This window comes from Lactobacillus sp. N54.MGS-719, assembly GCF_000980505.1.
Lineage (GTDB): Bacteria > Bacillota > Bacilli > Lactobacillales > Lactobacillaceae > Lactobacillus > Lactobacillus amylovorus.
Genome location: NZ_LARO01000003.1, coordinates 1 through 57671 on the forward strand (window position 1 = coordinate 1; position 57671 = coordinate 57671).

The window sequence follows — 57671 nt, forward strand, 5'->3', positions numbered from 1 at the left end:
TAAACAGGAGATGTATTCTAAGTATTTCTTCATAAAAGCTTAGGTTTAAGCTTACGGTTAAACTACTTTCTTTTAACCGTTAAGCGCTACTTACAGCTCAGCCCCAAATTCTGAAGGTTTGGTTAACTACAATTGAATAGATAACTTTTCCCTGACTTTCAGAAATACTTGTTTTGTCACAGTATTATTAAAGGAATGGGAAAATGTTTAAAAGTATAAGCAGATTATTAATTGGACGTATAGCTACTAATATCGCAGATTCGTTATTCTACATAACTATTTTGTGGTACTTTAAGATTATTTTTCATTCACCAATGATTCTGTCATTGGTTTTTATTGCAGATTCGACTATCGATATGTGTGCATTCATATTTGGCCCATTGATCGATAGAGTCTACATTAAAAACTTACTTAAATATGTAACAGTTGGTCAAATCATTTTAAGCATAGTTGCTTCAATCTTATTTCATTTTAAAAACTGGAAAACATTAACATTGGTTCTATTGCTACTAACATATATACTGTCTACCATTGGATCAACTTTAATTTATCCAGCTGAAGAAAAGATCTTGCCATCTATAGTCAATAAAAATAAATTAACTAAGGTTAATAGCTTATTTCAAGTAACTTATCGAATTTTAGATTTATTTCTTGATGCGTTGGCTACGGTGATAGTGACTTATTTTTCATTTAATAAGGCAATGGTCATCAGTGCTTTCGTTTTTACTATTGCTCTTGGCTTTTATGCAAAATTATATCTACCAAGAAACTTAATAGTATCTGAAAAAGATCATGACTACTTCACCGGTAAATATTTACAATATTTGCTTAAAGGATGGTATGTATTAAAAAATGAAGGGAGAATCTTACTTTTAATCATCCCTCTTGCAGTAACTAACTTATTCTACGGTATTGCATCAGTAGGGATGCCATATTTTTCGAGTCAATATCTAACTAAATCAGCAATCAGTTACGGTGGATTGGAACTCTTTTCTTCTATTGGTGGTTTACTAGGCAGTCTAATTGTTAGTAAGATTGATACTTTAAAACCAAACTTAGAACAACTAATTGTTATTTGTTTGGGATTAGCTGGAATTTCTGTAGTTTTGGAGGCTCTTGTTGCTAACTACATCCCTTGGCTAATACTTATCTTTGCGCTTAGCAGTGCCTTTTGGATTAGCATTATGAATATTAATTTTGAAGTGCTAATCCAAGAAAGCTTTAGTCCACGCATACTTGGTAGAATTGAGACAATTAATAGTAGCATTATTAACTGTATGATTACTATTGACTCTTTTCTAGGTGGATTGATCGTCCAACATTTTGGAGCCGGTATTGCGATCCTCTCACAAGGCTTAGCCGAGGTACTCACAGCTATATTTTATTTAATATACTTAAGATAATAAAAGAGATTGACACATCCCTAATTGGAGATTGTCAATCTCTTTTTTCTATTGGAACAATGAAAATAAACCATTCACCGAGTTATTACTACCGTTTACCGAAATTAGCTAGATTGGTAACAATAAACATGTATACTGTTAAACAACGAGGAGGAAAATTAATGAAAGTTAAGCTAAATATTAATTCAAATTTAAACGAAGAAAAAGCTGAATTTTGGATAAAAAAGATGACTACCAAAATTGAACAAATTACCAAAGAGTTAAATTCTAAACAAGATTTTCTTTGGTGTTATCAAGATAGGGATGCCTTTCAAGTCAAGTATAGTGATATTTTCTTAATTCAAGTGGAAAATGAAAAAACACAAATTTACACCCAATCTGATAAGTATATCTTTAAGGAACGCTTATATCAGATTGAGAAGAATTTACCCAGCGATTTTATTATGGCTTCCAGAAGCGCCATTATTAATTATCGTAAATTAGATCATCTAAAAATGTTAGAAAACGGCAACATTGATGCAATTCTAGAGAATAAGATTGATGTTCAAATCTCTCGCAGAAAAATAAAAAGCTTAAAGGAGAAACTAGGCTTATGAAACGTTTAAAAACTCTCTTACACAGTGGACTAATTGGTATTAGTATTGGCATGATTTGTTTGGCTGTAAATGTATTGCTTTCACTTAATAATCAACGTATTGGCATAGAGAAAGCCCAGTTATCATTTATATCTTTTCTTATTTGGCTTGTTGTTTCATTCTTAATTGGACTTTCTTTCAATCTGAGTAGTTGGATTTTTGATAATGATAAGTGGTCATTAAGAGAACAAATTATAATTAACTTCTTTGTCTGTTTTGTCGCTTGGATTCTATTTTATTTCTTACTTAATGATCTCAGTTACACATGGCAGTCCTTTGGAATAGCAGTACTTAATTTCGTTGTTGTATATGTAATTGCTTATGGAAGATACCTTTACAACTTATGGCTTGACATTAAACATATCAACGAGCAGTTGAAAAAGAAAGGATGATCAATATGTCTAATCTTTTAACAGTTAAAAACATTTTCAAAACATACCAAAAAGCAGTTTCTAATGTTTCTTTCGAAGTGAACAGTGGCGATATTGTTGCCTTTTTAGGTCCAAATGGTGCTGGTAAAACTTCAACTCTAAAAATGATTTTAAATTTAATTATTCCAGATCAGGGACAAATATTCTTTCAAGGTCAAGATGTTACCCATAAAAATCTGCCTCTTCTTAAAAATACCGGTGTCCTACTAGAAGGCTCCAAAAACATGTTTTGGTCCCTATCACCCATAGAAAACTTTATTTATTGGGGTGGTCAAAGAGGTCTTAACAAGAAAGAAGCGACAGAAAAAGGCTTGTTTTTATTAAAAAGATTTAATTTACTTGTAAAAAAGATACAGTTATTACCAAACTAAGTCGTGGGATGCAGCAAATTATTGGTATCTGTTGTGCCATGATTGCGCATCCCCAGCTATTGATTCTAGATGAACCAACTTTAGGACTTGATCTAGTTTCAACTAAGATTATGACTAATATGTTAAAGCAATTAGCTTCTCATGGAATTGGTATTTTAGTTACCACTCACCAGTTAGATTTTGCACAAAAAGTAGCTAATAAAATTCTTCTAATCAATCATGGTCAGCTTGTTTTCTCAGGCAATGTTAAAGCAAGTCTTGCTAGATTGAATCAAAGAACGGTATTTGAAGTTCAGTTTTCACGCAAAATTACAACTGCTGAGAAAGAAAAAGTCATGTCCTATTGCATAGTTGGCATTTAGATATTGAATTTTAATAATAGAAATTATTAAAAGCATCCTTGAATAAGATTCATTCTCATCCAGGGATGCTTTTTTATCTACTTATTCCACAAAAACATAATCAGCGCTTTATCAACTTGAGCATTTTCATGTAGTCTCGAATGCCGCGCATTCTTACCTGTAAATTTCATCACGCGATAACTCTTAGCACGATTGCCAATAATATATTTCAAAGATAATGATGAAACGTTAGGCACTGTCCCATCAGTTTTACCGCCAATATCACCGATAATGTTTAACACTTTAACCTGATTTTTAGGATAAATCGATCTTAATTTCGCCATTTGTCTATAAGTTGCATTTATTTTATTAGGCTTGCCGTTTTTATCAAGCTTTAAATTTTGGGGTTGTCGAATATCCTCTGGAACTTCGAAATTCAATCCGGCAAAATGTCCAGCCATATTTACTATTTTATTAAGGCGTGGCATACCCTTCTTGTTTACATTATTCAACATGTAATACATGATAGAAATATTACCTAAAGAATGTCCCACCATATTAATTGATCTAATCTTATAGTTCTTCTGTAAAGCCTTAACCACATTCGTTGCATAAATGCCATGCTTTTTGAAATCTAGTTGACGATTATTTTGATAATTTACCTCACAGATTGGATTTTTAGCATTCTTCTTCCATTTTCCAATTAGTGTAACCTGTCCATTATCAGCAACTTCAGTTCTTATAACTGAGTCAGTTACGCCTGCATTTTCTGCAGCTTTTACCATATGTTCTTCCGCATGGTAAGATGAGCCGCCACCATGGAAAAATAAAGTTGCACTTCCCTTAATAGGAATTTTTTGAGCACTCGCTTGTTGATTCAAACAAGCAGAAATACAAAGTGACAGAATAAGAACTAATAGAGAAATGATTATGCGATTTCTTTTCATCTTTTTACCTAAAAAATTCATCCCCGGATTTAAATTATTCAAATTTAATTTTATTTGATCTTTCTGATCTATTGCTTACTATACCGAGCAATTGGCCTAATTTCTTTATTCCATTTTCACTATAAGTAATAATAATTAATTGTTGCTGATTTATTTTCCAGAAAGAACTAAAACAACAATAAGAATACTGAAAATGACATTCAACACCTTAGGTTTCTTACCAACTTTTTCATCACTATTTGAAGGAGTTAGTGCGGTTAGATCTAATTGCTTCCGTATTTGGCTACCAGGATATAACTGATGCTGCTGGACTAACTGAGCCTCTTTTATAATTGTTCGCCTCTATTCTTGCAAGCGCTTTTTCACTTAAATTCTATCCCCCTGAAAATAAAAGTAAACATTTATCTCAGTTTGATTGCAAAATATTTCTATACTATTACTAATTCATTAATAATCGATCTCGAATATTGCCTTTTAGTACTTACCAATGTAGTCTATAATATATAAAATTTAGATATATTAAGTGAGAGATATAAATGTTAACTCTCTCCACTAATTATGGAGGAATTAATTTGATTAAAAAGAAAACTATCGTTAAATTGGCCTGCGCTACTATGTTAATGAACACCGGTATGACCATTATCCCTAGTTTTATTTCAACTTCTCAAGTGCAAGCTTCCACCACTTCTGTAGCTGCAAAGGCTTTAGGAATTGATGTAGCAAGCTACCAAAGTGCTGATCTATCCGCTCATGCAAAGGCTGGTTCACAATTTGCCATCGTTAAAGTAAGTGAAGGTACCAGCTATCGCAACCCTAAAGGTGCTAGTCAAATCAAGTCAGCAATTGCTAACGACATGATGCCAATGGGTTACCACTTTGCGACCTTTAGTTCTAATGCATCCCTGGCCAAGAAAGAAGCTCAATACGCAATTTCTTCTGCTAAGGCATTAGGTTTACCTAAGGGCTCATACCTTGCTTGTGACTACGAAACTGGTCAAGGGAATATCATTACTAATGGTAAAAGCGTCACTGCTAAAGCAATCCTTGCCTTCATGGATGAAATCAAGGCCGCTGGTTATCAACCACTTCTTTACGCTAGTTCATCAGTTTTACAAAACAACATTAATACCCCATCTATCGTAAAGAAATATCCTAACTCATTATGGGTTGCGGCATATGCAATCTCAGGTCGTGTAGATAAGCCTAACTTTAAGTACTTCCCTTCAATGGATGGTGTCGCAATTTGGCAATACACAGACAACTGGAAAGGCATGTCAACTGATGGTAACGTAGCTATATTGCCACTATCCATCTCTGGCGCTGCTGTTTCTCAGGCACCAACCAACCCTAACACTAAACATACAGGCACTGTAATGTACAAAGCCTACGTTTACAAACAAAACGGAGAACGTACTGGTGATAGTTACAAGGCCTACAGCTCTATCACTTATTATGGTGGTAAAACTAAGCTCAAGAATGGTAAAAGCGCAATCAGAGTTGGCGAAAACAGATATGTTTTAGCAAGCAACGTTTTAGGTAACTCACGTACCTTTAAGCAAGACGCTGAAGTTTACCAAGGAGACGGTAGTTTAAACAGTAGCTGGAAGACTTACAAGAAAGGTTCCCCAGTTAAGACATACGGCCCTAAGCATTCTATTAACGGTGAAGACTACTACAGAGTTGGTAAAGACGCTTACGTTAAGGCTGAAGTGTTCAAATAATAAATACGCCAAAAATAAACTAGGAATATAAACCTAGTTTATTTTTGGCATCTTTTATTAATGATAAAATTATAGTATTAAAAGTATTGTGTTTTAGAATTTGGAGAAGAATTATGAAATTAAGGAAAAAGCTAGGTATGATATTCGGTATAGGAATATTGGCCTTAACCCTATCTTCCTGCAGCAATATTGCCAACTGGGAATTATCAATGCGTTCAAAGATTGGTGCTTTGCCTTTAACTGTATCAACCTATGATTCAAATGGACAAAAGATTGATCAGATTAAGGCAAAATCCGTCAATATTCATACCGACAAGAAGATGTCGCAGAAAGACGATAAAGGTAATGAGGGCTCTAGCGTGATTGACGTTGATTACGGACATAATAGAATGATTCATGTAGGTTCTACTTTAATCGCATATGAAGGCCTTAAAAACTATCAGGACGTCTTTAGCAAGCATACTAATATCAATGATCAAAATCATGCTGTACCAATCTTGAATACCATGTATCAAAACTTTAAAAACGATTGGTCTGGCGATTCTAAGGTTGTCATGATTAGAAGTCAATTAGGGATGCCAGTTGCAGTCTTTGCTGGTAAAAAAGTATCAATTCATAAGAGCGATATGAAGAAATCAACTCAATTTGTAATTGACGGTCATCGTCTATTCGTTTATCGCGCAGATTACACTGTTTACCCTGTAGCCAGTCTTAAGAAATAGGACTTAACATAATTAAAAATATAAAAACCATGTAGTGTATCTTGACTACATGGTTTTTATATTATTTGTTCTCCAAGCATTTATTAATAAAAAAAGAGCAAGATATACTTACTCTTTTAACTAATCTTATTCATTAACTAAAGTATTAAATGATTCGTTGGTTTCTACAATGTCACCCATTAATTGGTTAACCCAATTATTAAGTTTATCATTATCATAGTTTTCAAGGCCGCCTTCAGTATCACCGATATCAGCAATACCATTGTTAAAGTCGACCATTTCTGTAATTAACTTTTCTGCAAAAGCTTTAGTTGAACCTGCGAAATTATTTGCAAAGTTGTTAACATCGCCATAAGCATCAGTGATATCGCTAAAAGCTTCAACAGTCTTACCAAATGTATCATTCAAATTATTAATATCTTCTTGAGTTGGAACTGTTAATTCTTCATCCTCATTATTAAGTTGTTCGTCCAAACGCACACCAATATCGTTTAAAACTAAATGTCCATCATATAGACGATTCAGCAACTTAATACCACTAGGATTTCTTGCTTGAAAGTTTACTTCAATTTCTTCTGTCATAATTTTCATCTCACTTATAGTTTTTTCTTTATTGTACAATTTTTAAATAAAAATTACCATTTTATGCTTGATCATTAAGAGCAAACAGCTTAGAATATGCTATTGAAAGCTGTATTGTACTATACAACCTTCAAACTATTTACAGTATTGCGTAATTTGCTACAGGCAAGTTAACCATATTGGAATAGCTAATCAATGTTTGCCACAACTGGCATGCTAAGATAGCGTTGCTGGTATCCCAGTTGTGGTAAAATGATTTCCTGATTTGCCTTTTTTTATAAATAATGCTTTATGATGATTACTAAAGATAATTGTTGTCGGTATTAGGAATAAAGAAGTTGAATTAGTGTTTAAAAACACCTATCTGATTAGATAGGTGTTTTTATTTTTATGATATAATTTTTAATGAAACATTTGTTTGCAAAGGAGTAACTTATGGAAACTGCTAAATATCTTGAACGAATTCAAATTGAATTAGATAAAATGCCAGACTATGTTAAACAGTACAATCTTGGCACCAATCATTCATTAACTACTACTTATCAATATTTAACGGAAATTCGTCGCTTCTTAAGTTGGCTGCGTAAAGAAGGTATCTCTAATGCTCCTGATAATAAACACGTTACAACGGATACATTAGCCTTATTACGGCGCAATGATGTAATGCTCTATATAGATTACTTAGGCCATACTAAAAACAAACAAGGTCATTTAAATTCCCCAACTACGATTAATCGTTCAATCAACGCATTAAGGTCCCTCTTTAAGTTTTTAACGATTACTGCTGATAACAACAATGGGATGCCCTATTTTGATCGTAATGTGATGCTTAAAATTAATTCTTTGAATGATACTAAGACACTTAACTATCGTGCTCACGTATTAGCATCGCATATGTACACTGGAAATCTAAAATTTGAATTTCTAAAGTTCATCGATCATGATTACGAAAATAAATGCAATAAGCAGGCCAAGCCTGGATTCAAAATGAATAAAGAAAGAGACATGGCTATTATTGCTTTAATCTTAGGCACTGGCATACGTGTTTCTGAATGCGCCGGCGTGGATTTACAAGATCTTAATTTAAAAGATGCTGTTTTAGACGTAACACGTAAAGGTGGGCAAAAAGATAGTGTGCCTATTGCGGAATGGACCTTAGACTATATCCAAAAATATAAGAATATTCGAATGAAGCGCTATTCTGCTGATCAAAAAGAAACAGCTTTTTTCTTAACTAGATGGCACAATCAAACTAGAAGAATCACTACAAATGCCATTGAAAAAATGGTCAATAAATATTCTGCTGCATTTGGTCACCCGCTTACGCCACATAAATTACGTCATACTTTAGCTTCAGAGTTATATGAAGTAACCAAAGACCAAGTATTAGTGGCTCAGCAACTGGGGCAAAAAGGAACTACAGCGACAGACTTATATACACATGTTGATCAAAAAGTGCAAAGAGCTGCGTTAAATAAGATCTCTGATGAAGATTTGAAACATAAGTAGTGATAATATATTTGTTATTGTAAAATATCAATATTTAACTAAGCAATAACATTTAGGTTATTGCTTTTGCAAAAGACGCTGATAACAAGATTATTATTATGAGTAATGAACTAGCAATTATATTTTTATTATTACCTATAGATACAAAAAAGGAGTGAAGAGACAAATCTTCACTCCTTTTGCATTTAATTATTTAAGTCTAATTTATCAATATCTACCATCCAGGCAATGGCAATTGACTTCTCACCCAAGTGAGTTGCAATTACTGGACTAAACTCTGCTACGTCAACAGGTTTGTCAGGGAAATTATCAATTATGAATTGTTTAATTTCTTCTGCTTGCTTTAGATCGTTTGAATGGAATACAAACAGACGAAGCTTATCCTTATATGGTAAGTCTGCTGTTTTCTTTAATGCAAGCTTCTCTACTTTAGATACAGCACGTTTTAAAGATCTAATCTTATCAAATGCAACAATTTTTCCTTCATCATTAAAGGTCAACAAAGGCTTAATTTGAAGCATTGTACCAATAAACGCACTTGCATTGCTTAATCGTCCACCACGACTAAGATTCTTCAAATCATCAACAACGAATAATTCGTCAATGGTTTCTCTAATTTCATCAAGCTTCTTTAGAATGGCTTCTGGTTCCATACCATTCTTGATCATTCTTGCAGCAGCTAATACCAAATAGCCTTGCAATCTTACAGTCATCTTAGAATCATATGGATACAAGTTATATTCAGGATTATTATGTGCCATGTTAACTAGGTTTGGGTAAAATCCTGAAATTCCGCTTGATAATGCAATAGCAATGATTGCTTCATAGCCTTCACTATGCAACTTATTGCATAGTCCAATCATTTCACCCATGCTAGGTTGCGAAGTTTTTGGAAAAGCAGCACCTTGTCTTTGTATTTCAAAAAGTTGTGCGGAGGTAATATTTACGCCTTCCAAGTATTCCTTATCGCCGACAATTACAGGGATAGGTACTACGGTTATATTATTATCGCTAACTTCTTGTTTGGTTAAGACACTAGTACTGTCAGTAACTAATGCAATTTTCAATTTATTAACCCTTCCCATTTATTAAATTCAATGCTTAATTATAGCATAAAAGCATTGAATTACGCACCCTATTCTGTCTTTTCAAGGGATGCAGATGTTTGGGCAATTTCATTTAATTGCTTGATAAATAAAGTTGAGGCATCTTGATCAAGATAGACAAACAAGCTCTTTTCTATTTCAGCAAGCACGTCTTTTAACTCTTTTACCTTTTTTATTCCTTCATCATTAAGACTAACAATTTTGCTAGAGTCTTTTTCTGAGCGCGCGATCTTTATATAATTTTGCGTCTTTTTTTGTTGTAATTGACGACTCAAAGTAGACAAAGAAATATTTAAAGCTTCAGCTAGTTTTCCCATTGCCAAAGCTTGATTATGAGTTTCATCAAAATACAATAGAATTCTTGTTTGTGAAATATTTAAGCCACATTTGTGATTTATTTCCTTTTTAATTTGATCTGCGATCGTACTAAAAAATAATACATCCATATATATGTCCTTTTTCCAAAAAGTAGTGTTTGCTATAGTTGTATTTTATCATTTAATGGGTACTTTGATAATACTATTTGAGAACAAACTTTCAGATTCCAGCTTTAAGCACTGTGTGAAACAATGTGCTATTAATTTTATTTTAATATTCGTGAAACATCTAATACATAAGTTTATACTTATGTATTAGATTTGATTAATGCTAGGCTGGAACAGTAATATTTTAGAAATAGCTAAATTACTGTTATAATATTAGATGTATTTTGAGGTGATATATATGGCATTTGATGGATTATTTATCCATAGTTTATTACAAGACTTGACTCCTACCCTAGTAGACAGTCGCTTATCAAAAATTTATCAACCATTTGATCAAGACCTAGTTTTAATTTTCAGAAAAAATAGAAAGAATTATCAATTCTTAATTTCAGCTAATGCACAATATCCAAGAATGTATTTAACTGATCAATCAATTGCTAATCCAGATAAAGCTCCTATTTTTGTAATGGTGCTGAGAAAGTACTTAGAAGGTTCAGTTTTACAATCTATCGAGCAAGTAGGTTTAAATCGTATCGTGAACTTCCATTTTAGCAATCGAAATGAACTTGGTGACCAAGTAAAACTTGTTCTTTCAGTTGAATTAATGGGTCGACACAGTAATGTCATTCTTTATGATCAACAAAACAATCATATTATCGACTTATTGAAGCGAATCAATCCGGATGAAAACAGAGCTCGCATTCTTTTGCCAAAAGCAAAATATGAATTACCTCCTCTAAAGCCGGGCTTAAATGGACTAACTTTATCTGAAAATGAATTCAAGCAATTGAGTTCCAAATACCAACCTGATGAGTTGGCTAAACAAATGGATGGTTTAGATCGAGACGATCGCAATGAATTAATTGGCTATCTTGAAGATGATTACAGCTATTCATCCTTTAAGACGTTTTTTGATCAATTCAATAATCCACGTGCTTTTGTTTTAAAAACTCCTAGAAACAAGAGAAAGATTTTTTGTTATCTTCCTTATCATTTGGATCTTGAAAAAGAAAGTTCTAATCCTGATCTAAATAAAGGACTAGATGACTTTTACGAATATCAAGCAACGCGTGATTGGGTAAAGCAACGTGCCAGTCAGGTAGAACAAGTTGTCAAAAACGAGCAAAAGAAGCTAAGTAAAAAAGTCAAAAAATTAGAGAAGCAACTCGATTTAGCTGAAAACTCTGAAGGCTACCGAATCAAAGGTGAAATCTTAAATGCAAACTTGTCTCAAGTCAAACCTGGAATGACCAAAATATCATTACCTAACTACTATGAGAACAATGTACCAATAGAGATCAAACTTGATCCCGCCCTTTCCCCTGCTCGTAATGCTCAAAAATACTTTACTCGTTATAAGAAATTAAGAGATTCCATTAAGCACGTTAATGAGCAGATCAAAATTGCCAAAGGAAATTTGCGCTACTTTGATTCTATTCAAACAGCAATTGATAATGCTGATCCACAAGATATCGATCAAATTAATGACGAATTAATCAATCAAGGCTATATCCGTAAACAAAAGAAAAACAAGCGTCGCAAGAAGATTACTGAACATAATTTGAATGAGTTTAAACTCTCATCAGGTAAGCACGTCTTAGTTGGTAAGAACAACTACCAAAATGATTGGTTAACTTTAAAGAAGGCTAACAAGTCTGATTACTGGTTCCATGTTAAAAACATGCCTGGTTCTCACGTAATCTTGCGTGATGATCAACCAACTGACCAAGATATTAAGGAAGCAGCAGAAATTGCGGCTTTCTTCTCCAAAGGAAAAGATTCAGCCCATGTCCAAGTCGATTATGTTCAAGATAAACGGGTCAAGAAGCCAAACGGTGCTAAACCTGGTTTTGTAATTTATACAGGTCAAAATTCGATCGAGGTTACTCCTCATGAAGATGAGATAATGGCTAAGAAAGTCGAGAAAAAATAAAAAGGACATGCTTAAAAGCATATCCTTCAACATATAAGCAAGATCTAGATAGATCTTGCTTTTTTATTATTCAAATTAAATTGGTTGAGTTGTTAAAGCTAAGGACTCTAAAACATCCAAAATCAATTCTGCTGTTTCGATACTAGAAAAGACTGGAATATGTGTGTTCAAAGCTTGATCTCTAATTCGTAACGCATCTTCGCTTGCTGCATCAGATAAATTAGTAATATTGACAACCATTACAATTTTATGTTGGCGAATCTTATCCAGCAACTTACGTGGATCATCATGAACTTTTTCAACTACTCCAGTTGTAATACCGGCTTCCGCAAACATGTTAGCAGTACCTTCAGTTGCAATCAGCTTGAAGCCCAGTCTATCAAATCTGCGTGCCAGCTTAGTAACTCTCTCCTTATCCTCATCTCTAACAGAAATAAAGATAGTACCATAACTAGGAATATGTAAATCACTTGCTTCATATCCCTTATACAAAGCTTTAGCCAAATGAGTGTCTCGACCCATTACGGAACCGGAAGATTTCATATTTGAATCAAAAGTATTACCACTACTATAGTTCAAAAATGAAAAGACAGGCATTTTAATATGAATAAAATCGCTGGTCTTCCATAACCCATTTGGATAACCCATCTCATTTAAGTTTTTGCCGATTAAAACTTCTGTTGCGCATGCAGTAATATCTTTATTTAAAGACTTGGACAAAAATGCCACGTTATGTCCTGCGTAAGGCTTAATCTGCAATAAATATAAATTATCCCCTACAAATAAGTAGTGCAAATTGAAAATTCCTCGTGTTTTCATTTGCTTGATTAACTTGATAGATTCTTTTTCAATCTTATCTTGTTGCTCAAGGGATAAATTCTGTGGCTTAATAACTGCAATAGAATCTGACGCATGTGAACCTGTCTGTTCCAAGTGTTCAATAATACCCGGAAGCGTGACATTTTCACCATCTGAAATTGCAGTTACTTCATATTTATTTCCTTCAATGAAACGAGAAACTAAAATCTTATCAAGCTGATTTTCGTTTAAATACTTTTCAATCGCAGGAACATCATAGACAACAGCAGATTTTTGCTTGATTTCTTTGTTCATTCCACCAATTAAGATTGGAAAGCCATATTCATTTGCAAAGGCAAACACATCATCTGGATTGTCTGTATTTAATGATGGAACTCGTTTTAAATTAGCAATCTCTTGATTCAATAAATTAGCAATCTTATCACGAGGATCAGAAGCTGGATCTTGACCAATTACATGTAAGCCACATTCTTCTAATTTTTTACTTAATACGCTTATTCTTTTACCAGAAAACTGCAACAAGACATCAGTGATTTTTTCTTTTCTAGTAATAGTCAAAATGTTCTCTAGCGTGATTGATTCAAAATAAACTCGATCTACATCTTTATTTCTTGAAGAAACAGATTCATCATTGTTAGAAAGTAATACTGTAACATAGCCATTCTTATGTAAAGTTTTTGCGGCATGAGCAATCATATAGTCGAATTCACTGGTAACTGAAACTTGTAACGGCAACATTCCCAAAATTAGAATCTTTTTCTTAGCATCCAAGGCATGAGCTTCGTTTTGAACATTATAAGCACTGTAGTAGGCACATACATTGGGCTTATAAACACCTGCTGAGCCATCGATCTTAAGGAAAGATGGTTTCAGATTAAAGCGATCGATTATTCGATGAATATCATCTACAGAGCGATCCAAAATCTTAGCTAACAATGGATTGAAAAAGCCATATACCTTAGCTTCTTCAATTAAATCCGTAGAAAGACGATCCTTATTTTCGTAAAGCCTTTGACCTATTTCAATAATATGCAGTAACTTTTGATAATAAATGGGATGCAAGTGCGTAATCTCTTGCAATTTTGCATACGGAATGCCTTGATTAATTGCAGCAAGCAGATTGATTAAATGCAATTCGTTGGGATGCATAATGTCATCCATTATCTCATCACTAGATTTATGAATCTCTTTAATAAATGCATTCCAACCAAGCTCTAGATTGATCGTGGCATCAATTGCCTTTAAAAAGGCAGTTTCAAAATTGCGACCAACACCCATTGCTTCCCCACTGGCTTGCATTCGGTTGCTTAACTCATAATGGTTATAACCAGATTCCGCAAATGACCAATATGGCATCTTTATTGCGACAGCATCAAGCGTTGGTTCAATTGCCGCATTCAAGCCGGATAAAGGATCAGTAATTTCATTTAACCGATAACCGATAGCCACTTTACTTACGATATAACCAACATCATATAATCCAATTCGTTGTGCCCAAACTGAACTACGTGTTAAACGAGGACGAATAGTTAATAATTTAGACTTGATTTGAGTACCATGATGCTTTATCGCAAAATGAAAACTAGCAAAGCCTACTAAATCTAACTTATCAGTAATTCTTTTGATTTCTTCACGCAATTCTTGAATATGATCGTTATTCAAGGTTAATGAAGGCATTACTACAGCCGAGTCACCCGAATTAATAGCAACTGATTCAACCGATCCGGCAAAATTGATAAACACTAAATTGCCGTCTTTATCTCGAATGACATCGACAATTATTTTTTCCCATGCGGAAAGATCTTCAATTAAGCGATAGTTCTTCCAAGTAAAGTTGTCGTTTTGACTCTCGTTCTTAAAGTAAGCAATCAATGCTACAGGATCTTTGAATCTGAGATGTTCATTATGAACAAAACGATTATATTTTGTTACTAAAACTGGAAAGGCAATTCTTTGCTTTAACTCTTCCGGAGTAATATTTAGATTATCCGGAATTCTTTGATTTAATTCCCAAGACTTACTGGTTTTGACCCCTAATTTTTCTAGGAAATCGGTTCTCTTCTGTTGATCACCCATTTGCAGAGTTTTGGAATTTAGAGTCAATAATTGGATCCCCATTTGTTTCAAAATGCCATCTTGCAATAATTTATGAGCAGCCTTTAGTCCATTAGTTGAACCATAAGCCGTAATGATGGCATCGGGTTCTTCCATTCTTAAAATTCGCTTTAAGAAATCCAAAGTCATTGGCTCAAGGTAAACAGTAACGTCTGGTCTTTTATCAGTAGAAATAGTAGCTGGATTAGGATTAACTAAAACAACTTGAATGCCTTCTTCCGTGAGTGCATCAATTGCTTCAGTTGCCATAAGGTCCATTTCGGCTACACTTCCAATTAAAGTAGGTCCTGAGCCGATAATTAATACTTTATCTAAGTCGTTTTCTAATGGCATAATCTACTCCATCATTTGTACAAAATAATCAAAAATTTCATCTGCATCATGAGTTCCTGGTGCACCTTCAGGATTGAAAGCAGTGGCAATCAGTTTATCTTTAGTATTCCAAAAGCCGGCCATTAATTCACTGTGAAGGTCAAAGTACTCACGATTCATGTTCATTTTAATACTATCAGGTAAAACCAATTGATCAATATTCATTGAAGTTTGCCAAATAGTATTAGTATTTTGTTCAATTACCGGATAATTGATTCCATTAAATTCTTGCGGTAGATCCACTAATTCAAAATCCAAATAATCACTTAGTGCTAAGAAACCTAATCCAATACCTAAGATTGGATATTTACCATAGAATTTATCCAAAATTGAACTAAGCTGATTGATAGCCTCGTCAGGCTTACCTGGTCCATTCGAAATAATAATTCCTTCAGGTCTTAGGTTTTCAATATTGGCAGCACTAACGTTATAAGGTAAAACAGTAGCGTTTACTTTTCTTAAGGACAAAGCCCTTAACATTGAGTGCTTTAGTCCCAAATCAATTACCGCCACAGTTTTACCTACGTTGGGGGATGCATAAGCATTTTTAGTTGAGACCATAGCCGATTTATTTTTAGGTAACACCAATGCCTTAATTTGATCAAAAGCGTGTTCATCATTGGTATCCATAATAGAAGCTTTAATTGTTCCTTCTTCCATCAGACGATGAACTAATGCACGAGTATCTACCTTAAAAATAGCTGGGATCTTCTTCTCCTTTAAAAATGAACTCAAATCTTCAAAGTTTTCACTATCAGAAATGTTTAAGGCAATATCATTGGCAATAATTCCTTTGACGGTTGGATCAATACTTTCATAGTCGATAGCGTTAATCCCATTATTACCAATCATAGGAGAAGTAAATACTAAAATTTTTCCAGCATTAGTGGGATCGGTTAAGGCTTCTTGGTAACCAAAATTGGTAGTTTGAATTGCCAATTCACCGGTAGAAATAATATTGGCGCCTATCCCCTCACCTGGGAAAGAACTGCCATCTTCCAAAATCAAATAACGCTTCATTTTATCACTTGTTTTTTTCTAATTGAGCTAATGTTTCTTGAAAAATCTGAGGTGGTTCGACAGAAAATTCCATCCATTTACCAGTTCTAGGATGTTTAAAGCCTAAAACTTTGGCATGTAAAAATTGACCGTTACCTTTTAACGTTTTTCTTGGTCCATATAATGGATCACCTGCCACTGCGTGACCAATATAGTCAAGATGCACTCTAATTTGATGAGTACGTCCTGTCTCAAGTTGACATTCGATTAAACTATATCCTTTAAACTGCTTTAAAACCTTAAAGTGGGTAATTGCCTTCTTACCTCTTTCAACAACGGCCATCTTCTTACGATCATATGGATTACGACCAATTGGTGCATCAATGGTCCCATTTTCTTCACTAAAATTGCCATGAACAATTGCCCAATAAATTCGTTTGTTAGTTTTATGGGCTAATTGATCCTCTAATGATTCACGAGCCTTGGCATTTTTAGCAATCATCAAAAGACCAGAAGTATCTTTATCGATTCTATGGACAATTCCAGGTCTAAACCCTTCAGGAGATTTCGCTAAATCTTTTGTATGATACAAAAGTGCATTAACCAATGTATGATCTGAATGACCTGGTGCGGGATGCACTACCATGCCCTGAGGTTTATTAACCACAATCACATCGTCATCTTCATAAACAATATCAAGTGGGATATCTTCGGGAACAACATCCAATGGTTTTACCGCTGGAACATTAACTTCAATTTGATCCCCTGCTTGTACCTTATAGGAAACTTTCTCCTTCTTTTGGTTGACTAGGATATTGTCATCTTGAATCAATTCTTTAACTCTGGTTCTTGATAAATCTGGTATCTGTTCTGAAACAAATTTATCTAAACGACCATGTTCATCTTTTACTTCAAGTAGATATTTTTTAGGCATTCTCGTCTTCCTTATCTGCAAAAACAATTAAGTAAATGAAAATAATGATCACGCCTACAGTAATCGCACTGTCTGCAATATTAAAAATATTGAAGTGAATGAAGTCTAATTGAAGCATATCAATCACATATTTCAAGTGAATTCTATCGATAAAATTACCAATGATTCCACCTAAAACTAAGGATAAACCAACATCAAACAATGCGTTCTTATATTTCTTATTGAAAAGGAAATACAAGCAAACAGCAATTGCGACAACACTAATGAAATAAAAGAGCCACATTTGACCCGTCAAAATATTCCAAGCAGCACCATTATTTTGCAAGTAATTAAAGGAAAGGATGCCTGGAATAACTTGATGAACTTCACCTATTGTGTAATTAGCTACAATATAACTTTTTAGCCCTTGATCGGCTAAAATTACGAATAACGAAATTAATAAATATAAAAACTGCATTTTTAGAACAATCCGCCGATTTTACCATTATTGTCTACATCGATATCAAGAGCTGCTGGATGTTTAGGCAAACCTGGCATATCTAATACATGACCTGTAGTAACTACGATAAAGCGTGCACCGTTTTTCAAGCTTACACCTTTAACATGTAAATTAAAATCTGTTGGTGCACCCAACTTTTTCTTATCATCACTAAATGAATATTGCGTCTTGGCAATGATGACAGGAAGCTTGTCCTTACCTAAATCATGCAAAGCTTGAATTTGTTTTTTAGCTTTTTCTGAGTATTCAACTCCTGTAGCATGATAAATCTTAGTAGCTACCTTTTTGATCTTTGTCTTAACGTCATCATCATCGTCATAAGTTGGGGTTAAGTCTGCTTTACCTGAATCTGCTAAAGCTACAACTTCTTCAGCTGCTTTCACGCCACCTTTTGAACCATCATCATGATAGTTAACAACTTCTGCTTTAATACCTTGCTCTTCAACAAGTTCCTTTAAGAGATTTAATTCTGATTCAGTATCAGTATCAAAGTGATTAATTAAAACCATGACTGGAACATTATATGAACGCATATTATTCATGTGGCGTTCCAAATTCTTAAAGCCTTCTTTTAATGCATCTAAGTTTTCTTCGTCTAAGTGATCAGTTGAACCTAGAACTTGATATTTAAGTGCACGTACTGTGGCTACAACAACGGCAGCATCAGGCTTTTTATCTAAGTGCTTGGAAACAAAATCCATAAACTTTTGTCCACCTAAGTCACTACCAAATCCTGCTTCAGTTAAAACGTAATCGCTTAAGTGCATTGCCAAGTTAGTAGCAATTACAGAGTTGGCACCATGAGCAATATTAGCAAATGGTCCGCCATGCACCAAGGCTGGAGTATGTTCAAGAGTTTGAACCAAGTTTGGCTTTAAAGCATTAGATAAAAGAGCTGCAATTGCTCCTTGGAAACCAAGTTGTTTTACGTAAACTGGTTGATCATCCTTGGTATATCCAACAAGCATATCGCCTATTCTTGCTTTAAGATCATCAATATCATTTGCCAAACACAAAATAGCCATTAATTCATTAGCTACAGTAATTGCAAAACTAGATTGGTGTTCAACTCCATTAAATTTGGAGCCTTCACCAACAGTAATTTTTCTCAAAGCACGGTCGTTAACATCAAGACCACGTTTTAACAAGATACGATCAGGATCAATATCAAGGCTATTGTCTTGGTAAATATAGTTATCAACTAAGGCAGCTAAAGTATCGATTGCGGCAGTTAAGGCATGCATGTCACCAGTAAAATGCAAATTGATGTCTTCCATTGGAATAATTTGCGCCATACCACCACCAGTAGCACCACCTTTAAGACCAAAAACAGGACCCATTGAAGGTTCACGCAATGCAATCATCGTATTTTTATGTAATTGATTCTTGATAGCGTCTCCTAAGCCAATAGTGATTGTAGATTTTCCTTCTCCTGCTGGAGTTGGAGAAATAGAAGTTACCAAAATCAACTTACCTAAGTGTTTATTTTGGCGAATTCGATTGATTGCTGACCAACTGATCTTAGCCTTATCGTAACCGTATGGTTCAAGATCTTCTTTCTTTAAATCAACCTCAGCAGCAATTTCATTGATTGGTAATTCATTTGTTTCTTGTGCGATTTCAATATCTGACTTCATTAAGTTAACTCTTCTTTCTTGAAATTACTAAAATAGAATAGTTTTGAACTTCGCCCTTTAACTGATAAATTTGAAAAATACGCCACTGAGCACGTAAAGTAGGCTGGTTGACCTTCATTTTTGTACGATATGGCAATTTCAAGATAAATTGATCATTGCTTTTAGCTACATAAGAAAATACCCATGTATAAATCAGTAAGATTGTAAAAATAATTCCAACTACTATTCCAGAAATACTGATTGCCTTATTCCCCTCATAGCCAAGAATCATAGCTATAAAAAGAATAATTAAGAGCCATGAATAATAAATTATTCCAGCAAGCCCTAAAAATATCAAATGCTGTTTAGATTTTAAAATTTAGATCACGCCCTGTTTATCATTTATTCTTATTGTAACAAATATAGCTAAAATAAGAGAGTATGTTTTAAAACATACTCTCTTTATTTAATATCTGATTTTTACTTGCAAATTAGTGTGGTCACTAGTGTCATACAAGGTTTCCAAATAAAGTCGAAACTCCGGATGGTGTTTAATCAGGGTTTGATATGCCTCCGATGAATGAATTTTATTTAACTCACTGACTTTTAGGTGATTATGTCCATTAAAGAAGTGGTAGTTCATCCAACCGAATAATTTTCCCATCTCTCGAACCAAATCTATATCATCATGATACTTATTCAATTCGCTTTGCATCATATCTGCGGAAATACTTCCCAGTTGCAAGTTTTTTAAATACTTATGGAAATGCACCAAAGTATAATCTTGTTTTTCTTTTTCAGTCAGGTACCGCGTCATATCAAAGTTTCTTCTAATATAAGTAATATGACGAGAATGCACACGCACTACTCCGTATCCTTGGTCGTTAGAACAAAAACTAGAAGTGCCAATTTCGGTTGTTGGCGTCGTGCCTTGAGGCCCCATAATATTTTGCGCATGAATATGTCCTGAAAAAGCCAGTTTGACATTATATCTTGCACAAAGACGACGTAATTCAATTGCATCATCAACTACATAACCTTTGTTTACTGCTGGATTGTGGGCATACAGATTATGGTGCATGAAAAGAATAGGGCGCAAGTCATGCTCCTGCGCATAACGAAATTGCTTTTCTATCCACTTTAACTGCTGTTTACCAATCATTCCATGAGTATGAGGAGCTTCCGTTGTCTCTTCTCTGCCATAAATATTAGAATCAGCTAACACTAAGAAATATTGTGGATTTAATTGAACACTGTATGCCAAAGAGCTGTCATCTTCATCGGTAGCTTCACGATATGATTTATCGAAAATCGAACGCCAGAACATAGGACTAATTTCACCGGCATAAAATTGCTTTTTACCACGAAACTCTCTAGCCCAACCGTCAAAAACATCGTGATTACCAGGTAAAACTAAAACCTTGGTCTTTTTTAATGGTTTAAAAATCTCTGCAAATCTTTCTGCGGAAACTCTTTCCCCGTTAAAAGTTAAATCACCTGTCACAATTATTGCAGCAGGATTCTTTCTTTGAGCCATACGCATAAAAGCAGATAGAGCCGTTTCTTGATAGTAGAGATCCTTACCTTGACTCGTTTTTTGCATACGAGAGAAAGCTTGACCTTCATCATGCAAACTATCCGCAATCAAATGGGTATCTGAAATTACCCAAAATTCTGTGTTCAGATCTTTCGTAATCATGTTTACCTTCTATTAGCCCAATATTGGTAGAAATCTACTCTTAAGTTACCGTTGAACAACTTACGCTTCTTTGTAGCCTTTGCACCAAAACACTTTTCAAAGTTAGGGTCAGCAGTTAGGTAGTATTGACTAAATGAATCTAATGGACGCAATACTTCTCCCATTTGCTTATAAAGTTCTTCTGCTGATTCGCGATCCTTAAGTCGCTTACCATATGGTGGGTTGGCAATGATAATGCCGTTTTCCAAATCAGTAGTAAAGTCTTTTACTGCAACCTGCTTAAAACGAATATCTTGTAATACCCCTGCATTATGTGCATTTAATTTAGCAATTTCTAGCACTGATTGGTCAATATCACTAGCCCAAATCGGTGCTTCTAATGGCTTAACTTCTGTCTTAGCTTTAGCCAAAGCTGCTTTATGCAAATTAGCATCAAACCAGTCAAAACCATCAAAAGCAAACTTACGCCACGTACCTGGGGCAATGTTCTTAGCGATTAAAGCTGCTTCAATTGCTAAAGTACCAGAACCGGTCATTGGATCAATCAATGGGTGCGTACCATTATATGGTGTTAATCTTAACAAACCTGCCGCGAAGTTTTCCTTTAAAGGTGCGCCACCGTGTTCAACACGATAACCACGTTTAAATAAACTTGCGCCAGTGGTGTCTAATGATAAGCGAGCGACATTCTTGTAAATATGCACATCTAAAGGATATTCATTACCACTTTCTGGCAAAAAGCCGCGTCGGTGATATTGATCAACCATTTTGTTAACAATCGCTTTTTTGACAATTGATTGCACATCTGGCTCTGAGTGAAGCTTAGACTTAACTGCTCGTCCTTGGACAGGAAATTTAGCATCAACTGGCAACAATTCTGCCCAATCATAATCATATGTTTCGTTGAATAAAGTATCAAAATCAGTTGCTCTAAACTCTTTAAGCAAGATCTTGACTCTATCAGCAGTTCTCAACCATAAATTAGTTTTAACAATATCTTCTTGCGTTCCCTTAAAAAATACACGACCATTTTCAACACGAGTCTTATAACCCATGCCTTGTAGTTCTTTATTGACGACGCTTTCAAAACCGGCGCCCATTGTTGCGTAAAGTTGATATTCTTTCATTATTACTCTTTCATTTATTTATTATCAAAATAAAAAGAGCTGGACCAAAAGCCCAACTCTGCCGGTGTGAATCTCTATAAGCCACGTTTTGTTCCAGTAATTTTTGGCGAAATTACCTTCAGTAGTCATCTATCTTTATTGCAAAGCAACAACTCGGTCTTTAGTTCATTTTCTTAGACCGAAGCTCCCCCACCAAATTTGGGTTTCACGCTCGCAGGGTTTACCTCGTTCCACCAAGATCATTTCTGACCTTGCTTCGTCACTGTGGCACTTTCCAGGATAGTAATGCATGTCATAAGATTTAGCACTTTTTCCGCCGTAAAAGTCAAAAGACTTTTCTCCAGCTTATTAGGCTGAATACGAACACTACAAGCATCGCAGCTTGTGCGTGCGTGGACTTTCCTCAACTAACATCAGTTAGCCGCGCCTACTCGAAATTCACACTGTTAATCATTATAGCAAAAATTAATGCTTTAAGCCATACACATGTTGCTCAAGATTATAAACTTTTCTTTCCAAAGTAGAAATTCTTTGAATAATTGCCATATTGGTTGAGATTTCTCCTTGGCCTTCGTCTTCTTGAGCAAAATTAGAAACAGCTGCTGATCTGCGATGACTTGGTGTATAAGTCTTAAGCTTTTCTTCGTCTTTTCGTTCAGCTGCAACTGTCTTCTTTTCTTTTTGCTTTTCATCCATCAATTGACGTTGAAGCGTACCAATTTGACCGTACAAATCTTCAATCAATTGTTGGAATGTTTCATAATCTGAAATTACTTGATCCAGATATGCATCAACTTCGTCTGGATCATAACCTTTTACTTTACTTCTAAATTGTTTCTTTAATATATCTTGTGCAGATAGTTTTATATCATTTAAATTTGCCATCTTACTGACAACTCCTTTACATTCACTTTTATTTTAGCAAAAAGATAGGCCACTTAAAACAAATATACCGGCTTTAATAAAACTTTTAATTATTCGGAGAAATTAGAACTTTGATGGTTTTCCTGATATTCTTCAGCCACATCTTGTAAATCATAAAAATCAATTAAATTTAGGGGATATTCTTTGGTTTCTTGATACTTTTGGATTAAATTATAATCATATTTTGGCTTACCGGGATGCTCTGGATCATAGATCATCATAGCTCGGTCGGTATGCTGAACCATAAAATTTTGATAGTTGCGCAATTGTACGGGACTTTGATACGGCGTATTTGAAGTTGAAGCAAAGAAATCAACTTTTTCTTTTAAATTAATGTATTTTGCCTGATTAGTCTCGTTCCAGCGATTAGCAAATTCCTCATAGGGAATCATAATCGACGTTCTAACCGGATATTTTTCTCCTAATTCTAATCCAACTTCGGCAGCCCATTGTTCTACTCCCAAATTGGCACCTGTAATAATCCAATCTAATTGTCCTTCTTCGATTAAACTAACAAAGTAATTCTTTAGGGCATATTTTATTACAGTGATTTTCGGATCCCTATCACCAAAAACATTCAATTCATAGGAACGATATCCAGTTACCCATAAACGCTGCATTATTGTAAACGCCCCCTAATATTCAAAAATCCAGTCTTTATTGCTATAATGCTAACAGGAGTGAGGTTAATGGTCAAATATCCAAGCGGTAGTTTAGCCGCATTTAGAAAACCAGTAACAAAAAAAGAAGAACATGCTACTGTTCATCGATCATACAAACACAGAAAGGGAGTTAATTTTTCTGACCGTGGTATGACCTTGGAGCAACAAATAAACGAATCTAATAAATACTATTTAATGGGAGAAATAGCAGTTGTTCATAAGAAGCCAACACCAATTCAAATTGTAAAGGTTGACTATCCTAAACGTTCAAAGGCAGTAATCAGAGAAGCTTATTTTAGACAGGCTTCAACGACTGACTATAATGGCGTGTACAAAGGCTATTATCTTGATTTTGAAGCTAAGGAAACAAGAAATAAAACAAACTTTCCATTAAAGAACTTCCATGATCACCAGATCTTCCATTTGGACGAATGTTTGAAACAGCAAGGAATTTGCTTTACAATTATTAGATTCGCTAGTCTAGAGAGGTATTTTGTAACTCCTGCTAGTTTTGTAATCCATGCCTACAGGGAAAAGGATAAAAGCTCAATGACTTTAAAGGAAATTGAAAGCCATTCTTATGAGATTAAGAGTGGCTTTCGACCTACCTTGCCTTACCTTGAGGCAGTCGATAAATTTATTGCAGATAGGAAAAGTGAATAATGGCAGACAATAATAATATGAAACGCGAATCACGTAGAGATTATCACGGGCGAAGGTCTAGCGGTAATCATTTATGGATGAAAATCATTAAATGGATTTTTCTTATTGTGCTTTTAGTAGTGGTCTCAGGTATTGGGCTCTTCGCTTTTTACGCAAAAGATGCGCCTAATATCAGCCAAGACCAATTGCAAAGTGGTGGTACTTCAGGACTCTATACTAATGATGGAAAATTCCTACTTTCATTAGGTTCTGAAAAGAGAATTTACGTTAAAAATAAAGACATACCACAACAACTTAAAGATGCTGTCGTTTCTGTAGAAGATAAACGTTTTTATAAAGACCATTTGGGTGTTGACCCTATCAGAATTGCAGGTTCAATGCTTACAAATGCCAAAAGCAACAGTATTGCTGCCGGTGGTTCTACCATTACTCAACAGTTAGTTAAGTTGACAGTATTCTCAACTGCTGCTTCACAACGTACCTTAAAGAGAAAAGCACAAGAAGCTTGGCTTGCTATGAAGGTACAACACGAATTCAGTAAGGATCAAATTCTAGAGTTCTACATTAATAAGGTATTTATGAACTATGGTAATTACGGTATGGGTACTGCCGCAAATTACTACTATAATAAGACCCTTAAGCAATTGGATTTGGCACAGACCGCTTTAATTGCGGGGATGCCTAACGCACCTGTTGCTTACGATCCTTACCTATATCCACAAAAAGCTAGATATCGTCGTAACATTGTTTTAAAGACTATGTTAGAAAACGATAAGATCACCAAGAGTCAATATAACCAAGCAATTAATGAGCCAATCACTAAGGGGCTTCGTCCTAGACATTCAAACAACGAATCTAAGATCAGAAAGATTGACGACCCATATATTAAGGAAGCTATTTCTGAAGTTAAGAGCAAGGGCTTTGACCCATACAATGACAATTTAAAGATAACTATTAATATTGACCAAAAGGCTCAAAAAAAGCTCTACAAATTAGCCAACAACGGCTCCGTACCTTTCACTAATGATAAGATGCAAGTTGGTGCTACTGTAGTTGATCCTAATAATGGTCACGTAGTTGCTATCTTAGGTGGTCGTCACTTACCTTCTGTTCAATTAGGTCTTGACCGTGCTGTTCAAACAGGTAGATCAACTGGTTCTTCTATCAAGCCAGTACTTGATTACGGTCCAGCTATTCAATATTTGAACTGGTCAACTGCCAAAATGATTGACGATAGTAAGTACGTTTACCCTGGTACTAATATTCAACTTTATGACTGGGATAACAAGTACGATGGTATGATGACCATGCGTAAGGCTTTGGAACAATCAAGAAACGTTCCTGCCGTTAAAACACTTGCTGAAGTTGGAGTTAAGCGTGCCTCCGCATTTGCTCGTAGAATGGGTGTTAATGTTCCTGCAAACTCAGGCTTGTCTGTTGCTATTGGTGCTAATGCCTCAAGCTTGCAAATGGCCGGTGCTTACAGTGCATTTGCCACTATGGGTATCTATCATAAGCCACAATTTGTTTCTAAAATTGAAACTCCTGATGGTTTAACCAGAAACTACGATTCAAATGGTGTCCGCGTTATGAAGAAGTCAACAGCATACATGATTACTGATATGTTGAAAGGCGTTATCAAGCGTGGTTCAGGTACTAGTGCTAAGATCGCCAACTTACACCAAGCTGGTAAAACTGGTACTGTTAAGTACTCAGATGAAGATTTAGCTAAATATCCTGGATATAATTCAACACCAAAAGATTCTTGGTTCGTTGGTTACACTAGATCATATGTAATGGGCGTTTGGACTGGTTACGATAATTTAAAGGACGGTACTATTTCAGGTGTTGGTCAACAATCAGCTCAATTATTGTATAAGAGCATGATGACTTACCTCATGAGAAACAAGCAAAATCTAGATTGGAAACAACCTAAGTCAGTTGTTGGAGCTCGAATCGTTAACAACTCTAACCCACCTGAGGTTGCTACAAGTGGTGGTACTTGGCAATTATTCGTTAGAGGTCACGCCCCTGCCGGAATTGGCAATAGTGCAACTAGTTACGATGAAGACGATGAAGAAACTGATACTAATAGTAGCGACAGTACTGGTGCTAATTCACCAGCTACAGCTGAAAGTAGATCTTCATCAACCAGTGAAAATGGTTCAACAAACCAATCAAGTCGAAGTCAAAGGGCTTCTTCACAGCAAAGTCGTACGCAGTCATCTGCATCTTCTCAAGCACAAAGTAGTGCAACGTCTAGATCTGAAAATAATAATGATCGGCGTGAACAAGAGAATTCTAGTTCAAACGATTAATAAATAATTTATAAAGTCAAACTGCAAAATGCAGTTTGGCTTTTTGTTTACTTGATTTTATGTTTTGTCTGCTGGAACGAAGTGAAAGCAGACTTTTAATTTAAAAAATAAATTTAGTAACAACTCACTTATAAAATACTGCATAAAAAAAGAAGCAATTAATTTTAATTGCTTCCAAAATTATTATTTTTGAGAATTCAAATATGAATACGGATCGCCTTTTGCTTTTGAAGGCATTGTATAGCGCCCAAATAGAATCATTGCGTGATGAGTCTTAATCCATTCATCTTTTGGCAAAATCGCTTCTAGTCGTTTTTCTACCTCATGTGGAGTGGCCTTTTCATCTACAATATGAAACTTCTTTGATATTCTTGAAACGTGAGTATCAACTGCGATTGCAGGAACACCATAGCCTTCGGCTAAAACTACATTGGCAGTTTTCTCTCCTACTCCAGGTAATGTCATTAAAATCTGTTTATCTTTAGGAACTTGACTATTATATTTATCTACCAAAATTTGAGCTGTAGCTTTTAAGTGTTTAGCTTTCGATCTATACAGACCAATTGTTTTGATTTCATTCTCTATTTCTTCAATTGGTGCATCTGCTAAACTCTCAGGAGTTGGAAAGTCCTTACTAAATTGGGGCATTACTCGGTTAACCATCTTATCTGTTGTTTGAGCACTCATTAAAACTGCACATAATAAATGGAATTTACTGTCCCAATGTAATTCTCCCTTAGCATCTGGATAAAGAGATAAGATCTTTTTTAAAACCTCGCGGGCCTCGTCATCACTTAATAATTTTTCTGCCATATTATCTATTCCTCTTTAAAAATCTTTCAACTTCTTCTGGCGTTTTCAGATTATGTCTCTGCCAATTAAGTAAAACACGATCAATATATTTTAAAGAATACGCCTGCGATAATACTGCTTCTCGCAATGCTAATTCTATAATTTCTGGATCATAATGGTCAACACTGAGCCACTGAGCTATTTCTTCACGCTCAATGGGACTTAAATAGCGACCAAATTCTACTTCAGCTTTTCGAGATAGATAATTTAAGGGATTATTACCTAAATTATTGGTAACGGCTACTGTCTTATCTTTCTTATCATCTTTAATTAAAATATTCTGATCAATATATTGATCAAGAGCATCATATAACTTGTTTAGGCTGTACTTATTGCCAATTTTATCCTGATCATCAGTCGTTTGTTCTATCGTTAAATAATTTCGATCAATCAAACGTTGAATCAAATTGCCTACATCTGTGACTGACAGGTTGGTATTGGCAGCAATTTTCTCATTTGATGGAAATGATTCGCCTCGTTGATTAAAGGCCTCAAGTTGAATAATTAATAATAATTCTGCGTCACTAATATTTAAACGAGGATAATAAGCTATTAAGCCATTCTGTAAAGTCGTAAATCCTAATGCACGATAGTCATTAAATTGCAAAATTGATTTTCCTTTCAAAAATAAAAGTTGAACTAACAACTAGTCCAACTTTTGTTTAAATATTTAATTTTCAAATGCGAATTAAGGTTGCATTCTGTTGATCAATCTTGGGAATGGAATTGCTTCACGGATGTGGTCAAGGTGACAAACCCAAGCAATAGTACGTTCAAATCCCATACCGAAACCAGAGTGAGGCACACCACCGAATTTACGCAAGTCAAGGTACCATTGGTAATCTTCAAGGTTAAGACCTGCAGCCAAAATTTGTTGCTTCAAAACTTCGTAGTTACCTTCACGTTCTGAACCACCAAAGATTTCACCATAACCTTCTGGTGCGATAACATCAGCACATAAGTATTCCTTAGGATTGTCTGGATTCTTCTTCATGTAAAATGGCTTGATAGAAGTTGGATAGTTGACAATAAAGACAGGACGATCGTATTGTTCAGAGATGTATCCTTCATCAGGTGCTCCGAAGTCGTCACCCCACTTGAAGTCTCGACCAGCATCTTGAAGCATCTTTACAGCGTCATCGTATGGAAGACGGGTAAAGTTGCCTTCAGTAGTTGGACGAAGCTTTTCTGGATCTCTACCTAAAATCTTAAGTTCGTATTCGTTCTTGTCCAAAACTTGCTTAACCATGTAAGCCAAGTATCTTTCTTGAATATCGAGAGATTCATCTTGGTGCATCCATGCCATTTCTGGTTCCATCATCCAGAATTCGGTCATGTGACGACGACCCTTTGATTCTTCGGCTCTGAATGTTGGACCGAAAGTAAAGATCTTGCCGTAAGCCATGGCACCAGCTTCACCGTATAATTGACCAGATTGTGATAAGTATGCATCATAGTCAAAGTAGTCAACGTGGAATAATTGAGTAGTACCTTCTGGAGCTGAGTGCATGAAAATTGGGGCATCAAACTTAATGAAGCCTTCCTTTTCAAAGAAGTCTACAGTAGCCTTAAACATAGTGTTTCTAATTTGCATAATTGCAAATGGCTTCTTTGATCTTAACCATAAGTGACGGTGATCAAGTAAGAAATCAACACCGTGTTCCTTGTTACCGATTGGGTAACCTTCGTTGTTTGAAACTACCTTCAAATCAGTAATTTGAATTTCGTAACCAAAGTGAGAACGTGCATCTTCGTGAATAGTACCAGTAATGTAGAAGCTGGCTTCTTGTCTAAGAGTTTTAGCAGTTTCAAAAACTTCTTCTGATACATCGTTCTTGCGAACTACCCCTTGGAAAAATGCAGTACCATCACGTAATTGCAAAAAGATAATCTTTCCGCTTGATCGTTTATCTGTAAGCCAAACATGCATCTTTACTTCTTGGTCAACATGCTTGGAAGAATCTTTAATTGAAATCAATTCTGTCATAAAATTCCTATCCACCTTTTTATCATTTATACAATGTACATGATACCAAAGTTTCTACAAATTATCGACTTCTGAGATATCATTTCCATCTTTAAATTCATATAAAGTATAACCTAGATTACCATTTGGCTTTTTATAGGCAACTTCCCAAACAGCTTCACCTTTGTACCAACCCAGATTAATATGATTAATTGTAGCATTTGAATGAGAAGATTTAAACTCATTTTTAATATTAGCTTCACTTACACCCCTTTTAGCAGGATATAAGTATGCCTTTTTTGAATTAGGCAAATAAATAAAATAATATCCTTTGCCTTTTTTATTTGTACCATTAATTGCGTAGCTGCTTGTGCCACGGTCTAAATGATAATACTTAGAGATATTGGTAATTGGCGTTTTGCTTCTAGCCAATTCAGCTATTCTTTGATCATTGCCCCTGCTCTTTGAGCCTGCAGCGTAAAAAATTGCAATACTTACAAAGAAAGCAATAATGATTAAACCAATTACCCATGCTACAAATTTAATTGTTTGCCTTGTATCATCTTGTATCATAACTATTTATTTTTTAACTTCTTTTTTAGTTCTTTCAATGTTACTTTTTCAACTTTTACAGGAATCGACTGCAAAAATGCATCCCCATAATTTTTGGTCCAGATCCTTGGATCCAAGATAACGAATTGTCCATGATCATGTTCGCCACGGATCAAGCGTCCCATTCCTTGTCTAAAGCGAATAATCGCGCGAGGAAGACTATCTTTTTCAAATACGTTAGCTCCCTGGTCCTCTAGTTTTTTCTGTCTCAAGCGCACCTCAGGCTGATCTGGAGACTCAAATGGAAGGCGAGCCGCAAATACGGTATCAATACCACAATCGTGGAAATCAATTCCTTCCCAAAAACTATCAGCTCCTATAATAATTGCTTTTTTAGCAATTACAAATCTTTTAGCAATTCGATTGTTGGAACCTGACATACCTTGGGCCAAAATCTCAAAGTCTTTCAGCTCAGGTGCATTTAAAGTTTCAGTAAAGACATCATGAATCTTATCAAGATTAGTCATTAAAACCAACACGTGATTTTTATCTGCTAAATCGTTAACCATAATTTGAGCAATGTCTTTTTGATAGTCTTCACTATCTGGATTAGGCATATTAATTACAGCAAAAGCTTCCAAATGTTTCTTCATATTAAAGGTACTCTTGCCAATATACTTAACTAAATTCATCTTGCCCAAAGCCAACTGACTAATTGCATAATCAAAATTATGATCACTAGTTAATGTAGCACTGACAAATGCAATATGATCAAAACGACTATAAATTTGATTAAGAACATCGCTTGCATCAAGCATTAACCAATCTAAGTTAGTACTGAGCGGATCCTCTGGATTAGTGATCATCAAAATAAAGCCATCTTGAGCTAAATTCTTTTGATCGGATAACAAGTCGGCCAATTGATAGCCTTTTTCAGAATAATAGTCTAACCGATCGATTTGCTCAGTAATATCGCCAACTAAAGCTTCAACATTTGCCAGCATTCTTTCTTGCTCATGATAAAGTTCAAACAAAGTCTGATTGGTTAATTCTCTAACCTCTTCTAGTTTTTGTTGAAACTTAGGCAATATTTGTTTAAAACGACTATCTTGATTGAATAAGCCCTTACCCTGAAAACTAAGTTCAAGAGTCCCGTTAGGCAAGTTAACCTTATTGATGGCATTATCATGCTGTGCATAGAGTTGTTTTTGCAACTCATTAATCAAATTGATTAACTCCAAGATCATAGGATCTAGCTTAGTCAATAAGAAATTGATCTGCACATTATCGTTAAATTGGCTTTCTACGCTGTCATTTGAATAATATAGCAAATTGCGTAAATGACTCAGGACACCCCAAAGTGATTCAAAACGCATGGAATCATTGCGAGAACTAATTACATTATCCGCAAAACGGTGAGCCTCATCAATTACCAAATAAGGATTTTGACCCCAAATAGTATCCATATAGTGGTTAGCCAGATAAGCATGATTGGTAACTAAAATATCGGCTTCTTCTTGCTTACGACGAGCCAAATTCCAAAAATCAACTTCCGCAAATCGACTACCCACACGAGCATCCCCCGGATGTTGGATCTGAGCAAATAGCGGTGCATTGTAATTGGTTAAATTCAGCTCATCCAAATCGCCAGTCTTAGTTTTGGTTAGCCAAACCAAAATTTGCATCTGCAAAATCAAAGTTGACTTATTAGGCGTCCCCTGAAAAATCGTTTGCACAAAACCATCTAGGTCTAGATAACGACTACTTGATTTAACAACCTCAGCCTTCAAATCAAGCTTTGTCACCTTCAGTAGCTGTGGAATTTCTCTTTCCATTACTTGTTCTTGCAAAACCTTAGTTGGTGTCGCAATTACCAATTTTCTTCCTGAATATAACTGATAAGCATAAGCAAATATATAAGAAAAAGTCTTCCCTGTACCGTTAGGCGCTTCTACCAACATTGCGTTTTTCTCAGGATTATTAATGAACTGATGCAAATGATTGATTAAATCAACTTGTGCTCTACGAAAATGTAATTTTCCTTTAAACAGCTTACGCTTATCATTATCATTTTGCGGAAATGTACCATTTTCACCATGACTGTCAAAACGTTCATTCTGCTTTTGCAAAATGATATTGCGTATCTGCATATACTCTGCCGGCAGCGGCCTTTTTTCTTGTCTTAAACTATCAGCGATTGTGGTAATCACCCATGACGTATCACGAATCAAGCCATGCGCTAAAGAACTTAATGTATTAAGCGTTGCTTGTGGCAAAGTCTCAAGCTGCTTAATGATTTTAATTAGCAATATAGCTGTACCATAAGCATCTGAATCGGCCTTATGTGGATTCAAATGCTTAATTTCTAATTGTGCTGTTAAATCGCTTAACTTATATGATGGCAAAGTTGGAAAAGCAATTTTAGCTAATTCAACTGTATCAATTGCTTTGTTGGTTAACGCATCATACCCGTGTTGCGTTAATTCATAATTTAAAAATGGCAAGTCAAAATCAACATTATGCGCTACAAATACTGTATTCTGCAAAATTTTGACTATTTTAGGTGCATAAAAATCAAAGTCTTTTTGCTTTTGTACATCTCCATTACTAATACCAGTTAAATTAACAACAGATTGAGGTATTTCACGATGGGGATTAATCATAAAAGAATAGGTTTTAACAACTTTAAGATTTTTAATAATTGCACACCCAAACTGAATAATGTGATGGCCATTTTCTCGTTGAGTTCCTGTAGTTTCTAGATCCACTACAGCAAAGATATCTTTTGCGAATATTTTTGCCATCCTGCTCCTCCCTTCTTGTTTACTTAACTTCTACTGCTTGTTTAGCATCAAGCAAAATTAAATACTTTCCAATTACTTTCTTAGTACTAAATTCATTTAATGCTCGTTCATATAAACGAAGCTGTCCGGTATATTTTTCTTTAATTAATTCTATTGCTTCATCTAAATGCGATTTGTCTACATGATCAGTTTTGTAGTCAAACAAAATAATACCATTATTTATAATAAAATAGCCATCAATCGTACCATGAACCAAAATTTTTGCATTTGGATCACTAAAATCATCAAACAAGGTTCTGGCAGACAGCAAACTAGAGAAATCAACTTCTCTTTTTAAATCTTCTGGTCTTTGCCAAAAATCTTTAGCAAAATCACTATGGACAAACCATTCAATTTGATCTTTTTTAAGACTCGAAACAATGTCCGCATTCAATTTTTTCTGTTCAATTAAATGCTGAATCTCTTGCTCAAGCTGTTCATCACTTCCGTCACCAGTATAATCATAGTATTGCAAAATCAAGTGTGTAGCAGTACCGATCTCCGCCCCGGTAAACTTAGTTTGATAGAGGAAACTTGGTTTCGTATCGATCGGCTGCAAATACCGGTTAGTTGAGGCCAGCAAATGCGAATTCTCCAGCTCTGCTTCATCTGGGTCATTGAAGGCCTTTTTAATTTCAGAAACAGCCTGGTAAGCAGTAGTTGCAATCGCATCTTTAAAAGGATAATCAAATTGATAAAGCTTAGTAGCAGTTTCTGTCAGTTTTTTAATTTCTGGCTCGCTATCTTTACGAGTTTCCTTTTCTTCATTGACAGCATTATTTGCAATTGCATCATCATCTGAAAAATCTACGAAGAGAATTGGCTGACTCTGATCAAGCGAATTCGTAATATCACTAATTCTCATTGCTACACGACGATCAAAAGCTAATGCGGGGCCCATAAAGCTTAATGGTGTTGTTGCAGCTAATTTATCTGCCAATGATAACTGACCTTCATGATCCAACTCGTTAGACCAGTCTTTGACCTTTTTATCAAAACTAGGAATATCACCAACCATAATTAACTTTTGCTTAGCCCGCGTTAAAGCTACATAGAGAATACGAGCTTCTTCTTCAAGCAATTGTCTTTTCTTAGTAATATTACCCATTGCCTTAACTAAGGAGTCAATTCGATAATGCTCCTCTCTTAAGGTAACACCTAAACCATCAGCATTAATGACATAGTCACCCTTTAAATCGCGCAACTGATACTGATGATGCATCCCTAAATAAAAGACAATTGGAAATTCCAGCCCCTTAGAACCGTGGATAGTCATCAATCTTACTGCATTTCCCGCCTCTTTAGTTAAAAGCGGTTGAGCTAAATCCTTTTGACTTTGACGCATGCGATTAATAAAGTTGATGAATTGATATAATCCTTTAAAGCCAGCACTTTCATAAGAAGTAGCTCTCTCATAAAGTGCTTCCAAATTGACCCGACGCTGCTCACCATTAGGCAAAGCAGTCATGATTTCTAACAGATTGGTTCGTGTATAAATACTCCAAATTAATTCAGAAATTCTGTGCGTAGTCGCAAACTCACGCAGCGATGCCAATTGATTCAAAAAGTCTTTGCATTTATCGCTGAGCTGATCTCCCACACCAACATATGAAGTAAGGGCACTATAAAAACTGCTGTTTTTACTCTTAATTCTAATCTTAGCCAAGTCTTTTTCACCGAAATTAAAGAGTGGTGAACGCAAAACCGTAACCAGAGGAATGTCCTGATCAGGATTATCGATAATTTTCAGATAATTCATAATGACAGTTAATTCGAAAGTTTGAAAATAATTCTCGGCATCAGTCACAAACAAGGGGATATCTTGTTTGGCAAATTCCTGCATGATCTCCAGATTATCACTATGACTTCTAGTCAAAATAGCAATATCACTGTACTTCATCTCACGCATTTGTCCGCTTTTACTATCGAATACCTGCATGTGCTCTTCTTTTAGCTGCTTAATTCGTGCTAAAACCATTTGGATTTCTGAAAAATCGACCTTATCGCTGTTTTCGTCTCCACCTCTTTCTTTTTTATGAATGATTACCTCACTAGCCTTAGGCAAATTGCTTGGATAATATTTGGCACCAAAAACCAATTGCCCTTCTTTTTGATAATCAATTCCACCAAAATTAGAACTCAAAATGCTATTAAACAGATGATTGACGGTACGAGTTACAGGCTCGGTTGATCTAAAATTATCCGAAAGCAAAATACGTTCTTCATGTTCGTTTTGTTCTTGAGCAAAATCATGATACTTTCTTAAGAACAAACTAGGTTCAGCTTGTCTAAAGCCATAAATCGACTGCTTCACATCCCCTACCATGAACAAGGTATTCTTCCCTGGTTGTCTAACCTGTTGAATAATATTTTCCTGCAGAGCATTAATATCCTGATACTCGTCAACCAGAATTTCTTTAAACTTACTTTGATAAAAATCTCTAGCCATCTGTGAGCTAGACGTATCCTGACTGAGAATGCGATAGGCTAATTGCTCCATATCACTATAATCAATCAGGTTCTCATCGCGCTTTAACTTGTTAAAACGCTCAATTAGGGCGATTTCAGCTTGCGCAATCGCAGCTACGATCTTTTGACCATCTTGCATTACCTTTACTTGTTCTTTTTCATCGGTGGCAAAAAATGCCGTAAAGGTATCAAAGACCTGACTTTTGGCTTCATCTTTTAACTTTTGCAAATCACCGTAGAACTCTAGCAGATCTTCATCCCATTTACTCGACTTGCGGTATCTACCATTAAAAGTACACAAACGCAGTAAATCTCTTTGCTCATCATATGGTTTATCCTCATCCAAGGCCGCCAAGAAGTTCTGTAAGTTTTGATCAAACAAACTGAAGTCTTCTCTGACTTTTTTTAGTTCCTTGGTTTCAAAGATAGTCTCTTCTAAGCGCCCATTGATTTTATTTTCTAGGCCCTTAAAACTATCTAATAAGTATGGCTTAATTTGGTTTTGCCATAAATTAGACTGAGTAATCTCAGCTCCAGTTTCATACACCTCTGGCAATTGCATTAACCAGGCATGATATTCTGGCTTAGCCATCGCATAGTTATACAAATCTAATAACAAATCTCGCGGACTGTCAGCATCCCGGTCACCAGCAAAATTATCATAAAAACGTCTAAAGTCAGAATCCTTATTAGTTAAAAATTCACCTTCAACTTCTCGCAAAGCACGTTCCTTTAATAAAGCTGCCTGCGTTTCGTCGGTTAGAATCTGAAAACTAGGATCTAAATCTACTGAATAATAGAAACGATGAATTACTTCAAGACAAAAAGCATCAATAGTTGAGATATTGGCAGTATCCACTTGATTCAGTTGTTCTCGCAAGTATCTCCGATTGACGCCTGGCTTAGCCATTTCTTGCGTCAAGGCATTTTTTATTCTCGTTTTCATTTCTTCTGCAGCTGCTTTAGTAAATGTCACAACCAACAGTTCACTTACTTGCGTTCCTGCCAAAATTTCTCTCAAAACCCGTTCAACCAAGACTGTAGTTTTACCACTACCAGCCGAAGCTGAAACTAAAATATCGTGTCCACGATCATTGATCGCTTTTTCTTGCTCTTTAGTAAATTGTGGCAAAATTAGTCCTCTCTTCCTAATCTTTCTTTGATTTTAGCTAACAGATCTTTTTTCTTCATATTACTGATTTCATGGTATTGATTTTGTCTAAGCATCGCATCAAAGAAGAAGATATCCTTGAAGTCTGAATAAGTTAGAGCATTTTGTGACTTACCATATTTATACGGATTCAAACTAATCTTACCGGACAGAATCTGACTTGATGCTTCCTTGATCAAATATTCATCATACTCTAGCAACAATTCAATTTCTTCTTCACTGAAACTACGATTGGCAGGCAAACTAAATCCACCTTTAGCTTTAGTTTTAACACCAGTATAAAGCTCTGAAACCTGCTTAGTGCTTCCTTCTAGTAACGGTTCAGCTTCCGTTAAAATATCCGGGTCGTTACTGATGATGCCGTTGTACATCAATTTAGGCTTGCTATCAGTTGCAGCTTGACGAAGATTCATAGAACTATCGATCAGCTTATCGCTGTTCAGTCTCTCTAACTGTCTAGTAACTGTTTGATAAAATGCACCTAATAACGACAATTGATCGCTTCCGGCAAAGAATTGATTATTATTAGCTAAAACATCTAGATATGAAACCATCTGTAAGGCGATGCCATTGTAAAACATACCTAAATCAAACTTTTTAGCTGATGACTTGTAGTCAATAACCTGTGCTAATACTTGATCCTTGTCGGCAAAGTTAGCCAAATCTACCCGGTCCATTTTTCCGCGTAAATCAACATGGTGATTGCCTGATAAATCAGGGACTGCAAAACTAAGACCTTTAAGACGTTCTCCTACCCCAAAACTTAATTCAGAGTACTTAGCTCTAAGTGGCGTTTTAGTTAGTGACTTACGCCAATTGTGAGCTACTTTCGAGGTTGTATGATCCAGACATTTGAACAAATACTGATTAAACGGATCATTCATTAACTGGGCATATTTTCCTTCATCCTTCATGACTTCTCTCACAGAATTAAGCATACTTTCTAGCTCAGTACCATTGAGATCAGCCAAATCAAGGTGACGCTTATTAAGTTGCTTTACTAAACGGTCAAAGGTTTCATGGAAGTAATTGCCCGCTTGAATTACATCAAATTCATTTTCAAACCGGCGTCGTAATCTTAAACCATAAGTTAAGAAATATTCATAGGAATTTTTATAAAAAGTTTCTAGTTGAGAAACTGATGAGTTTAGATTTTCACCATATAACTTAGTAGCTAGTTCTTCACCAATATCCTCTGGTTGATTATCAAATTGACTAGCATCTAAAACAGAATCCGTCTTCTGTGGCAATACTTTTTGAGTCAGCTGAAGCAATTTAGTAATCGCTGACGACTTAGCTAATGAGTTCATATAAGCCAAATAACCTAAACTGGCATCTGCATTTGTAATAAATGACAAGAGATCCTGCATTTTTTCTGGCAAATCATGCTGCTCAAATTCACGAGCACCATAGTCGCTTAAGCGTTGATAATAGATAGAAGAATTTAGCGTCTCATTTGATGCATTTAAGACAGGATATGACACATACACACGGTCTTGAGCTAAGGCCAGTGATAAACCAAATTGGTAGTTTTGATCCAAATTATTTAATTGTTGATTATCTTCCAAATATGAATCTGAACTAAAACTATCCTGCAATTGAGCTAAGTTTTCAGTGGTTAAAAAGCCTGGCATCTTTTGAATAGCTGGCAAATTACCGCTAGTTGCACCAATAATGAAGACCTGCTTATAGCCACTAGTCTGAACCATTCCGATTTCAGATAAGTTAACTGCATCAAGCGTGGATGGAATTTGCGAGAAGTTAGCCTCCTTAAAGGCATTAATCAACATATTGAAAAATTCATCCATATTAAATTCTTCAGGATTAATCATTAAATAGTCACTAAGCAATTGAATCAACAAATCCCACAATTGCTCTGGCTGTTGTGCTTGTTGCAAGTCTCCAGCATCATTAGCGTCATCACGCCATTTTTCTAGTCTAGCGGCAATTCCATTTTCGGTTAAAAAGTCAAAAAAGATCGTTAATGCCTTTTGACTATCTTTCTCTTGTGCTAATTTTTCAAATAAATTAGTTACTTTATCAACCAGATAACTACGCAAGCGATCAATCTTAGCAACTTCTTCATCCATCTTATCCAGACGAATGACTTCCGCATTCACAAAGTCAGAAAACTTTTTACGCCACAAACCGTGATTAATACCGTGAGCCAAGACAAAATTTTCTAATTCATCGACATCATGAATATATTCGGCTTCTTCTTTATACCAAGACGGAATAAGCAAATGCGTTTTTAAAATTGCTAGCATACTCGAAGTAGTAAAAGGATTGCCTTTTAAATCATGCAGATTAAACAGGTTTTCAATTAAAACAACTAAAGGGTGATACTTCATCTCTTGCTGCAAGTCATTGAAGAAAGGAATTTTATTCTGCCTTAAAATTGGCGTTAAGTAAGTCTCGTATTCCTTTAAATCTGGTGCCAAGATCAAAAAATCATGATAACGGTAATTGCTTAAAGCAACCTGCTGATAAATCGTACGTGCAACAAAATATGCTTCGGCATAACGTGAATCTGCTTTTACCAACTGTACTTGATTTAAATCGTCAGTTTTTGAAATTGCTTCAGTCCATAAACTATTAAGTATTTCGCGTTTTGTTGGTTTTGGTGAAAGAGGGAAGCTGTTGACCGTATACTCCATTTTTCTTTCTTGCAAAAATGAAGTAAAACGACTGATCGTCTGCTGGATTACATAGTCGTAGTCGCCCTCTTCGGCCTGCGGATTAATGTCACCTAACCTTGTTTTGAAAGCCAAAACCACATTTTTAGCCTTGCGCATCAGCAATTTAATAGTTAAAGTTTCTTGCAATGAAAAATGCGAAAAATCACAGAAATAAAAACTAGTATTACCTAGGTTTTTATTCTTAGCCAAAATTTCATTCAACTGAACTTGAACTTCATTTTTGGTAGAAAATTTACCTGCAATTTCTTTAATAAAAGCATCGTAAATAATCCGTAAATCGTGAACCTTACTCTTAGTTTCTTGATCTAAACTATCTTCATCGATATCTTCTAAATTTACGTTGCCATCATAAATTTGTAAAATAGTACTGTACAACTGATTAATTAAACCAGTATTTGAATTTTCAAAGATGGTTAGCTTATCTTTTTCTTGTTCTACGATATGCGTAAGCAGCATTGCACTTGCCGCATCATCTAGCTGTGTAGGCAAGCCTTGTTCCGCATCTTTTAAGAAGAACCAAGCAAGACGAGAAAAAGAAAGGACGTGCAAATTCTTAACTGCCGTCTCACTTTGATTTTTACTGATTGCAAGTTTATTAATTGCCCTAACTTCTGTGGTAAACTTAATATGATTAGGAACAATGATAAAAGTTTTATGTTCTGGATGCTGCTGATAATTCCGCACTGCTTCTTCCAGAATTTTTTCTTGTAATGGGTCGGTTTGTCTTCCTGTTAGAATTTTGATCATTTGTTCGTACTCCTTGTTTAATATTCTAGCACAACAAGGTTCTATCTTTTATTAAATCTATTTTTAAGGATGATTAAATAATGAAGTATAGTTTTTTAGCTCACGGAAAAGTGATTATTATTGGTGAACACTCTGTGGTTTATGGCTATGATGCTTTAGCAATGCCCATTAAGGCTTTGCATATTAAAACCACAGTTGAAGATTCTGATCAAATGTGGATGGATACCGCACGCTATCATGGTCCTTTCTTCGATGCACCAGATAAATACAATGGACTTAAATATGTGGTTAAAGCCATGCGTGAAAAAGCCAAGAATACCCAGCCTTTAAAAATCACTTATACAGGTGAAATTCCGATGGAACGTGGTTTTGGTTCCAGTGCTACCGTGGCGCTTGGCACAACTAAAGCATTAAATCAATTTTTCAATTTAAACTTAACCGAAAAAGAAATCATGGCGGTTACTAACCATGCCGAAATGATTAATCACGGCAAAGCCTCTGGTCTTGATGCTGCTACTGTCAATTCAGACTATCTAGTATTTTTCAATAAGGAAATGGGTCCTAAGATGCTTAAAGCAAAACTGGGTGCTACCCTTTTAATCATGGATACTGGGCAATTAGGCAATACTAAAGAGGCTGTTACCCAAGTAAGATCATTACTAGATAAATCCGAAGCAGCCAAGAACAATATGAAGCGTTTAGGTGAATTAGCTGATTTAACCAAACAAGCTTGGCTTAAACAAGATAGTCTAACAGTAGGAAAAATCTTTAATGAAGCACAAGAAATTTTGTATTCTTTCAATATTTCTACTGCTAAGATTGATCAATTACAAAAATTGGCTTTAGCTAACGGTGCTTTAGGCTTTAAACTCTCTGGTGGTGGCCTAGGCGGGATCACTATCACATTATGTAAAAATCAAGAAATCGCTAATGAAATAGCAGCTAAGTGTCAAGATATCATTAGTAACAGCTGGATCGAGGAAATTTAATGACAAAAACTGCACGAGCACATACCAATATCGCCTTAATCAAGTACTGGGGCAAAAAAGACGCCATTTTAAGAATTCCATTGATGTCGAGTCTATCAATGACGCTTGACGCTTTTTATACCGATACTTCCATTGAAAAAGGAACAGACACAAATGAATTCTATTTAAATGATAAAAAGCAATCTCTTGCTAACAGCCAACGCGTTTTTAACTATATTGAGAAGTTGCAACAAAGATTTAACTTAGATAAAGAAAATCTTGTAATCAAATCTACCAATCACGTTCCAACAGCTGCAGGTCTTGCTTCTTCTAGTTCCGCTTTTGCGGCCCTGGCGGCAGCTTTTTGCGCCTATTATCATATTGACGCGGATAAAACCTTATTATCACGTTTGGCTAGAATTGGCTCAGGTTCCGCAAGTCGTTCTGTTTTCGGTGGTTTTTCCATTTGGCAAAAAGGCGATTCCGATGAGACTTCTTACGCTTATGCTTTAGATGAACACCCTAAAATAGATCTACATCTACTTGCGATTGAATTGAACACTAAACAAAAGAAAATCTCATCAACTCGTGGCATGAAAGATGCTCAATCTTCCCCATTCTTTAAGCCATGGCTTGCACGTAATGAACTTGAACTAAACAAGATGATTAGCGCTATTAAAGATGAAGATTTCACTGTCCTAGGCGAACTAGCTGAACTCAACGCTAATGAGATGCACGCAATTAACTTAACCGCTCAACCAGAGTTTACTTATTTTGAACCCGATACCATCCAAGCTATAAAATTAATAGAAAATTTACGCCACAAAGGTATTGAATGCTACTATACTATTGATGCTGGTCCAAATATTAAAGTGCTCTGTCAATTAAGAAATATAAAAGAAATTATTGAAAACTTTGAGTCAGAATTCAATAATGTTAAGATAGTGAGTGCAAGTTTTGGCCCTGGAGTTACTTATTTGGATTAATTTGTACATAGAAAGTTAGATAGATTCGAGGATTTAATTCTTTTGATAACAGAAAAAGCACCTGGAAAGTTATATATTGCCGGAGAATATGCAGTTTTAGAGCAGGACTGTCCTGCTGTTTTAGTAGCGGTTAATCAATTCGTACGCGTTTCAATCACCAAAAGCAAAACTTCTACTGGATTGATTCACTCTAAGCAGTATTCACAGGATTCTATCCACTGGGTTCGTCGTGGTTCTAAGATGGTAATTGATAATCGTGATAACCCATTTGAGTATATTTTGTCTGCAATTTCCTTTACAGAACAATATTGTATTGAACAAAATATCAAGATGAAAGTATACGATCTGCATGTTAATTCAGACTTGGATTCTGCCGACGGTAAGAAATATGGTTTGGGCTCAAGCGCTGCTGTTACTGTAGCCACTGTTAAGGCTATTTTGCATTTTTATGGCGTAAAAACGAGTAATGAGCTTGTTTACAAGCTTTCAGCCATCTCTCACTATTCCGTTCAGGGCAATGGCTCCGCAGGAGATATCGCTGCTAGTGTCTATGGTGGTTGGCTTGCTTACCAAACCTTTGATAAAACTTGGCTAAAACATGAACTTGATAAAAAGACATTGTCTGAAGTAGTTAATGAAGCTTGGCCTGGCTTAAAGATCCAACTGCTCAACCCACCTAAGGATATGAAGTTGATGATCGGTTGGAGTCAAAAGCCTGCTTCTACTTCTCGCTTAGTTGATGAAACTAACGCTAACAAAGCTGCTTTGAACATGGAATACAAGAACTTCTTAGCATCTTCTAGAGCCTGCGTTTTAAAGATGATCGCTGGTTTTGAAGCAAACGATATTTCATTAATTAAAAAGCAAATTCGCGCTAACCGTAAATTATTGCAACACTTTGCTAAAATCAACCAAATTGCCATTGAAATTCCACGTTTGACTCAATTAATCAGAATTGCGGAAGACTTTGGTGGAGCTGCTAAGACTTCTGGCGCAGGCAATGGCGATTGCGGTATTGTAATCACCGATTCTAATACTGACGTGGCCGCTCTTGAAAGCGAATGGCGTCATAATGGCATTTTGCCCCTTAATTTTAGAGTTCACCAAATAAGTTTAGTTCGTTAACGGAGAATATATATGTCAATTAGATCCGAAAGAAAAGAAGAACATCTGAAACTAGCTCAGATGTTTTTTAATAAGCAAAAATACAATAGTTTTGATCAATTACATTTACTTCGCCCTGCTTTGCCTGAAACCAAAGTTGATACTCAAATACTAGGTGTAGAGATGTTTAAAAAACGCGTCTCTGCGCCTTTTTTTATCAATGCAATGACTGGCGGCTCTCAAGAATCTAAAGTCGTAAACAAAGCCCTAGGCCATGTAGCTGCAAAAGAAAAGATTGCTCTTGCATTAGGATCTGCTAGCATCCTTGCTAAAGAAGAAGATCAATTAGATAGTTTTTATGTAGCCAGAAATGAAGATCCTGACGGTGTTTTAATAATTAATATTAATCCAGAAACACCTGTAGAAGCTACTAATAAAATCATTCATGAGTTAAACGCTGATGCTTTGCAAATTCACCTTAATACGGTTCAAGAAATCGCTATGCCCGAAGGTGATCGCAACTTTTTCTGGTTAGATCATATTAAGGCATTACGTGATCAAATCGATCTTCCGATTATTATTAAGGAAGTTGGTTTTGGTTTAGATGAAGCAACTATCCATACTCTAAAAAACGCCGGCATTGAATATTTCGACATTGCTGGCAGTGGTGGCACCAATTTTGCTCAAATTGAAAATGCTCGTAATTCAAGGGATGTATCATATTTAGAAGATCTTGGTCTCTCTACAGTTGTTTCCGCATTAATGGCGAAAAAAGAAGACGTCAACTTCATTGTCTCTGGTGGCGTACGTAATCCTTTAGACGTATTAAAAGGATTAGTACTAGGTGGACAATACGTCGGCATCTCCAATGTCTTTTTACAAGAATATAATCAAAATGGTGTTGCAGGCTTAGAGCAATTTATCTCTGCTTGGAAAAACGAACTGGCTGCCTTAATTGCTATTTATGGTCAAAACAGTCTTGCATCCCTACCTCAAATCAAAAAGTATTATGATCTGCCTTTGAAAAATCAAATCGATCAGTTACTTTAAATCTTTTGATTAGAGATAATCTCCTCATGCTTTTTAATATGCTCTATTCGTTCATCATCTTGTGAGATCAGCAAAAGAAAGATAGCTTCAATCATAGTAAAGGCAGCTACTCTTGAGAAGTAATACTGCTTTTGCCAGAACATTTTTAGATGAAAGTCCTGAAAGCATTCTGACTACAGTGAAATTCTTTGAAACTGGCGTAGATGAACAATCAGGCATCATTATGAAGAACACTAAGGATCAAATGGTAGTTATGGCTTTGTCCATGAGAGCTAAACAACCAAAGCGCGGTGTTATTTCAGGGACCAAAGGCTACGTTGAAATTAATCACTATCCACGTGCTACTGAAGCAGATATTACCTACACTGCCAGTGCTCATGAAGAAAAGCATGACAAGATTACGGCTGGTGACAGCGACAAGGCCTTAGAATACGAAGTACAAGATATATTGATCAAGGCCATGACGATGGTCAACTTCAAATGTCACACGATATCGCTCACATTTTGACTAGTGTTAGAACTTCATGGGGGATGAAATATCCTTTTGACGATGAAAAATAATTAATTAATATAAACTAAAAACAGCAGATGTTACGACATCTGCTGTTTTATTTTACATAATCAAAAATATTTTAATTTAGATTAAGTAAACGCAAAATTTCTTTTTGCACTGTACTTTCATTGCTTAAACCAATAATTTGATCAGCTGCCATTTTAGCTTCTTTTAAAGCTGTGGCAGTGGCATAGCTGCGTCCTGCATACTTAAGCATCCCTACGTCATTGCCACTATCACCAAAAGCAACCATTTCACTTGGTTTAATACCCAATTTTTGACCCAAATATTCTAACCCTACGGCTTTATTCATGCCTTTCGTCTGCATATCAATCGAGTCAGCCGCACCAGAAACAAAACCAATTTTAGGATATTTTTGTTTTAATTGCTCTAGCACAATTGGCATCTCATCTTCTGGTACTGTCAAACTAATCTTGAAAATTCGGTCATCAATTTCATCAAATGAATCAACTACCTCCAAGTGTTCAACATACTTCTTCATTTCTTGAACATAAGCTGGATCATTACTCTTTTTAACGTATGCACTAACTAGCCCCATAACAATTGCTGGATAATGATACTCATCCGTAATCTTGAGCAAAGTTTGATATAACTCATCACTTAAAGCATCAACGTGCAAAATTTGCTTTCCTTGAGCTACCAAGGCACCGTTTTCTGCCACAAAATAAATCTGATCAATCACATCAGGAAAACGTGTCATCAAATTAGCATACTGATTGCCACTTGCAACAACAAACTTAATATCTCGCTTGCGCATCTCTTTAAATTCTCGTTTAAAAATTTCACGATCATAATCTTTGTCGTCGTTAAGCCACGTACCATCCATGTCTGTTGCAATTAATTTAATCATTTTCTCAATCCCTTTGGATAAAAGTTCTTCAAAACTTGATTACCCGCAACTTTACCAAAACTAAAGATCATCTTTTTATAGCTTACCAAAACAAAACCACGTAGATCGCTCTTTACTTTGATAGTCTCACCGTGTAGATAATCTTGATATTCTTTGTCATCAGCTAAATCAATCACGCGCTTTTGTTCTACTTGACCTAGCACTTCAGCCAATTGATGTCCTGGCTCAAAGCGCTTTTTCTTTAAAACACCCAGTTCTACACCGTTGTTTAAAATATGTAATTTAGTTTTACCAGTGAATTCAATTGCAGGTACAAAAACATGATCATTGCTTACCAGCGCCTTTTTACGCCAATCAGCTAGTTCTTCAGGCAAGTTGAACTTATCGATTGCCTCGCCCACTAGTTCTTGTTCATTCTTGGTCAAACACAATGCATTACGCTTATTTTTCTTATTTTTACGCTTTTTCTTGGCAACCTGTTCTATTTCACCTGGCTTTTGCAAAATCGCCGCAAATTGCCCTTCACCAACGCCATCTTGTGGCCAAAAACGCAAAGTCCTGGTTAAGTCAGGATTATCATTGCCCCATTCTGGACGACCGGCACTAACGCGCTCATCCTTTATTTGACTGTCTAAAATAGTAAAATCATATTCTTGGGTGAGCCAATTTACGATTTTTTCATCTTCTTCTGGTGCAAACGTACAAGTTGAATAAACTAAGCGACCACCTGGTTTAAGCATCTTTACCGCTTCAGCCAAAATCATTCTTTGTCGTTGAGCGCAAGTTAACACATAAGCTTGTGACCAATAATCAATCGCTTCAGGGTTCTTTCTAAACATCCCTTCCCCACTACATGGTGCATCAACTAAGATTACATCAAAGAAATCAGGAAAAGCTGCAGCCAAATTTTCTGGCGTTTCATTTGTGACTAAGGCATTACTAATGCCCCAGCGCTCTACATTTTCACGCAATATTTTGGCTCTAGAAATAGAGATCTCATTAGCAACAAGCAGACCCTTATTTTTTAACTGCTCACCTAAAGCTGTGGTTTTGCCTCCTGGAGCAGCACAAAGATCCAAAACCTTTTCACCTGGTTTAACAGTACTAATTGCGGCAGGAAACATGGCTGCAGGATCTTGAGAATAAACATAACCACTTACCCATTCAGGATCTTCACCACTAATTTCACCGTAGTATGCATGCTTAATTTCGGGCACTGGATTATCTAAACTGTATGAAATTTGCGTTTTATTTTTTAAAGTATTTACTCTAAAGGCCTTTTTACTGCTCTCATTCATAGCAGTAAACATTTTTTCTGCTTGTTCTGCCCCCAGTAAATCGCGATATTTGTCTTTAAAATCTTTTGGCAGGTTTAACAATTTTTCTATCCTTTCTCGCTAAGCAATAAATTGTCACACAGAATGCGGCAATGAATATCAGCCAACTAACTATCAACGTAATGATAAGAGAACTATATGTAGAATAAAAAGCATGATATCTCAAAAAGATATACGTAAAGATGCCTAAAGCACCCTCTATCATGAATAAACGTACGCTTTGGTTGATTACCCAGTTGCGCAATAACTCTCCGTGCAGACGCGTTAATTTAGCTTGTCGCTTAATTAAAATAGCTAGCAATACATTGCCGCCAATACCAAATAGCTCGGCAACAAGCAACAGCAAAATATAAGGTACAACTGACCAACGATCACGGTGATGCTCTTTAACAAAAGATGGCACGTGCAACTGTGCGTGGTAATGTTTGGCAATTCTGTCTAACACATTAGGTGCACCATCAATTACTATCCGATAATTTCTTAATTGATCCTTGGCAGTTGGTTGATCAATCCCAGTACTTAGGTAATATTTATCCATTTCTACTTGAGGATAATCTTTAAATTCACCAATTACTGAATAGTAATTTTGCCCCCAAACAACATATTTATTGTTTTGCACATTAAGCAAATTAACTTCAGTTGCTGGACCTAAAACTGCAAAAGAAACCTTGCCCTTAAAATCATCTGGAGAAAAGTAGCGTCCTTCTTCTGTCGGCAGACTCTTAACAGTATGATTAGCCCACACTAAAACCTGCTTTTTCTCATAATTGCTATCAAGATGCAGCTGCAATTGATGGTTGGCATAATCTTTATCTAAGTAACGCAAAAATGAACTAATACTTTCTTTGCTATTAGTTCTAAAGTAGCGAGTATTATTTGTTAGTCCGTGTGCTTCTAATAATTCATCCGCATGGCCTGAATCAATATTAGAGAGCATAGTCCCCATACCCAGAAATGCCAATAGTGGGATGAAAAGCAATAAAATCTTTTTAAAATTCATTATTTATCTAATTTCAAATATCTGTTCATCAATAAAATCATAACTCTTAAACGAACGATTTATTTCTGCTAACTCTGGCGTCTTTTTAAACCAGTCGCTTCGCCAAAACTGGGGCGAATTTGTTGCCCCGTCTCGCTCTCCTATAAACAATAAGTAACTTGATTTATTATACGTCCGCCAAGCCTTAACTGTCTTTAAATCGCTTTGACCAAAATTTGGTGACCACGAACACAAAACTAGATCTACATCACGATATTTCTTAATAGCGTCGCTAGCTGCTAAATCTAGCACTTGGTGAAATGGTTCTGAACCAGTTTTAGAGGTCTTAGCCCATTCTAAAGAATCTGTACTAATCACTTCTATGCCAACTTCTTCAAGTGCTTTAGACCAAAAAGCATTTCCAGCCATAATTTCTAAAGCTTTTGTAATACCAAGTTTATCTTTAATTAAACCGGCAGTTTCTAGATTGGCAATAGACCAAATGCCATATTCTAAAGACAGGTACTGACGACAATTATTGAATAGATTATTAATTGCCGTTAAACTGCTTCTTTTGTCTTCACCAATATCTGCTAGAATATCTTCAAATTGATCTGGCAATAACCCCAGCATATTTGGTGCTTGAGGCAAGGGCTTTTGCTTTTTTACATAATTATCAATTTGTCTTATTTCGTTAACCTGACGATGAACAATTTCATTATCTAGTTCTTGATCAAGTTGATTAATTTTCGTTATATATTCTGTCATATCTTTACACCTACTTAATGATTTTAACATTCAAAGCACTAGAAATCAGTTATAATAAAAATAGTAGGTAATACAAGGAGAATTTTTATGGCAGAAAATACCAAAAAGAGAAATGATGACGAGAGCATTGGGCGATTTGTTCTCGACATCATTATTATGTTTGCAATTTTGATGGGAATTTACTACTTTATTTTTAGCTTTTTCCTGTCTAATGAAACTGTCTCTGGCCCGTCGATGCAACCTACTTTTGAAAATGGTGATCGTTTAATTGCGGTACGCCATTTCACTCCTAAGCGAAATGATATCGTAATTTTGAAGGCTCCCGATCAAAAAGGTGCACTTTATATTAAGCGTGTAGTTGGTATGCCTGGTGACATGGTTACCTCAAAAAATGATAAGCTTTATATCAATGGTAAGCGGACACCTGAGCCTTATTTAAACAATAGCTTTGAAAGAAAGGCTCATAAGCTCGGCGAGCTTTATACTAATAACTTCACTTTAAAAGAACGAGTGCCAAAGAATTCGTACTTCGTCATGGGTGATCACAGAGATGTATCTAAAGACTCACGGTACTTTGGTTTTGTTAAACGAAGTGCTCTTGTTGGTCGAGTTGTCTTCCGTTACTGGCCATTCAACCAATGGAAAACATTTTAATTAGCTAAAAATTTTATTTTTACAGACAGTTTAGTTAAAATTGAGGTGTAAGGAGAAATTATTATGAATGAACAACAAGAAGAATTAACAGACGCAATTATTGATTTTCAAGTTAAGCACCATGTAAATGACACTGATTTAGCTTTTGCTAGTCACCTTTCAGTTGAAAAAGTTCATGCTATGAAAACTGGTGAAGGTTCATTCACTGCTGAAGAAGTTAACCAAATTTATGACTACATGTCTGCCAACGCTTAATTAGTTATAGATGTATGAAAAAGCTCCATTTTCGTGTATGAAATGAAGCTTTTTTCTTATCCATTTTTTTCGTGCCACTTTTTAATTTGCACAATTCTCTTCTTAAAACGAATCTCATTGCCCTGCTCACTTGGATGATAGAATTGACTGCCCTCTAATTCCGGCGACATGGTTTTCATATTAGTCAACTTATCTGGTGCATCTTGAGCATATTGGTAATCCTTGCCATAATTTAAGTCCTTCATCAGTTTAGTTGGTGCATTTCTAATTTGAAGCGGTACAGGTAAATTGCCCGTTCTCTTGATTGCCTTTTCCGCCTCTTGTTGAGCAACATAAACTGAATTCGATTTCGGTGTGCAATCCAGATAAATTTACAAGCTTGAAAAGTATTAATCGCTACGTTCAAACTATTTGTATCGGCTAGACCCACATTTTCACTAGCAAATCTGACTAATCGACGCGCAATATATAAAGGATCTTCTCCACCGTCTAACATGCGATTCACCCAGTAAACTGCGGCATCAACATCACTATTACGCATTGATTTGTGCAAGGCCGCGATTAAGTTATAGTGTTCATTACCTTTTTTATCATAGCGTAGAGACTTAGTATTGATTAACTGTTGCAAAATGCTCTCGTCTACAACTACCCTTTTACCTGTCTTCTTACCATTTAAAACGGCATTTTCAAGCGTATTCAGGCTGCTGCGTGCATCCCCATTGCTAAATTCCGCAATCATACGCAGATTTTTATCAGATATTTGGACATCTAATCCAGGAAATCCTATTGGGTCATTAATAGTATTTTTCAGCAAATGAATAATATCATCAGTTGATAAAGAATGAAGAACGAATACTTTTGCACGGCTGAGCAACGCTGAATTAACCTCAAATGATGGATTTTCAGTCGTTGCCCCAATTAAGGTAATGCTTCCACGTTCGACAAAGGACAAAAAGGCATCTTGTTGTGCCTTATTAAAGCGATGGATTTCATCGATAAAGACAAAATCATCTTTTCACCAAATTGACGGTTCTGTTCCGCTTCTTCCATGATTTGGCGAATGTCTTTAATCGATGAAGTCACGGCACTAAAGGTGATAAAGTGAGCCTTTGTATGTTTAGCAATGATCTCTGCTAGCGGTGTACTCTCATTTTCATTGGCTAAGGAAAAAAGCGATTCTTCCTTCATAATTTTCACCTCGAAACAATTATAACAAGAAAAAAAGCAATCAATTAATGATTGCTCTCTCTTATCTATTTACAATTTTAGGTTCAATCCATTTTCTAACAAACAAGATATCGCATAGACCAAATACTAAGTCTACTATCAATAAAAGAAGATCATCTAACCAGATTGGATCATATGACTGAAGTATTTTATTAGTATCAACCAAGTTTTGTAAGTGAGAAAGGACGATTAACCAAACATAAACAGCAATAATTACTAAAATCGCCATGATCAAAAGTCTAATCCATAAGGTGCTCTTTACAGGGAGTTCATTAGAAACAATTCTTGAAACAAAGTTGGCAAAACTTACAAAGAAATAAATAAACAAAATAACTAATACTACAAATAGCCAATAGAATTCAAAAGATACATTGATTCCTGGCACATTTGGTGTAAGAGGAGATAAGCCAAATTGACTAAATGCTTCTGCCACACAATTTGGTCCCATAGTAGGAATAAGCAGAAGAATATTTATAACTTGTTGCAATAAGAAGAAAACACCACATGCAATTAAGCTACTGAATACATTAGCTAAATAAGTCTTTCTTTCATCTACAGCAGCTAAGTGCCAAGTTTGACTCATATTGATCTTTTCGTTTTGCCAGCAAGTAACTGCACAAAAAGCAATATCAAAATAAATAGTTAAAGTAGCCATATTATAGCGCCAAAAACTACCTAAATTATGAGTCGGCGTATAAAAGAAAGTTAAATCATAATTACCGGTTCCCCAAGCGAATATTGAAAGAAACGCTATTGTAAACAAGTTAATGACGAAAAGCAAATAAATATATCTACTTTTCTGTACCCACATTTGTTTGAAAAGATTACCAAGACTAGTCAACTCATTCATCCCCTTCTAACGATTAACTATTTTAGGCTCAACGAATTTCTGAATAAGAAGGCAATTAATAATGCCTAGCAAAATTGTGCCAATCCAGTATTCAAGCGCAGAAACTCCAAGAGTATCAACATCAATAGCTCTATGGGCTCTAGCAAATAAATGATTAGTATACATGGTTAACACTTGATCATTGATTCGCAATGCAATAATCACACCAACAATTACCAAAATAGCCATTACAACTAATCTGACTGCAGTAGTATTTTTCATTGGCAATTGGTCAGCAATGGTTCTAGTCAAAAGATTGGTTAAGCTAACAAAAGCAAAGATAATTAAACACAATCCAACCAGAGTTAATAGTTCTTCAATAAGAGACCAGGCAGACTCAATAAAAGAAATATTTGTACCAAAACTTGTACCAACGAAAGGATTGATATGATGGCTAAAACTGTCAATAGTTACTACGACTAAACCTATTACAATTTGAATAACGAAGATATAAGCACATTCAACTATGCTAGAAACAATATTAATGATCCAAATTTTACTACCAGATGCTGGAATCAATTGCCAAGTCTGACTTAAATTGATTTTTTCATTTTGCCAGCACATTAGGCCTAAAAAGGTAACATCGGCAAAAAATGTAGTAAGTACACCCAGACCCAATATCAAGTCCCAAAGATTGTCACTTCCAACAAATCCGCTAGCAACATTATTAATGGGATTGCCATTGCCTTTAAAAATGACTCCCATTAAGAACATAAATGCCACGGCAAAGGTTTGGATTAACAAAACCAGATTAGCATACCGACGCTTTTGTAAAAACATTTGTTTAAATAAAGCTTTAGTACTTGTCATAGCGGCCTCCTAGTTCTGTTTAGATTCAACGAATTTATTCAAAAGGAAAATATCGATTAAAGTAATAATTACATCAAAGGCCAAAAATTCTAGTACGACTGACCAAACTCCTGTATCACCAGAACCAAAATCAAATGGCGTAAATTGACCAATCACAGAAAATAATGTACTTGATGCATAGACCAAAAGCCAGACAATCATGATCACTATGATTAATCTAACAAAGAACATCAAGGCTTTACTTGAACCATTAGGCAAAAAATCCATAATGCTTCTGCTGCTTAAATTAATCAAGCTAACAATGGCGTACCAAGCATAGCCTAATAAGATTACTAGTAATAATCCGCCGAGTAGTTGGTCCCAGGTCTGAGCACTAATATCAAAGTTGCTTCTTTGAAGAGCTTCTTTAATTTCTTTACTTGATAAAAGCAAAGGTAGCGACATTACTACAGCAGTTACAAACTCTAAAATACCAAGCCAAATGTATGAAAGAAAAGCTGTACCAAAGTTGCTTAATAAAAATTTGGTATCACTGATTGGAATTAAACGCCAAGTTTGACTACGGTTAATTCTTTCGTTTTTTACGGAAGAAACAATCCAATAAACGAAATCCGCCACAAATGATGTCATTAGCATCATTACTGCAAACATGAATAAGAATTCTACCACCGGGTTAATTGTTTCCCGTGCACTTCCCACTACTATTTCTTGAGCATGACCTCCAGCAGAGACCATCATCATGATCGTGAAGCACAAACTAGCAAAGGCCTGGATTAAGTAAATTAAATAAACTGACTTGCTTTTTTCTTGAAACATTCTGTTGAACAATGTATTAAAACTAGTCATTATTCATCATCCTCATCTGCATAAAAGCTCTCGTAGTATTCTTCAATTGACTTGTGGTTTTGTCTGATATCGTCTGCTGATTTATGCTCTAAAACTGTATTATCCTTAACGATGACTACTTCATCAAGCAATGATGAAATCTCATTGACAAAGTGATCAGAGACTAAAATAGTAGAATTTTCGTCTTTCCACAAAATAATTGAATTGATGATCTTCTTGCGGGCCATTGCATCAATGCCGCCAAACGGTTCATCAAGCAGATATAAATCTGCCTTACGTGCAAAAGTCAAAGCAATGATTAGCTTTTCACGCATACCACGAGACAATTGACTAAGTTTCATCTCAGGATCTAACTTCATGAATTTGCGTAATTCATCAAATTCATTTTCATCAAAATCTTGAAAGATTGTAGCATAAAAGCGAACAATTTGCGCAATCTTAGTTGAATCACTGAAACCTGTTAAGCCATCAGTAAAAGATAATTTAGCCTTTCTTTCAGCTTCTTTAGTTGCACCAGCTAAATCAATCTGTCCCTTATAATTCTTGGCCACTCCAGCGATAATACGCATTAAAGTTGTTTTACCTGCCCCATTTTCACCTAATAAGGCCACGATTTTGCCTGACGTTAAAGTTAGATCAACATCTTTTAAAATTGTTTTTTGATTTTTCTTGTAAGTTAAATCTTTAATAATTAATAAATCACTCATTATGATTCTCACTATCTTTCAAGTACTCTGTTAGTGTTGAGACTAATTTATCCTTTTTAACACCTAATTTTTCCATATTTTGTACAAATTCATCTAACTCATTGTTGATGAGAGATTGCTTTGTTTTAGAAAGCAATTCCGTATCTTCAGTAACAAAATTACCCTCGCCACGCTTGGTATAAAGAATGCCTTGTGTGTTCATTTCCTGTAAAGCACGTTGAACAGTATTGACATTAACAGTCAATTCCAATGCCAACTTTCTAACCGATGGAATCTTCTCACCGGCCTTCATCTTACCTAAAGCAATTTGACGATATAAATATTGCTCAATTTGAAGATAAATAGGAATATTATCCTTAAATTCCATTAACTCACCTTCTACATATACTGTATTATTTATCTATTACACTAATAATACTACTAACTTTATACTCAATTTTCAAGTATTATTTTTATCCTGTTTCACATTTTTATAAAATTAAAATCCAAAACAAAAAATAGCCAATATTGCTGATCTAACAACAATATTGGCATATTTTTTGTCAATTATAATACTAGTGAATAACTTGTTATGCTTTAAATAAGCATAAGTTTTGCATAATCATAGCTATTTAAAAGTATATATTTTTATAGCAGTTATTTAAATTTGTTTCACTGCTTTGCTCTTTCAGCATTTAATTCAGCCATTTTGATCATAACATCAACAGCCTTGTACATTGATTCAAGAACAGTATATTCGTAGCGACCATGCATGTTTTCTTCACCTGCAAAAATGTTAGGACAAGGAAGACCCATGTAAGTCAATTGTGAACCATCTGTACCACCACGAACTGGATCTTCGTTGATTTCAAGACCTTCAGCCTTATATGCATCCCTAGCCAAATCAACAATATCCATGTGCTTCTTCAATTCATCAGCCATGTTGTAGTATTGGTCCCACATCTTCAACTTAATGCGTTCAGTACCAAATTCAGCGTTCATCTTGTCAACGATTGATTTAACCAAATTCTTACGTTCTTCAAGACCATCACGTTCAAAGTCACGGATGATGTAATCAAGGTGTGCATTATCAACAGTACCGTTGAAGCTCATCAAGTGGAAGAAACCTTCTCGACCATCAGTATGTTCTGGACGATCATGTTCTGGCAATTGATTATGGAAATCAATTCCTACCTGAACAGCATTAATCATTTGACCTTTAGCTACAGCTGGGTGAACGTTAACCCCTTGAATATCAAGACTAAATTGCGCTGCTGAGAAAGTACCCCAGTCAAGTTTACCAGGTGCTTCACCATCAACAGTAAAGGCAAAATCTGCACCGAAGTCTTTGACATCAAAGTGTTCTGCACCAGTACCGATTTCTTCATCAGGAGTGAAGGCTAAACGAATCTTACCGTGTTTTACTTCTGGATGGTTCATCAAGTATTCCGCAAAAGTCATTAATTCAGAAACACCACATTTGTCGTCCCCACCAAGCAAGGTATCACCTGAAGCAGTGATGATAGTTTGACCCTTGTAGTTCTTCAAGTGTGGGAAAACCTTTGGATCAAGATAAAATTCCGAATCGCCTAATTGAATCTTGCTTTCACCATCATAATTTTCATGAATTTGTGGCTTAACATTTTCTGAATTGAAGTCAGCTGTATCACTGTGTGCTAAAAAGCCCATTACAGGTACGTCGTAATCAACGTTTGAAGGAATTTCAGCAATTACGCTACCAGCTTTTTGATTATAGTGAACGTCACTAAGACCTAATTCTTCAAGGTCTTTCATAATGACATTCTTTTGGAAGTTTTCTTCTCTTTCAGTTGAAGGAAAACGATCTGAATGTTCATCTGAACGTGAATTTACTTTTACATACTTTAAAAATCTTGGCAACAAGTTTGGGTATTCCATTTATTCTATCCTCTTTCTATTAAAATAAATCTTGAAATGGATTTGTTGAAACTTCAGAAAGCTCAACGCCAACATTCCAATTATTCTCTTCGTTCCATTTCTTGAGACGATCATATACCTTATATTTAAACAATTTTTCAGTATAATGACCAGGATCAACTACTGTTAAACCGGATGAAATCATATCATGACCGACGTGATAATAAACGTCACCTGTAATAAAGGCATCCAAATTATCATCTAAAGCTCTAGTCCAGTATTTACCACCATCACCACAGATAAAGCCGACAGTGGAAATTTGTTTGTCGTTATCCGCAGTAATCAATCTGGCCATCTTGATCTTCATTTTGTCTTTAACATAATAAGCAAAATCATAAGCTGACATCGTCTTAGGTAGTTTACCCTTTCGTCCCATTGCAATGCCATCATCATCTAAGCAAAATGGTTCAACATCTTTTAAGCCTAATTCTTCAGCTTGCCAATCAGCTGAGCCATTTTGTGCCTTATCAGAATTTGTGTGAATTGAATAAACGGTAATGCCATTTTTGATAATCTCGCCATACATTGCATTTTGTGCGTTGGCAAAATCTAAATTACGTGCAGGTCTAAACATTACAGGGTGATGGCTGACAATAAAGTTAACACCCTTTTTTACAGCTTCTTCGACAACTTGAGGACGCACATCCAAAGTCGTCATTACCTTAGTAACATCGGCATCGATTGAACCGATTTGCATCCCCACAGGATCGCCTTTAGAAGCAATGTCCTCTGGAAAATCTTGTCTTAAACGTTCAACAATCTCTTTGACTTTAGTCATCGCTTAGCTCCTCCTTAATCAACTGAATATTATGTTCAATCTCATTAATACGGTCTTCGTCTTTATTTCGCGCCTTGTTCAAATTCTTTAGCAATTTTTCATTGTAAGCCAATTGCCCTTGCCATTTTTGATAAAATACGGGGTTCTTTTCACGTACAATGAATGGACCAAAGAAAATATCTTTTTCGGTTAAATCATGTTTATTAGCTGTCAAACGTGCCTTAATTAATTCATAGGTGTGGCCGGCTTCTGCTATCAACTTTTCTGCTACAATTTCATAATTGTGCATCATTAACCAATTACGCACGCCAGCTTCACCGATATTAGGTTCAAGCACTAAATTTTTAAATTGAAAGTCTTTACTCCAAGCCGTATCCAAAATATCAACCATCAATTTTCCACCCATACCAGCGATTACTACAGTATCTACTTGGTCTTGATGAGTAATAGTTTCTAGTCCATTGCCTAAACGCGTTTCAATTTGATCGCTTAATCCAGCTTCCGCAATATCGTTTTTAGCATTTTCAAGCGGTCCTTCAGCAACATCACTTGCAATCGCATATTTTATTTTTCCTGATCTAACTAATTCAATTGGCAAATAAGCATGGTCAGTACCAATATCGGCAACTTTACTGTCGGGATCGACCATTTTTGCCAGCGTATTTAATCTTAAGTTCATTTAATCCTCCATAAAGAGTATGTTTAATCAAATTTTAGCATAT

General features: G+C 35.5%; 48 protein-coding genes, 1 other RNA gene and 4 pseudogenes. 17 read left to right on the forward strand and 36 right to left on the reverse strand.

Annotated features, from left to right (window positions below):
- Positions 1 to 203: 203 nt before the first annotated feature.
- The 4 genes and pseudogenes from WS44_RS00745 to WS44_RS00760 all read left to right on the forward strand — a co-directional run.
- Entirely contained in the window at positions 204 to 1403 is a 1200-nt protein-coding gene (locus WS44_RS00745) for an MFS transporter (protein WP_046432537.1), read from the forward strand.
- A 161-nt stretch (positions 1404 to 1564) separates the two neighbouring features.
- Positions 1565 to 1999, forward strand: coding sequence for a LytTR family DNA-binding domain-containing protein (locus WS44_RS00750; protein ID WP_022087326.1), 435 nt, complete (start codon positions 1565 to 1567; stop codon positions 1997 to 1999).
- Complete coding sequence (locus WS44_RS00755; RefSeq protein ID WP_013438024.1) at positions 1996 to 2430, forward strand: DUF3021 domain-containing protein; 435 nt, start codon at positions 1996 to 1998, stop codon at positions 2428 to 2430. Before WS44_RS00750 ends, WS44_RS00755 begins: the two co-directional genes overlap by 4 nt.
- Positions 2431 to 2435: 5 nt before the next feature.
- Positions 2436 to 3187: pseudogene (locus WS44_RS00760) on the forward strand (ABC transporter ATP-binding protein); the annotation flags it as partial.
- Between the two features lie 92 nt (positions 3188 to 3279).
- On the opposite strand, the gene WS44_RS00765 reads toward WS44_RS00760, so the two are convergent.
- Positions 3280 to 4128 carry an alpha/beta hydrolase gene (locus tag WS44_RS00765; RefSeq protein WP_046432595.1) on the reverse strand — a complete coding sequence of 283 codons (849 nt, stop codon included), beginning with the start codon at positions 4126 to 4128 and terminating at the stop codon, positions 3280 to 3282.
- A gap of 572 nt (positions 4129 to 4700) precedes the next feature.
- On the opposite strand from WS44_RS00765, the gene WS44_RS00770 reads away from it, so the two are divergent.
- Complete coding sequence (locus WS44_RS00770) at positions 4701 to 5849, forward strand: GH25 family lysozyme (RefSeq protein ID WP_013438026.1); 1149 nt, start codon at positions 4701 to 4703, stop codon at positions 5847 to 5849.
- 113 nt (positions 5850 to 5962) lie between these two features.
- Positions 5963 to 6571, forward strand: coding sequence for a DUF5052 family protein (locus WS44_RS00775; RefSeq protein WP_022087321.1), 609 nt, complete (start codon positions 5963 to 5965; stop codon positions 6569 to 6571).
- Positions 6572 to 6697: 126 nt separating this feature from the next.
- On the opposite strand, the gene WS44_RS00780 is transcribed toward WS44_RS00775, so the two are convergent.
- Complete coding sequence (locus WS44_RS00780; RefSeq protein WP_013438028.1) at positions 6698 to 7153, reverse strand: hypothetical protein; 456 nt, start codon at positions 7151 to 7153, stop codon at positions 6698 to 6700.
- Between the two features lie 435 nt (positions 7154 to 7588).
- Between WS44_RS00780 and xerS the strand changes: the two genes are divergently transcribed.
- Entirely contained in the window at positions 7589 to 8662 is a 1074-nt protein-coding gene (gene xerS / locus WS44_RS00785; RefSeq protein ID WP_013438029.1) for a tyrosine recombinase XerS, read from the forward strand.
- 185 nt (positions 8663 to 8847) lie between these two features.
- On the opposite strand, the gene WS44_RS00790 is transcribed toward xerS, so the two are convergent.
- Together WS44_RS00790 and WS44_RS00795 are read right to left on the reverse strand one after the other, a co-directional pair.
- On the reverse strand, positions 8848 to 9729 hold the full coding sequence (locus WS44_RS00790; RefSeq protein ID WP_046432543.1) for a DegV family protein: 882 nt from the start codon (positions 9727 to 9729) through the stop codon (positions 8848 to 8850).
- A gap of 68 nt (positions 9730 to 9797) precedes the next feature.
- Complete coding sequence (locus tag WS44_RS00795) at positions 9798 to 10214, reverse strand: winged helix-turn-helix transcriptional regulator (RefSeq protein WP_014565894.1); 417 nt, start codon at positions 10212 to 10214, stop codon at positions 9798 to 9800.
- 277 nt (positions 10215 to 10491) lie between these two features.
- Here WS44_RS00795 and WS44_RS00800 point away from each other — a divergent pair, with 277 nt between their 5' ends.
- The gene (locus tag WS44_RS00800; RefSeq protein ID WP_046432547.1) at positions 10492 to 12186 is read left to right on the forward strand and encodes an NFACT RNA binding domain-containing protein; all 1695 of its coding nucleotides are present in this window, start codon (positions 10492 to 10494) and stop codon (positions 12184 to 12186) included.
- A gap of 75 nt (positions 12187 to 12261) precedes the next feature.
- On the opposite strand, the gene WS44_RS00805 is transcribed toward WS44_RS00800, so the two are convergent.
- From WS44_RS00805 to WS44_RS00850, 11 genes are all read right to left on the reverse strand, one after another.
- A complete protein-coding gene (locus tag WS44_RS00805; RefSeq protein WP_046432550.1) occupies positions 12262 to 15453 on the reverse strand; it encodes a carbamoyl phosphate synthase large subunit in 3192 nt (1063 codons plus the stop codon).
- A gap of 3 nt (positions 15454 to 15456) precedes the next feature.
- Positions 15457 to 16512: a carbamoyl phosphate synthase small subunit gene (locus WS44_RS00810; RefSeq protein ID WP_046432553.1), complete on the reverse strand. Its 1056-nt coding sequence runs from the start codon at positions 16510 to 16512 to the stop codon at positions 15457 to 15459.
- A 4-nt stretch (positions 16513 to 16516) separates the two neighbouring features.
- The gene (locus WS44_RS00815) at positions 16517 to 17425 is read right to left on the reverse strand and encodes an RluA family pseudouridine synthase (protein ID WP_013438035.1); all 909 of its coding nucleotides are present in this window, start codon (positions 17423 to 17425) and stop codon (positions 16517 to 16519) included.
- Entirely contained in the window at positions 17418 to 17882 is a 465-nt protein-coding gene (lspA, locus tag WS44_RS00820) for a signal peptidase II (protein WP_013438036.1), read from the reverse strand. Before lspA ends, WS44_RS00815 begins: the two co-directional genes overlap by 8 nt.
- Before the next feature lie 2 nt (positions 17883 to 17884).
- Positions 17885 to 19561, reverse strand: coding sequence for a formate--tetrahydrofolate ligase (locus WS44_RS00825; RefSeq protein ID WP_022087316.1), 1677 nt, complete (start codon positions 19559 to 19561; stop codon positions 17885 to 17887).
- Positions 19562 to 19565: 4 nt separating this feature from the next.
- Positions 19566 to 19895 (reverse strand): hypothetical protein, encoded by a 330-nt coding sequence (locus WS44_RS00830; RefSeq protein ID WP_181989499.1) that lies wholly within the window; start codon positions 19893 to 19895, stop codon positions 19566 to 19568.
- Between the two features lie 111 nt (positions 19896 to 20006).
- Entirely contained in the window at positions 20007 to 21239 is a 1233-nt protein-coding gene (locus WS44_RS00835; RefSeq protein ID WP_046432556.1) for a metallophosphoesterase, read from the reverse strand.
- Positions 21240 to 21241: 2 nt separating this feature from the next.
- A complete protein-coding gene (locus tag WS44_RS00840; RefSeq protein WP_013438040.1) occupies positions 21242 to 22366 on the reverse strand; it encodes a class I SAM-dependent RNA methyltransferase in 1125 nt (374 codons plus the stop codon).
- Positions 22367 to 22438: 72 nt separating this feature from the next.
- Positions 22439 to 22805: RNase P RNA component class B (gene rnpB, locus WS44_RS01060), an RNA gene on the reverse strand.
- A gap of 26 nt (positions 22806 to 22831) precedes the next feature.
- Positions 22832 to 23251, reverse strand: a complete 420-nt coding sequence (locus WS44_RS00845; protein WP_013642009.1) for a cell division regulator GpsB — start codon at positions 23249 to 23251, stop codon at positions 22832 to 22834.
- A gap of 89 nt (positions 23252 to 23340) precedes the next feature.
- A complete protein-coding gene (locus WS44_RS00850) occupies positions 23341 to 23910 on the reverse strand; it encodes a DUF1273 domain-containing protein (protein ID WP_013438042.1) in 570 nt (189 codons plus the stop codon).
- Between the two features lie 69 nt (positions 23911 to 23979).
- Here WS44_RS00850 and recU point away from each other — a divergent pair, with 69 nt between their 5' ends.
- Positions 23980 to 24615 carry a Holliday junction resolvase RecU gene (gene recU / locus WS44_RS00855; RefSeq protein WP_013438043.1) on the forward strand — a complete coding sequence of 212 codons (636 nt, stop codon included), beginning with the start codon at positions 23980 to 23982 and terminating at the stop codon, positions 24613 to 24615.
- Positions 24615 to 26933: a PBP1A family penicillin-binding protein gene (locus tag WS44_RS00860; RefSeq protein ID WP_014565900.1), complete on the forward strand. Its 2319-nt coding sequence runs from the start codon at positions 24615 to 24617 to the stop codon at positions 26931 to 26933. Before recU ends, WS44_RS00860 begins: the two co-directional genes overlap by 1 nt.
- A 183-nt stretch (positions 26934 to 27116) precedes the next feature.
- Here WS44_RS00860 and nth read toward each other — a convergent pair whose 3' ends face one another.
- The 7 genes from nth to WS44_RS00895 form a co-directional block, all read right to left on the reverse strand.
- Entirely contained in the window at positions 27117 to 27746 is a 630-nt protein-coding gene (gene nth, locus WS44_RS00865) for an endonuclease III (RefSeq protein ID WP_013438045.1), read from the reverse strand.
- A 1-nt stretch (position 27747) separates the two neighbouring features.
- Complete coding sequence (locus WS44_RS00870) at positions 27748 to 28392, reverse strand: DnaD domain protein (protein ID WP_022087315.1); 645 nt, start codon at positions 28390 to 28392, stop codon at positions 27748 to 27750.
- An 81-nt stretch (positions 28393 to 28473) separates the two neighbouring features.
- Complete coding sequence (gene asnS / locus WS44_RS00875; protein WP_013438047.1) at positions 28474 to 29772, reverse strand: asparagine--tRNA ligase; 1299 nt, start codon at positions 29770 to 29772, stop codon at positions 28474 to 28476.
- Between the two features lie 54 nt (positions 29773 to 29826).
- Positions 29827 to 30324 carry a hypothetical protein gene (locus WS44_RS00880; protein WP_013438048.1) on the reverse strand — a complete coding sequence of 166 codons (498 nt, stop codon included), beginning with the start codon at positions 30322 to 30324 and terminating at the stop codon, positions 29827 to 29829.
- Positions 30325 to 30326: 2 nt separating this feature from the next.
- Positions 30327 to 33107 carry a helicase C-terminal domain-containing protein gene (locus tag WS44_RS00885; RefSeq protein WP_022087314.1) on the reverse strand — a complete coding sequence of 927 codons (2781 nt, stop codon included), beginning with the start codon at positions 33105 to 33107 and terminating at the stop codon, positions 30327 to 30329.
- Between the two features lie 19 nt (positions 33108 to 33126).
- Positions 33127 to 36747 (reverse strand): helicase-exonuclease AddAB subunit AddA, encoded by a 3621-nt coding sequence (gene addA, locus WS44_RS00890; RefSeq protein WP_046432561.1) that lies wholly within the window; start codon positions 36745 to 36747, stop codon positions 33127 to 33129.
- A gap of 2 nt (positions 36748 to 36749) precedes the next feature.
- A complete protein-coding gene (locus WS44_RS00895; protein ID WP_013642014.1) occupies positions 36750 to 40232 on the reverse strand; it encodes a PD-(D/E)XK nuclease family protein in 3483 nt (1160 codons plus the stop codon).
- 80 nt (positions 40233 to 40312) lie between these two features.
- On the opposite strand from WS44_RS00895, the gene mvk reads away from it, so the two are divergent.
- The 4 genes from mvk to fni are packed head-to-tail and all read left to right on the forward strand — an operon-like array spanning position 40313 to position 44340.
- The gene (gene mvk, locus WS44_RS00900; protein WP_046432565.1) at positions 40313 to 41221 is read left to right on the forward strand and encodes a mevalonate kinase; all 909 of its coding nucleotides are present in this window, start codon (positions 40313 to 40315) and stop codon (positions 41219 to 41221) included.
- Complete coding sequence (gene mvaD, locus WS44_RS00905; RefSeq protein WP_014565902.1) at positions 41221 to 42186, forward strand: diphosphomevalonate decarboxylase; 966 nt, start codon at positions 41221 to 41223, stop codon at positions 42184 to 42186. Before mvk ends, mvaD begins: the two co-directional genes overlap by 1 nt.
- A 42-nt stretch (positions 42187 to 42228) precedes the next feature.
- The gene (locus tag WS44_RS00910; protein ID WP_013438053.1) at positions 42229 to 43311 is read left to right on the forward strand and encodes a phosphomevalonate kinase; all 1083 of its coding nucleotides are present in this window, start codon (positions 42229 to 42231) and stop codon (positions 43309 to 43311) included.
- A gap of 12 nt (positions 43312 to 43323) precedes the next feature.
- Positions 43324 to 44340, forward strand: coding sequence for a type 2 isopentenyl-diphosphate Delta-isomerase (fni, locus tag WS44_RS00915; RefSeq protein WP_013642018.1), 1017 nt, complete (start codon positions 43324 to 43326; stop codon positions 44338 to 44340).
- Here the strand turns inward: fni and WS44_RS09740 are convergent.
- Positions 44337 to 44474: pseudogene (locus WS44_RS09740) on the reverse strand (MurR/RpiR family transcriptional regulator); the annotation flags it as partial. The gene fni and the pseudogene WS44_RS09740 sit on opposite strands and share 4 nt — an antisense overlap.
- Between WS44_RS09740 and WS44_RS00920 the strand changes: the two are divergent.
- A pseudogene (locus WS44_RS00920) lies at positions 44465 to 44901 on the forward strand (dehydrogenase); the annotation flags it as partial. The pseudogenes WS44_RS09740 and WS44_RS00920 sit on opposite strands and share 10 nt — an antisense overlap.
- Before the next feature lie 71 nt (positions 44902 to 44972).
- Here the strand turns inward: WS44_RS00920 and WS44_RS00925 are convergent.
- Genes WS44_RS00925 through WS44_RS00940 form a run of 4 tightly spaced genes read right to left on the reverse strand, consistent with a single transcriptional unit; the run spans position 44973 to position 48848 of the window.
- Entirely contained in the window at positions 44973 to 45764 is a 792-nt protein-coding gene (locus tag WS44_RS00925) for a Cof-type HAD-IIB family hydrolase (RefSeq protein WP_046432568.1), read from the reverse strand.
- Positions 45761 to 47143, reverse strand: coding sequence for an RsmF rRNA methyltransferase first C-terminal domain-containing protein (locus WS44_RS00930; RefSeq protein ID WP_046432570.1), 1383 nt, complete (start codon positions 47141 to 47143; stop codon positions 45761 to 45763). The genes WS44_RS00925 and WS44_RS00930 overlap by 4 nt, the downstream gene beginning before the upstream one ends.
- Positions 47118 to 48101 carry a hypothetical protein gene (locus WS44_RS00935; RefSeq protein WP_046432572.1) on the reverse strand — a complete coding sequence of 328 codons (984 nt, stop codon included), beginning with the start codon at positions 48099 to 48101 and terminating at the stop codon, positions 47118 to 47120. Before WS44_RS00935 ends, WS44_RS00930 begins: the two co-directional genes overlap by 26 nt.
- Before the next feature lie 3 nt (positions 48102 to 48104).
- Positions 48105 to 48848: a hypothetical protein gene (locus WS44_RS00940; RefSeq protein WP_013438060.1), complete on the reverse strand. Its 744-nt coding sequence runs from the start codon at positions 48846 to 48848 to the stop codon at positions 48105 to 48107.
- Positions 48849 to 48935: 87 nt separating this feature from the next.
- On the opposite strand from WS44_RS00940, the gene lepB reads away from it, so the two are divergent.
- Complete coding sequence (lepB, locus tag WS44_RS00945) at positions 48936 to 49502, forward strand: signal peptidase I (RefSeq protein WP_014565905.1); 567 nt, start codon at positions 48936 to 48938, stop codon at positions 49500 to 49502.
- 63 nt (positions 49503 to 49565) lie between these two features.
- Positions 49566 to 49757 (forward strand): LBP_cg2779 family protein, encoded by a 192-nt coding sequence (locus WS44_RS00950; protein ID WP_013438062.1) that lies wholly within the window; start codon positions 49566 to 49568, stop codon positions 49755 to 49757.
- Between the two features lie 56 nt (positions 49758 to 49813).
- Here WS44_RS00950 and WS44_RS00955 read toward each other — a convergent pair.
- The 9 genes and pseudogenes from WS44_RS00955 to WS44_RS00995 form a co-directional block, all read right to left on the reverse strand.
- Positions 49814 to 50945: pseudogene (locus WS44_RS00955) on the reverse strand (replication-associated recombination protein A).
- Between the two features lie 61 nt (positions 50946 to 51006).
- Entirely contained in the window at positions 51007 to 51834 is an 828-nt protein-coding gene (locus WS44_RS00960) for a hypothetical protein (RefSeq protein ID WP_046432574.1), read from the reverse strand.
- A gap of 6 nt (positions 51835 to 51840) precedes the next feature.
- Positions 51841 to 52683, reverse strand: coding sequence for a hypothetical protein (locus WS44_RS00965; RefSeq protein ID WP_022087304.1), 843 nt, complete (start codon positions 52681 to 52683; stop codon positions 51841 to 51843).
- Positions 52684 to 52692: 9 nt separating this feature from the next.
- On the reverse strand, positions 52693 to 53529 hold the full coding sequence (locus WS44_RS00970) for a hypothetical protein (RefSeq protein WP_046432578.1): 837 nt from the start codon (positions 53527 to 53529) through the stop codon (positions 52693 to 52695).
- Positions 53529 to 54236, reverse strand: a complete 708-nt coding sequence (locus tag WS44_RS00975; protein ID WP_013438066.1) for an ABC transporter ATP-binding protein — start codon at positions 54234 to 54236, stop codon at positions 53529 to 53531. The genes WS44_RS00970 and WS44_RS00975 overlap by 1 nt, the downstream gene beginning before the upstream one ends.
- The gene (locus WS44_RS00980; RefSeq protein WP_013438067.1) at positions 54229 to 54603 is read right to left on the reverse strand and encodes a GntR family transcriptional regulator; all 375 of its coding nucleotides are present in this window, start codon (positions 54601 to 54603) and stop codon (positions 54229 to 54231) included. Before WS44_RS00980 ends, WS44_RS00975 begins: the two co-directional genes overlap by 8 nt.
- A gap of 284 nt (positions 54604 to 54887) precedes the next feature.
- Positions 54888 to 56132: a peptidase T gene (gene pepT / locus WS44_RS00985; RefSeq protein ID WP_013438068.1), complete on the reverse strand. Its 1245-nt coding sequence runs from the start codon at positions 56130 to 56132 to the stop codon at positions 54888 to 54890.
- A gap of 19 nt (positions 56133 to 56151) precedes the next feature.
- Positions 56152 to 56949: a Nif3-like dinuclear metal center hexameric protein gene (locus WS44_RS00990; RefSeq protein ID WP_046432581.1), complete on the reverse strand. Its 798-nt coding sequence runs from the start codon at positions 56947 to 56949 to the stop codon at positions 56152 to 56154.
- The gene (locus WS44_RS00995) at positions 56942 to 57628 is read right to left on the reverse strand and encodes a class I SAM-dependent methyltransferase (protein WP_013438070.1); all 687 of its coding nucleotides are present in this window, start codon (positions 57626 to 57628) and stop codon (positions 56942 to 56944) included. Before WS44_RS00995 ends, WS44_RS00990 begins: the two co-directional genes overlap by 8 nt.
- Positions 57629 to 57671 lie beyond the last annotated feature (43 nt).

Coding starts and splice junctions, on each gene's coding strand:
- WS44_RS00745 (WP_046432537.1), top strand. CDS start 204: ATGTTTAAAAGTATAAGCAGATTATTAATTGGACGTATAGCTACTAAT.
- WS44_RS00750 (WP_022087326.1), top strand. CDS start 1,565: ATGAAAGTTAAGCTAAATATTAATTCAAATTTAAACGAAGAAAAAGCT.
- WS44_RS00755 (WP_013438024.1), top strand. CDS start 1,996: ATGAAACGTTTAAAAACTCTCTTACACAGTGGACTAATTGGTATTAGT.
- WS44_RS00765 (WP_046432595.1), bottom strand. CDS start 4,128: ATGAAAAGAAATCGCATAATCATTTCTCTATTAGTTCTTATTCTGTCA.
- WS44_RS00775 (WP_022087321.1), top strand. CDS start 5,963: ATGAAATTAAGGAAAAAGCTAGGTATGATATTCGGTATAGGAATATTG.
- WS44_RS00780 (WP_013438028.1), bottom strand. CDS start 7,153: ATGACAGAAGAAATTGAAGTAAACTTTCAAGCAAGAAATCCTAGTGGT.
- xerS (WP_013438029.1), top strand. CDS start 7,589: ATGGAAACTGCTAAATATCTTGAACGAATTCAAATTGAATTAGATAAA.
- WS44_RS00795 (WP_014565894.1), bottom strand. CDS start 10,214: ATGGATGTATTATTTTTTAGTACGATCGCAGATCAAATTAAAAAGGAA.
- WS44_RS00800 (WP_046432547.1), top strand. CDS start 10,492: ATGGCATTTGATGGATTATTTATCCATAGTTTATTACAAGACTTGACT.
- WS44_RS00805 (WP_046432550.1), bottom strand. CDS start 15,453: ATGCCATTAGAAAACGACTTAGATAAAGTATTAATTATCGGCTCAGGA.
- WS44_RS00810 (WP_046432553.1), bottom strand. CDS start 16,512: ATGAAGCGTTATTTGATTTTGGAAGATGGCAGTTCTTTCCCAGGTGAG.
- WS44_RS00815 (WP_013438035.1), bottom strand. CDS start 17,425: ATGCCTAAAAAATATCTACTTGAAGTAAAAGATGAACATGGTCGTTTA.
- lspA (WP_013438036.1), bottom strand. CDS start 17,882: ATGCAGTTTTTATATTTATTAATTTCGTTATTCGTAATTTTAGCCGAT.
- WS44_RS00825 (WP_022087316.1), bottom strand. CDS start 19,561: ATGAAGTCAGATATTGAAATCGCACAAGAAACAAATGAATTACCAATC.
- WS44_RS00835 (WP_046432556.1), bottom strand. CDS start 21,239: ATGATTACGAAAGATCTGAACACAGAATTTTGGGTAATTTCAGATACC.
- WS44_RS00840 (WP_013438040.1), bottom strand. CDS start 22,366: ATGAAAGAATATCAACTTTACGCAACAATGGGCGCCGGTTTTGAAAGC.
- WS44_RS00845 (WP_013642009.1), bottom strand. CDS start 23,251: ATGGCAAATTTAAATGATATAAAACTATCTGCACAAGATATATTAAAG.
- WS44_RS00850 (WP_013438042.1), bottom strand. CDS start 23,910: ATGCAGCGTTTATGGGTAACTGGATATCGTTCCTATGAATTGAATGTT.
- recU (WP_013438043.1), top strand. CDS start 23,980: ATGGTCAAATATCCAAGCGGTAGTTTAGCCGCATTTAGAAAACCAGTA.
- WS44_RS00860 (WP_014565900.1), top strand. CDS start 24,615: ATGGCAGACAATAATAATATGAAACGCGAATCACGTAGAGATTATCAC.
- nth (WP_013438045.1), bottom strand. CDS start 27,746: ATGGCAGAAAAATTATTAAGTGATGACGAGGCCCGCGAGGTTTTAAAA.
- asnS (WP_013438047.1), bottom strand. CDS start 29,772: ATGACAGAATTGATTTCAATTAAAGATTCTTCCAAGCATGTTGACCAA.
- WS44_RS00880 (WP_013438048.1), bottom strand. CDS start 30,324: ATGATACAAGATGATACAAGGCAAACAATTAAATTTGTAGCATGGGTA.
- WS44_RS00885 (WP_022087314.1), bottom strand. CDS start 33,107: ATGGCAAAAATATTCGCAAAAGATATCTTTGCTGTAGTGGATCTAGAA.
- WS44_RS00895 (WP_013642014.1), bottom strand. CDS start 40,232: ATGATCAAAATTCTAACAGGAAGACAAACCGACCCATTACAAGAAAAA.
- mvk (WP_046432565.1), top strand. CDS start 40,313: ATGAAGTATAGTTTTTTAGCTCACGGAAAAGTGATTATTATTGGTGAA.
- mvaD (WP_014565902.1), top strand. CDS start 41,221: ATGACAAAAACTGCACGAGCACATACCAATATCGCCTTAATCAAGTAC.
- fni (WP_013642018.1), top strand. CDS start 43,324: ATGTCAATTAGATCCGAAAGAAAAGAAGAACATCTGAAACTAGCTCAG.
- WS44_RS00925 (WP_046432568.1), bottom strand. CDS start 45,764: ATGATTAAATTAATTGCAACAGACATGGATGGTACGTGGCTTAACGAC.
- WS44_RS00935 (WP_046432572.1), bottom strand. CDS start 48,101: ATGAATTTTAAAAAGATTTTATTGCTTTTCATCCCACTATTGGCATTT.
- WS44_RS00940 (WP_013438060.1), bottom strand. CDS start 48,848: ATGACAGAATATATAACGAAAATTAATCAACTTGATCAAGAACTAGAT.
- lepB (WP_014565905.1), top strand. CDS start 48,936: ATGGCAGAAAATACCAAAAAGAGAAATGATGACGAGAGCATTGGGCGA.
- WS44_RS00950 (WP_013438062.1), top strand. CDS start 49,566: ATGAATGAACAACAAGAAGAATTAACAGACGCAATTATTGATTTTCAA.
- WS44_RS00960 (WP_046432574.1), bottom strand. CDS start 51,834: ATGAATGAGTTGACTAGTCTTGGTAATCTTTTCAAACAAATGTGGGTA.
- WS44_RS00965 (WP_022087304.1), bottom strand. CDS start 52,683: ATGACAAGTACTAAAGCTTTATTTAAACAAATGTTTTTACAAAAGCGT.
- WS44_RS00970 (WP_046432578.1), bottom strand. CDS start 53,529: ATGACTAGTTTTAATACATTGTTCAACAGAATGTTTCAAGAAAAAAGC.
- WS44_RS00975 (WP_013438066.1), bottom strand. CDS start 54,236: ATGAGTGATTTATTAATTATTAAAGATTTAACTTACAAGAAAAATCAA.
- WS44_RS00980 (WP_013438067.1), bottom strand. CDS start 54,603: ATGGAATTTAAGGATAATATTCCTATTTATCTTCAAATTGAGCAATAT.
- pepT (WP_013438068.1), bottom strand. CDS start 56,132: ATGGAATACCCAAACTTGTTGCCAAGATTTTTAAAGTATGTAAAAGTA.
- WS44_RS00990 (WP_046432581.1), bottom strand. CDS start 56,949: ATGACTAAAGTCAAAGAGATTGTTGAACGTTTAAGACAAGATTTTCCA.
- WS44_RS00995 (WP_013438070.1), bottom strand. CDS start 57,628: ATGAACTTAAGATTAAATACGCTGGCAAAAATGGTCGATCCCGACAGT.